The following is a 51757-nucleotide window of genomic DNA, read 5'->3' on the forward strand; positions in this document are numbered from 1 at the left end:
GTTTTGAGGGGATGACCAAACACAGCATGGCCAGCGCACTGCGCTCTGCTTTCCACAATGGCCAAGCGGCGATTCCCTATGTAGATGATGGTACCGACGCGCTCAAGGCCAAGAATACAGCCAATACCCACTGGGGACCGTCTGCGCTCGACCAGGTGCAGGCCGATGCCAGTGACTGGGGCAAGTTCATCCGCCAGCTTGGTAACCTGAAGGCTAAGGCGGTACAGGGAGCCAGCTACAACAGCTACAAGATGGCCAACCCGAAAATTGGCGACGACTTGTTCGATGCAGCCAGTGCTTAAGCATGTGGGCGCTGATCACTCGAGGCGTGGAGAGCTACGCTCCGACCGTAATAGCTAGCCGGGCGGTATCGCCCGAGCAGCTGCTGGGGATGCACTGATGATCTATGGCAAATACAAACCCGCGCGGGAAGATATTGCAGCCAACGTGTTGAAACCGCCCCCTCCGCTAACCCCTGCCCAACGAGCCCGGGCCGAGAAAATGCGCGACGAATGGCGCGATGCCTTCAACGGCGACGATAGCTTCATCCGCAACATGGTTGAAGCCCTGATTCACGGCTGGCGCAATGTCATGTTCGTTACACCGATCGAGGACCAGAAAAATGGGAATGATTGATAGCCTGCTGGCCCGCGTGGGGCTGCAGCGTGCGGTGGCCACACCGAAATTTACCGATGTGCCGGTGCCCGAGTCGCCGACCTATGAGCAGAACGCCCAAGCACCACCGAAGTGGGCCGCCGTCCGACGCAAGAAAACCAGATGCGTGCCGTGTATCGGCAGCTGCAGGTGGACTATGACTTGCGCGCCACCATTCTGGATATTCGCCGTATGGACCGGCAGGACGGACGGGTAAAGCGGATTCACAACCGGGTGGCGCGCGACGTGACCCGTGGCGGGCTGGTCCTACTGCAAGACGACCCGGACGAGCGCATCCAGCGCGAATGGGCCGCCTTTGTTCGACGCCTACAGCTAAATCGTCCTGAAAAGCTGAAGTCTGATGCCTCTGGTCTATTGAAAGAAGGCAACCTGCCCATGCAGTGGGTGCTGGATAACAGCGGCAACGTGGTTTCCGGCGTGCGCATGCTTAAGCAGAGACTATTCGTCCGAACGTGGGCATCGATGGGCGCTTCAAGGACGTGCGCGCCGCCTATACCCAGATGGATCTGCTCAACGGTACCGAGCTGGCCAACTTTCCGTTGTGGCAGCTCACCGTGGCCGGGCTGGACCCGGACAACTACGACGATATGTCCTCCCGGGGCGGCCGTTCATGGATGCCAGCCGGGAGACCTGGCGCAAGCTGCGCATGACCGATACCGATCTGGTTATTCGCCGCAAGCACCGTGCGCCCTTGCGCATCGCCCACGTGCTGGAAAACGCGACAGAGCCAGAAATGAAGGCCTACCAAGACAACGTGGAGGCCAACAAAGACCTGATCACCACCGACTTCTACCTGAATAAGAAAGGGTCGGTCAGTGCCCTGCAGGGGGATGCCACGCTGGGCGATATTGGCGATGTGATTTATCTGCTCGATAGCTTCTTCAGCCACACGCCGCTGCCGAAGGGGTTGATGGGCTACACCGATGGGCTGGCGCGCGACATCTTGGAAGACTTGAAGCGGGACTATTTTGACGAGGTCGACCAGATGCAGGACACCATGGCATGGGTGTATGACTTCGGCTTCCGCCTGCAGCTGCTGCTGCGAGGCCTCAACCCTGACGCGCTACAGTTCACTATCACCTTTGCCGAACGCCGTACCGAGACCTTGAGCCAAACCACCGATAGAGCCCTGAAGCTAAAAGCGCTTGGCCTGCCGCAATCCATGATCTGGGAAGAGCTGGGTAAGAATGCTGCCGAGGTAGAACAACGGCGAGAGAGCGATGCGAAGCACTACGACCCCTACCCGGAACCGGGCAATGTTGGCAACGCACCCACGGTGAAGATCACCCCGGGCAACGGCCGCAAGGGCGAATCGGCTACGGATATCGGCCATGCCCATTAATACCGAGCGCGCCAAGATCATCCGGGAAGCTACGCTCAAGGCCGTGGCCGAACGCAACAAGCTGATTCACACGTCGGTAGATGATCTGGTGCATACCTATAACCAAGCCAGCGACGCCATCACCGAGCACATCCAAAAGGCTGCTGACCAGGACGACCGCATCACGCTGAACAGCCTGCAGGAGTTGTTGTCCGAGGTGCGTAAGCAGCTCCGGGGAGCTGGAAGATCAGCGCGACCGGCAGCTTTTCCGCCAGTTAAGCGAAGCCGCAGCCATTGGCGTGCGCCCGTTTGACTCGGCCCTGCCTTCTTCCGCGCTGTTTTCGATCAACCATGAAGCTGTCAGCTTTGTGCGCGGCTTTGTCGCAGCCGATGGCCTGCAACTGTCTGACCGGCTCTGGCGCATCAACCGCGGAACGATCGAGACCATCACTGACCAGATCCAGTTTGCCGTGATCAATGGCGAGAGCGCCCACCAGGCGATGATGCGCAGTATGGGCCGAGGCCAAGGGGTGCCGCCGGAGATCGCCCAAGCCTACAACGGAGCCAAGGCTGGCCAACTGGGGCGGCGGGTGCGCAGCTTGATGACTGGGGCGGCTGATCCAGTAAACGGCAAGGGTGTGGTTTACCGGGCTGAACGGCTGTTCCGTACCGAGATCAACCGGGCGCATGGCGAGTCCTACCTGTCGGCGGCGTTCCAGACGGATGGCGTGGTTGGCGTGCGCTTCATGCTGTCGCCGCGCCACCGGTTGCGCGATATCTGCGATACCCATGCGACGGCGGATCTGTATGGACTTGGGCCGGGGGTTTATCCCAATCGGGCGAGCTGTCCATGGCCAGCGCACCCGAATACATTAAGTTATGTGGAAGCAGTGTTTGAAGGAGAGTGATTGCTTGTCGAACCAGTTGCTTTTAGTCAAAATCCATAACCAACAATGACAAAAGAATCGACAAGGACATCACTGCATGAAGATCATAGCAACCGTTGTTACCTCTATCCTGCTTGCTGGCTGTGCGGCGACGAACGACCATCAACCTCCTGAGGCAAACCTTTCCTACTCTTTGATTCGTACCGTTCCTTTTTCCAAAAACACTATCAATACGGATATACCAGTAAGTCTGTATAAAAATAATCCAAGAACAGTAAGTGTTGACTCTCCTTTTACTATCCGTCGGTGTGAGTCACCGGACTTATGCAGCCAAGGAGTTGTAACAATCGTCAGCCAACTGACTCTAATTGAAAAATCGGATGATCATGCAACCGTTTCTTTGAGCTCAAATGTTACTGTTGGTCGCCAAGGCACCTTCAAATCCGGAAGCAGCAAGGAAACGAGAACAATCAATGAAGAAGTGCCATTAATTACTGAACAAGCATTTAGCGTGAATCGAACATTGGTTCTTTCACGAGGGCACGCTCAAACCGTTCGACTACTGCCTGAAGCAGAATTGGTAGTTGATCTGAAGTAGATGGATGGTATTTGCTTAACTACCGACATCCTTATTCCACCCCTTATTTCACACTTCTTCCACGCCTAATCTGCTACCAGCTGGGCAACCGGCGCCCGGCGGACCTCCCAGCCGCCGGGGTTTTCTGGCAGATAGGCGATGCAAAAACCCCGACACATCCTTCTTTCCGATGACGGCCACGGCAAGCGCGTGCGATTGCTCGCTGGCGTGGCATCCATTCCTGATGACAAACGCACCAGCTGGGTGACTCTGACCCGCGAGGGATCGTTTACCGACCCGCGTTACGGCCGGTTTGAGATCACCCGAGACATGCTACTTGCCATGGTGCGCAACTTCGACACCAAGGTACTGGGGGTAGACATCTTCCTGGACGTGAACCACCGCCCGGGTGATGGTGCCGCCGCCAAGATCCTGAAGCTATCCGTGGAAGGTGGCTAGCTGCGCGCGCTGGTGGAGTGGACCGAGTTTGGCATTGAGGCCGTGAAAGAACGCGGCTTCCAATACCTGTCTGCTGAGTATTCCGAGAACTACCAGGACAACGAGCAGGGCCGCACCCACGGCCCTGTGTTGCTTGGCGCTGGCCTCACCGTGCGTCCGGTGATCAAGCGCCTAGACCCCGTCACGCTGTCGTGCGACTCCGGCGCGGACACCCCTGTTTTGATCCATCCCGAACTTGCACGAACTCTTCTTTCCGAGGCTCAAGCGAACATGAACAAATATTTGCAAGCGCTGCTAGCGCGACTGAAAGCCAAGCAACTATCTCAGCAGGTGCTGGATACCGTAAAACAACTGGGTGAAGCTGCCTTGGCCAGCTGCACCACCGATGCTGATGCTGAAGCGCTGTGCACCCAGTTGGAAGAACAGACTGTGACGCTATCCGAAGCGCTGGCAGCACTGGTTCCGCTCCGGTAATCCAGCTGTCTGTTGCCTCGGCACCGCAGCAGGAGGCCATCAACGCCGCCGTTGCCCGCGTGCTGGCCGAACAGGCACAGACTGCCAAACAGCTGGCCGATACCACCGATGCCCGCCGCAAGCTGCTGTCCGATACTATCGCTGCGGCAGAAGGCATCGATGACGGTCTGAAGCGCGAACTGTCCGAGCGCGTGGCCACGCTGGTGACTGCTGATTGGACCGACGACCGGTACGTGCGCTGGCGCAGAGTCAGATCGAGACGGGCAACCAGATCACCGCGGCGCGCCAGCTGTCTGCGATCGGCTACGGCCCGACCGGCACCCCGCACATCACGGTGCCAGCCGAAGGCCCGAAAAAGCTGTCCGAGATCTACCGCGAGCACCTTGCCCGCACCGAGAGCGCCTATACGCTGAATCTTGACCCGAAAGCCCAGCTGCACCCGTTCTGCGCCCGGGTACTTTCCGAGTTTGACCGTATCCACGGCTACCAGCTGGACGCCGAGCTGAAGGTGCTGTCGCAAGGCGCGACGGATATGGGGTCTACCCAACTGCCGTTTGGTGTGCAGCGCGAGGTGATCCGCCAAGCGCTGTCCGATCTCAACGTGTTGGAGCTGGTGCAGACCCTGACCGACTTCACCGCACAGGCCACTACCCAGATTCCGTATGAAATCCGCGATACCAGCCAGGTGATGAACGATGGTGTGGTGTATGAGGGTCAGCCGATTCCGTTTGCTTAAGCGTAACCCAAGCGATGGATCTGGCCTATATCACCCCGATGAAGCTGGCGCTGTCTATCACCAATGAAGTGCTGCACTTCACCCGTGCATCGGCCATCAACTGGGATGCCCGGCACGCAACATCGAGATGAACAGCCGCGTACTGCGCGAGCTGGTGCACCGCCGTATCTGCAACGAGCTGCAGCGTGCAGCAGATAGTTATCTGGCCGTACCGGTGGCGAACGAATCGTTCACCGCACAGCTGACTGGCGCCAAGTCCATTGTCAAAACAGCCGCCTTCCCGATCGTTCGCCCCTTCCGGGCGCGCGACCTGCAGGGCAATGCCGTGGGCAATCCGGAAAACCCGATTACTGTTGTACTCAACAGCAATGCCATCACCCAATACGACGGCAGCGGCAAGCAGGCTGCTGGCACCTACTGGCGCGTGGTCTCCTACAACCCGGGCACCATCCAGTTCGTGGACCAGTCTGGCATCCCGGTTACCCCCGCCAATACTGGCACCAACACCTTCGGCTACAGCAAGGCCACCAACGTGGTGACGTTCGACATGGACGTACCGGCCAGTGTGCAGATGGAGCACTACCTGAATGGTCTGCTGCAGAAGGTCGGCAGCCGCAAGGCGATGATGGACGGCCAACGCTTCGTCAAGCCGGATTTCCTGCTGATGAGTCCGGCGCTGAACGATACCTGCACCAACGCCGAGCAGTTCATCAACCAATACAAGCGCGAAGGTTCCGACACCAATGCCGACGGCGACCTGATGCGTGTGAAAGGTATCCCGTCTTTCGGCACTAACGCCCCGGGCGTGGATCTGGGCGACGAGCGCATTCTGATGGGCCAGCGTGGCATCGGTGCGTACACCGTGGCCAAGCCTTTCGTGACCGGTGAACCGGTGGAAGTGCTCATCAATAGCCAGCCTGTCGGCAAGAAAGTGGCCTACGGCGAGGAGTACAACGCCATCACCGTACCGAAGCCGGTACGTAACCGCTTCACCAGCGTGGTGGCTTACAGCAGCTCGGCCCGCGCCGCCATCTAACCCGACAGCGCCCCGGCGGGCTGCCTGCCGGGGCGGGAGCTTTCCATGGAAAAAGTCCCGTATACCAATGACAAACCGCATACGGTCTTCGTTGGCGGAGTAATGATCCCCGCTCGGCGAAACCCGCGAGATCGACCCGACGCTATTGCCCGGCTACAAGCCCGGTGGCGCCGTAGCGGCCGACAAGCCTGCATCGACTCACATTGTGGACGTTCTACTGGCACAGTAAGCCGCCGCCATCATGGCTGCCATCCCTACCCTTGCTCATGAGGATCTCGAGCAGCTGGGCGAGCGCGAACAGCAAGGCGCTCAACGAAAGGAAGTCTTGGCCGCGATTGCCGAGCGTCTGCTGGAGAGCGCCAGCCAGAAACTGGACGAGACCAAGTCGACATCGGGCAACAGCGGCCAAACCGATCCGAACATGCAGCAGGACAAAAACCAGCAGCAGACAAGCGAGCCCAACGGGGTCAACGAGCAAAACCTGCCGTCAGCCGATCAGCCAAGCGAACCGGCAAACCCGGTTGATAGCGACACTGCCCAGTAATGACTACGCTGACCGATCTCACTTCTCAGCTGAAAATCAGCCTTTTGGATGCGGCCACGCGGTTCGTTGACACCGACTTCGTGCGCCACGTCCAAACAGCGGTGAAGGATTTCAGCAGGTTCCGTCCCCCTCGAGGTGGTGGACGCCCTTAACCTGCAGGCCGGTACCGCGCTGTACCCCTGTCCGGACGGGCTGACCAAGCTGATGGGGTGTGATTGGGGTCGTGACTTCAAGCAGACCCGTCAGCCGTGGGATGACCTCTGGCCGGGGCTTCCGGAGATCCGTCTCACTCGCAGCAGTGCAGGAGCTCGGATGCTGTTCCTGACGCCAGCACCCACGGCGCTGCAGATCAACATGCTGGGGAGCGCCTGCCCATACCGGTACGGCATTCCCCACCAGGTTGATGCCGACATCAGCACCTTGCTTGAAGCGGATGTACCGCTGGTGCTGGTGCGTAGCCGGGCAGAAGCCCTGCGCGAGCTGGCCATGCAGCACACCACCAAGCCCTATCAAGTGCGTGACGGCATCAGCTCGACACCGCGCAACGGTACGCCTTAGCGTTCCTCTACAAGGTGCTGATGGAAGAGTTCGAGCGGAGGGTGTTCCAGTGATCGGCGATATCCGCGTTTTCGACGAGGTGGTGGAACGGGCGTTTGCCAAGGCGCCGGGGTGATGAACCGGACCATGGACCGCTACGTGGGCCGTGCCGCCATGTTCATGGCCCGGGCGATCCAGCGCGAGTACCGCCAAAACGACAGCATCGCCTTTTCCACGCTGGTGAATTCCATCCACCCGGAAAAACCGTTCCCGCTGGCGCGCGACGTGAAGGCTTACGTGAAGTACGCCCGCTATGTGGAAGAAGGTACCCGCGGCAGCTACAAGGGGCTGCCTCCTACCCGACCGCTGGCCGAGTGGCTACGTATCCGGCACGGGCTGTCTGAGCACGAAGCAAAGCGTCGCGCATTTGGTCTGGCGCGCTTCATCCAGATCCACGGCACCCGGGCACGTCCGGCGTTCAAGCTTTCAATAAAAACGAATCCCGCCTGATGGCCATGTTGCGCGAAGGCACGGCTGAGGGCGTTAGAGAGGCACTCGGGGTGCGTGGCCACTACGCCATGACCGGCAGTGTTTCAGGGGGGCGGTAATGGCAATTACCCAAAAGCAAAAAGTCATTGGCGGCGGCCTGGTGGCCGCAATCATAGCCTTCACCAGCCCGTGGGAAGGCGAACGGCACGTGGCATACAAGGACCCAGTTGGGATCTGGACCATCTGCATGGGGGAAACCCAAGGCGTGCGCCCGGCATGCGCATGACACACGACCAGTGCGTGGCGCAAATGGCCAAGCGCGTGCCGGACTATCTGGGCCCCGTCGACAAACTGATGCCGGGGCTGCCGGATAACCGCCGGATCGCCTACACGGACACGGCTTGGAACTTGGGAACCGGCGTACTCACGCTGCGCAGCAAGAACCGGGAAGGCCAGCCGGTGACAGGGACCAGCATTGTGGACCTCGAGCGCGTCGGCAAGTGGCAAGACGCCTGCAACAGGCTGCTGAAATTCGACAAGGCCGGGGGCAAGGTGCTGCCCGGATTGGTTAAACGACGTGAAGAAGCGAGGAATTTATGTTTGCAGGGCTGAAACCCAAGGCAAAAGCAGTCGGAACTTTTGCTCTTGACCGGCTAAAAGAGGCTTCCACCGGCAAGCCATCGGCTTTGTGGTGGCGCTTTCTGGTTCGCATTTCGGTGCGTCGCTTGATTGGGGCCAAGGTGCCGCGCTCGGCGGCTTGGTCTCGGCCGCCATCAAGGCGGTAACCCCGGACAGCAAGGGAAGCGGTGATGCCAACTGAAGCCAAGCTGATCGCCCTGCTGGTCTCGGTGGGGCTCTGCGCCGGTGGCGTGCTGTGGTTCGGCCATTCCCGCTTCGAAGCCGGGCTGGCATCCGGCCGCGCAGAGCTCACCGGCTACAAGCTGCAGGTTGAAACGCAGCGCGGCATCGATGCCGAGGCAGCACATCGACGCTATCAGGACAAGGCCGACGAGCTGGCGATGGCCAGCAACAAGCTCGATCAGGTGCAACAGTATCTGGACACCGCCCGCGAACAACTCAACCGGAGGATTACCCATGCGGCACTCCCGCCCCAGCCTGTGGCTGGCCAGCCTTCTCCCGGCCTGCTGTCTGTTGACGGCCTGCAGTTCTACAACGACGCCCTTGGTCTCGGCCTGCAAGCCGGACCCGGAACCGACGGTACCGATCAATCTCACCGAGGAAGGAACCGGCGCCTTAGCGCCGCTGACAGCGGGGTATCACGCGAAGACCTCCTCGCACACGTCCGCGACTATGGCACCTGGTGCCGAAAAACCGCCGCGCAGCGCGACGAACTGATCGACCTGCTACAGGGGAAACCTCATGGCTGAAGACTGCACCAGCGAATTGGTTCACCACCGGCTTAAACAGCTGGAGCAGATCACAGCGCGCCACGGCGACATTCTTGAAGAGATACGTGACAGCCTGAAAGAACTGGTCAAGCTGCAGGTGACACACACCACGATCATGCAACAGCAACAGGATCATGAAACCCGGCTGCGCGCGATCGAAGGCGTAATTCCGACCCTTAAACAATCAAGCAAACTTGGCACGGCCGCCGTCACTGCCTTTTTGACTTCACTGGTCACTGCGCTGGGCACTTGGTTGGCATCGAGGGGAAGTGCGTGAGCGACATCATCAGCACCACCATGGAAGCGCTGCGCACTAACTTGGTTTCAGCGCTGCCGGGCCGTGTGATGTCGCCTGACTTCGTAGATTTCCAGCAACGTCGCCTCGATCAACTGGAAAAAGGCATTGTCACGGTGCTGCTTCCTGATATGGAGCAGACCGATGAGTGGGAATCCACCCTGAAGCTGATGATGGTTGGACAGTTGGCCGTTCCCGAACGAGATGGCACCCCGCATGACATTGAGGTGGCCGAGCTGGCGCTGTATCAGCAACTTCGAGCCTTTATCCGCAACCCGGGTGCTAAGCGTGCCACGACTCAAGGCACGTCGCATACGTTTTTCCAGCCAGACGGAATTCCCATTCGGCTGGATCTCCATCGAACTGGAGTGTGGCCCGCTGGATATGGCAGCTGACGACGACGCTACGGCTTACCCACCGACTATCCATGTCGGCAACCTGAAGGCCGTCAACATGGATATCGACATTCCGCCGCATGACAGCGACGCGGAACATCAGAAGTGGCTGAAGGGTGATTACTCCACCTCACAGCCGGAACTGCAAATAGACCAGGAGTTTCAACCATGAAGATGGTCAAGCTGAAACCGGCGGATGGGATGAAAGTCCGCCTAGAGGTTGGCGAAGGGTATTTACCGGATGATGGCAAGGAAGTCCCCTTGACCACCTACTACCGCCGCCGCCTCGCCGATAAGGATGTGGTGGACATCACGGACGAGCCTGCCGCCACTATGGAAGAAGTCGCGCCACCGCACACCGATAATGAGGTAATCGCCCATGGATAACATCACCTTCATGAGCATCCCGGTTGGCATCCGCACCGGCGGTGTTTTCCGGAAATCGACAATACCAAGGCCAACAAGGGCTTACCGCAGATGGACCGCAAGCTGCTGATGATCGGCCAGCGACTGGCATCCGGTACCGTTCCCGCACTGACCCCGATCCGTGTCACGGATGCAGGCCAAGCCGCAGGTTACTTCGGACAGGGTTCCATGCTTCACCGCATGACCAAGGCGATCGACGCCGTGCGCAAGCTGTATGGGTTGATCGACGTGTTCGCCATCGCCCTGGATGATCTGCCTGCTTAACGTACAGGCAACCGGCACCATCACGCTGACCGGCACCGTTACCCGTGCCGGTACCATGTACGCCTACGTGGGCGGCAACCGTGTGAGCTGCGCCGCAGCCTACAACGATTCAAACGCCACGGTGGCCACAAACCCGGCCTCCGCGATCAACGCCAACGCCGATATTCCGGCAACGGCCACCGCCCAGAATGGCGTGGTCACGGTTAAAGCCAACCACAAGGGCTCCACGTCCAATGGCATGGAATTGGCGGTAACCTACTATGATGACGACACTCTGCCCAATGGCATCACAGCGGTGTGTTCGAACTTGTCCGGTGGTACCGGTGATCCGGACGTGGGGGCTGCGCTGGCCGTTATCAGTGAAGACTGGTACTACAGCATCATTGAGCCTTACACCGACTCGGCCAACCTAGCCGAGCTCGAGGCGGACATGGACGGCCGCTGGAGCGGCATGAACATGAAGACCGGCCATATCTTCAATGCCAAAGACGGCACCATGGCTTCTCTGACCACTTGGGGCGCAACCCGAAACAGCCCGCACTGCAGTACCGGGGGCTAAACAACTGCCCGACGTGGGCCCCTGAGCGTATCGCCGCCTTCGCAGCCACCTGCGAAATTAGTGGTGCCAATGATCCGGCTATGCCTCTGCGCAATCTGACAGTGCCGGGCGTAATGGCACCACGACTGAAAGACCGTTTTAGCCGTCAGGAGCGCGAACTGATGCTGAAAGACGGTATCAGTACCACAACGGTGGATGCTGGTGGGAATGTGATCCTGGAGCGGGTTATCACTAACTATCAGAAGAACGTGATGGGCATCGATGACGAAAGTCTTTTGCGGCTGGAAACCAAGTGGTCAGCTGACTACTTCCGTTATTTCGTTCGCTCGATCGTCGCTACCGAGTTCCCGCGTAACAAGCTGGCCGATGACGGCACCAAGATCAAGCCGGGTTCGAAAACCGTCACACCGCAAATGATTGGCGATGTGGTTTATGCACGATGTGGCCCACTCGAAGGTGAACTGATTGAAGACATGGCTGACTTTAAGAAAAACACCATGTGGGTCAGATCAGAAGCCGATCCGGATCGCGTCAATGCCATCTTGGCACCGAACCTGGTCAACCAGTTCGTAACCTTTGCTGCCGCAGTGCAGTACCGTATGTGAGGTAAACCGCTATGGGTATGACAGGCTTGTGTTTCATCAACATCAATGGCCGCCGCGTGCGTTCCAAGGAAGGTGCCAATATGAAGCCGGGTGGCCTTATCCAAGAGCCAGTAAACGACGCAAACGGCTATTGCGGTATGGCGAACAAGGAAAACAAGAACTCCGAGGTAAAATTCATTATCCCTCACAGTTCTGAAGATGACGTAACTGCGCTTCAGGCCATGAAGGATGCAACCCTTGTCTTTGAAACAGACAGTGGCCAACGTTACTTGATCCGGGATGCTGGCACGATTGGCGAAGTCGATTTCAAAGGTAAAGAGGTCGATATAACCATGGGCGGTGCACCAGCCGAGTTGATGTAACCAATTCCACCCCTGTTTCCGCAACGGATCAGGAGCGAAAATAGCCTCGCTTCTTGCAGGTGCGTGTCCTTTCTTCTCTTGACGGTGTGGCAACCGGCGTTCAGCCCCGCTTCGGCGGGGCTTTTTACGTCAAAATCCACCCCTTACCCAACATCTCATCCACTTCGAAAATACAGCATGGGCGCCCCCTGCGCCCTTCAATGCAATCACTGGGAGTGAAGATGAGTACCAAGGTAATTCCCCTCGCCTTCGGCCTGAAGATCGGTGCCGACGTTCACAAAGAAATCGAGATTCGCCAAGCCTTGCTGGGCGACATGATGGACGCCGAGAACGAGGCCAGCGTAACCGATCCTGTTACCTACCGCGCCGCACTGCTGACACAAATCACGGTACGCGTAGGTACTTTCACTGGCCCACTGACGGTCAAGATGCTGCGCGGACTCAACCCTAAAGACTGGCGTGCTATCAGCACAGCCATGCAGGAGCTTGAAAACGAGGGGGAAGACGAACAGGACAGCGCAAGCGCCTTTTAGATGCTGTCCTGCTGCTGGCACTAAAAACGGGCTGGACCCCTGAAGTCATTCGCGCCCTGCTTACCCCGAGTTCAATCACTACTTGGAACGCCTGACCGAATCCAATGGCTGAAAACCTCGATATCTACGTCCGTATCGCTGCCGATGCCGCACGCTATGCGCAGGGCCTGCAAGGTGCTTCCCGCGAGACGAAGCGCTTTGCAGATCACGCCCGTTCAGAGCTAGGCAATCTCAAGCGAGAGCTGGCGCAACTGGGGCTGCAGCTGGGCGCCGTTGGGTTTGCTGCACACGGCATCAAGGCTGCGTCTGATTTCCAAGCAGCCATGCTAGACGTGGAAGGCAATATCAAAACCACCACGATGAGCACCAAAGAGCTGAATGCCCAGCTCAAAGAAGTACGGGAAACCGCTATAGATGTTCACCGGGCCATGCCCTACTCAACCAAGGAAGTGGTTGGCATCCAGAACACGCTCCTGAAAGCAGGCGTAGATCTTGACTCGGTAAAAGGGGCGAAAGGGGCCGCTTGGTCTGTTGCAGGTCTGGCAGCAATTTCTGAAACATCGCCAGAGACAACTGCAGACTTGATGGCCCGGATCGGCTCACAGTACGCACTAAAAGGTAACCAGTACGGCTCGGCTGCTAATGAGTTGATGAAAGCTGAGGCGGCCAGTCCCGGCAACCTGCAGGAAATCATGTACACCATCAAGCAGTTTGGTTCTAACGCTCACCTGCTTGGTATCAGCGTGAAAGATTCTGCTGCCATGGCAGCCATGGCCACTCCTCTTGGGATGGAAGCTGGCACGGCCATCAACCGCTTCCTAGAAGACTCTATCGGCAAGACAAAGCAGCAGCAAAAAGCACTGCACACGCTAGGTCTAGGCCACCTATCCAAAGGGAAATTCCAGAGCGATTTCTTCAAGGACGGTAAGTTCATTGGCATTGACAAGACGCTTGAGATGGTTCGAAGCCACGTTGGAGCCATCGCCAAAGGCCTTTCCGTAAAAGACATCGTGAGAGCTGATGGCACTACAGTCCCAATGGAGGACGTTGCAAAGGGACTGGATAAGAAAAAGCACGGGGACCAAGCAAAAGCTTTGCGCTTGGCAACCAAGGCTTGGGGTGAAGAAGGCGCGCGCTTTGCATTGCTGAATGCCATGAGCGACAAAGGACATAACTTTGCTGGCGTTCGGCAACAGATGGAAACATCTCTCGACATAGCCGCCCGCATGGAAATCAAGATGCGGGGCTTTGGCCAAGCAGCTAATGCCGCAAAGGGAACCCTTGAGGCGACCACTGCCATGGCATTCGATCCCTTCCTGAGCAAACTCACCCGTGGTGCCAAGCTGGTCAACGATCTAGCAGGTAACGCCGGTAAATGGCTCGATACCCACCCTGAGCAACGTAGTACCGTGGCCTGGACCGGGGCTGGCGTAGGTTTAGCCGCTCTTATTGGTCCAGCCTTGTGGGGCATGGTGAAAGGCATGCGGAAGGGCAAGCTAACGCCGGTTGGTGCTCTGACTGGTATAGGCGGCGAAGCCATGGAGCTGGGCAAAGGTGTAGCCATGGGCAAAACCCTGCAGGCCGCGGCAGGGGTAACCCCTGTTTACGTTGTCAACATGCCGGGGACCGGTATAGGTGGCGCATCAGCTAGTGGCGCACTTGATGCAGCGACCGGAGCAGCGGCAGCAGGTGCAGCCGGGAAACTCGCATCCAAAGCCAAGGTTGGGTACGCCATGGCCCGTGGGCTATCACTGGCAGAGTTTGTTGGCGCAGCTGGATTGGGGACAAGCACTGCACTTGTTGCTGGCGCTGGGGCAGCTGGCTATGGCGCTGGGACACTTGCCTACAAAGCCATGGAGGGCACTAAAGCTGGCGACTTCCTGGTAGACAAAATTGGCGGTGGCATCGCCAAGGTCCTTTCATTGTTCGGAAATGAGGATGCCAAGAAAGCTGTGGCCATCACCGAGCACCAAAAGAATGTCACGCAGTCCCTGATCGAGCAGGTGAAACGCACCGACCTTGGCGGGACACTGCAGATACAGGTGGCCACCGCACCGGGTACAGATGCCCGGTGCAAGCCAAGATGAACAACCCCAAGATCAAACCAAATGTTGGCCGAACGATGCAGGGGGCTAACTGATGACTACGCCACTGCGCCCCGCCTCGTTCAAAGGTATTCCTTTCCGCGTCAAGGAAACCGACATGGAAGTGGGACGCCGAACTGTCCTGCATGAGTACGCATATCGTGATATCCCGTATGCCGAAGATCTGGGCAGGGCTGCCCGTGGCTTCACCGTGCAGGCCTTCTTCTTTGGTGAAACCGGACCGGACGATGCAGACGCGCTAATTGACGCACTGGAATCTCCCGGTGCTGGCCTGCTGGTACATCCATGGCGCGGAAGCATCATGGTGATCCTGCAACCTCAGAGCAAAGCCAGAGTGCGCTACCCACAAGCAGTGGGCGGCATGATCACCATCGACATCCCGTTCATTGAATCCGGCGATAACGTCGAACCGAATGCCGGGGACGATACTGATGCTCAACTGGAAAGTGCGGCAGATGATGCCCAAGCTGAGGCGGATAGCGATTTCGAGACATCCTGGCTTGACGATATTGCAGGCTATGCCGATGAAGCCGCGAAAGCGGTAGAGGATATCTGCACCTGCCTTGAGAGCTACTTCGATGCCTACGATGCGGCAATGGCCAAGGTCGACCGCATCATCCATGACGTGCAGAGAATCATCAATGCGCCGTTGTCGGTGATTTCTCGCATTCAAAGCCGAATCCAGACGCTGGTGGGCAAGCTGGACAACCCGTTTTCCGGGATTTCCACCGGCGCAAGCTGCTCAAGGGCGAGGTGCTGAACCCGTGGCGCACCGGCGGTAGCTACAGCACCATCATTTCCGCTGGCCGCACCACAAACAGCTCTTCGAAATCGATATCCGGCATTAGCACATCGAGCGCCAGCGCTCGCCCGGCCTGGACCAGGCCTACCCCATCCAGCCCGACCAGTGAGATGCCGAGCCTGCCGCCATCTCTGGCCACTTACGTGCGCCGTACGCTGGTGATCGAGGCCGCACGATCAATTCCCACCGCCACATTTACCACTAAGGCGGATGTGCAGACTGCACGCGCCCAGATCCTGACAGCGCTCAACACCGAGCTTCAGTCCGCCTCCGACACGCTCTATCCCGTGATGCAAGCACTGCGCGTGGCGGTGGCAAAGTCCATCCAGGCGCGCATACCAACGGCTGTCGACGTGGAAACCGTTGCGACACAAACCGTCTTGTTTAAGCGCTGGTAGTGGCTTACATGGCCACCGGTGATATCGCTGTGGCGGATGACTTGGTCGCGCGTAACGGAGTGATGCACCCGGGATTTGTGCCCTTAAGCAACATCGAGGTACTGAAAAATGCCTGACGTATGCGAACTACGAGTGGGCGGGATGATTTACGGCGGCTGGACGGATATTGAGATCCAGCGTGGCCTCGAGCAGGTTTCTGGCCAGTTCACCCTGCAGGTGACTGACCGTTGGCCCGAACAAACCGAACCGCGCCCTATCATGCCGGGGCAATCCGCAGTGGTGACGATCGACAACGAACCGGTGGTAACCGGCTGGGTGGACGATACCAAGCCCGGATACGACGAGAAGAACACCTGGTTCAACGTCACCGGCCGTGACAAAACCTGCGATCTGATCGACTGCAGCGCGATGTTCAAGACAGGCCAATGGAAAAAATCCAGCCTGCTGCGGATTGCCACGGATCTACTGTCCTCTTACAGCATCGCCGTGGTGGTTGGCGACCGCGCCAAAGGCCCCGCTTACGAGATCATCGACAGCTTCAACATCGAGGAAGGCGAAACGGTGTTCGACTGCCTCGAGCGGGCCGCACGGCTCAAGGCAGTGATGCTGTGGACCGATGGCATGGGGCGCCTAGTCATCGACCTACCCGGCTCCACCAAGGCCACCACGGCGCTGATCGAGGGCCAGAACATCAAGCGCATCGACGGAAACTTCAGCTGGCACGAGCGCTACAGCGAATACATCGTGAAGGGACAAGCACGTGGACATGCCCAGCACAACGCTAAAGGGACATCCACGGATTCGGTCGTCACCCGCCACCGGCCGTTGATCATCCCGGCCGAAGATCAGGTACACGGGCCAAGTGCTCAACAGCGCGCCGATTGGGAATGCACCGTGCGCAAGGGACGTGGTAACCGGGCCACCATCCGAGTACAGAGTTGGCGCCAAGGCGGCGATGCTTAAGCCCGCTGTGGGTGCCCTGGCTTACGGGTTCCCGTTACAGCCCCGCATATCCACCTCAATGCGGAGATGCTGATAGCCCATGTGACCTACATCAAGAACGCTACAGATGGAACGGTCACGGATCTCGAGATTGCCGATCCGCGCGCCTTTGATCGCCCTGGCAGGCATCCGTACGGCTTCGCTCAAGTCCAACCGCACCAGTGATAAAGGTCTGGCCAATAACAGGGATAAGCACGCACCGAAGAAGCACAAGAAAAAAGCCGAGCCCACAGAAGACTGGAGTGACTTGTGAATCCGCTGCAAAAACTTCGACTCATGGTCGCGCGCGGCATTGTTAATCTGGTCAATGATGCTGGAGGCCTGCAGATGCTGCAGATCAGCGCGTTGGATGGAGAAACCCGCGACGAAGTAGAACGCGTACAGAACTTTGGCCACACCGGGAACCCACCCATGGCCGCCACGCCCATCATGGTGGCGGTGGCTGGTAGCCGGGACCACCTGGTGGCAGTGGCCGTTGACCATGAAGACAGTCGGCCCAAAGGCCTGCAGCCGGGTGAATCTGCCACGTACAACGCCTTCGGTGTGCTGTTCAAATATGACCAGGACGGCAACGCTACCCTGACCTGCAAAAACCTCATCGTTGACGCCAGTGAAGGCATCCAGTTCAACACGCCGCTGACCAACTTCAGCGAAATGGCGACCGTAAACGGATTGTTCAGCTACAAGGCTGGCATGTCCGGCAGCGGCGGCGACGGTGGCAAAACGACCATCTCCGGTGACTTCACACATAGCGGCGGCGACCTGTCTTCCAACGGTGTTGTGGTCCACCTGCACTATCACGGCCATGTCACCCGAGGCAGTGAAAACACGGATAGCCCGACATGACTACCCGCCGCCTATGCCTAGACCTATCCAAGCCGCTTCCGCTTGAGCTGTTTGCCGACCCGATCGATGCCGCCATCGTACTGTCGCTGTTTTCCGATTCTCGCGCCCCTGCCACGGAAAAGCGGATTGATCCGCGAGGCTGGTGGGGAGATGCCTTGGCCGAACAACCCGGCGACACCGGGGCAGCCGCCTGTGGCTGCTGGCCAGCCGCGCCAAGAATGTTCCAGAGACACTGCGCAATGCCGAGAACGACGCCAAAGAGTCCCTCAAATGGATGGTGGACGACGGGGTAACCAGCACGCTCACCGTGTCAGCCAGCGATCTGGGTAATGAAACGCTGCGGCTCGCCATCACCATCGATGGCATCACCTTGAATCTGGAGATCACCCATGCCAATTGACCGGCCTACACTGGCTGAACTCGACCGGCGCGCCCAAGCCGAGCTACCACTAAATGGTGCCAGCGATGGACTCCGGCGCAACCTTTACACGCCTCTGGCACGCGCCTTATCCGGTGCAATACACGGGTTATACGGCCATCAAGAGCGCATCAAGGACCAGTTGTTCCCACAAACCTGTGACGAAGACACTCTGCTGAACATCCATGTGCCGATCTGGCTATCGGACGGCCGTAACCTTGCCACTGCCGCTACAGGAAAAGTACAGATCACCGGCACCGTCGGCTATACCGTGGACCAGACTGCCTCCATCACCCGCACCGATGGCATGCTGTACAGCCTCACGACCAGCGCCACTATCGGCGCGGATGGAACCTGCATGGCCACCGTGGCGTGCCAGACGCCCTGGCCTCGCTTAAGCAACACCGAGCCCGGCGCCAAGCTGCGCTTCTCCAACCCGGTAGACGGCGTGAATGGTGAAGTGGTGGTGCAGACGCCCGGTCTGTCCGGCGGGGCTGACCTCGAGGACATCGAAGATCTGCGCGCACGAGTGGTAGAAGCCAGAACCAAGGCCGAAGGTGTGGGGAATAGCACGGACTGGGAGCTGTGGGCCAAAGAAGTTTCTGGCGTCACGCGCGCCTGGGCCGCACCCAAGCTGATGGGCACCGGCAGCATGACCGTGTTTTTCGTGCGCGATAACGATGCAAGCATCTTTCCGGACGTGAACGAGCAAGCCACGGTGCAGGCGCACCGGAAGCCACCGGTACGCCCATGGGCGAGATCTACGCTGTGTCCCCTACCGACAAGCCAATCGATTTCACCATCCACCTGTCGCCTGACACAGCTGCAATTCGTACAGCCGTGACGGCGGCACTCGCCAACGTGTTAAGCCTTGAAGGTAGTCCGGTACAGCGCGATAGCGCCGCCCTCACCGTACTGCCCGTTACCGGTGTCACCATTCCATTCACTCATCTTTCCGCCGCTATTTCTGGCTCCGCTGACGAGTGGGATCACCAGATCACGGTACCGACCGGTGATGTGGTGTGTGCGATCGGCGAGCTGGCCACCATGGGGACCATCACATGGCTGTGAGCGCTGATCGCTACGTCACCCAGCTGGCGCAGCTGCTGCCGCCCCGGCATCGCCCTGCAGGCCGAAGACGGCAGCGACATGCAAGCCTTGCTTGGCAATATTGCCCCGTTCCCTGGCCGAGGCCGACGCGCGCGCCGAGATATTGCTGACAGAGTCAGACCCACGCCGCACTGTCTACCCGGTAGGCGAATGGGAGGAATCTCTTGGCCTTCCTGACACCTGCACCGTTGGCGTGCAAACCATCATCGACCGCCAGCTATCGGTGGTTTCCAAGCTCACCGACCGCGGTGGTGCCCGCGCCACGCGCTACATCAAGCTGGCCGCAAAGCTCGGCTACCCGGGCGCCACCATTACCCGGTACCGCTACCACACCTGTGAAATGACCTGCGAATCCGCCGTGCAGGACATCGATTGGCGGTTTGCCCGGACGCTCACCTTGCCATCTGGCACCCGCATTGTGGATTCCGTGTGCGAATCCGGTACCGAAGACCCATTGAGCACCGGGGCGATAGCGTTCTTGAGTGCGTCATTCACCGCGAAGCACCGGCCATTAGTACGCCGCTAATCGCTTATGGAGGTAACTAAATGAGGCGTGTAGCTTCTAATCGAAACGCTGTCTTGGATAAGTTTGGCCCGGGTAAAAATGGATTTACAGCGGGGCCCCCGGCGTATCACCGGCGACCACGCCCGGGTATGAGTGGTTCGATTCTATCCAGGAAGAAATAGCGGCTGTCATTGAGGCAGCACGCTTGATCCTTCCAAATATAACCAACTGCTCGGTGCAATCCGGCGCCACGCACAGAAGACAGTGGTGCTGGCTGATTCCGGCATAGCCAATGCCTATGCCACGACAAACGCCTCTCCCTTGGTAGCGGGCGATCTGACCACTGGTTTGATCCAGCAGATCAGCATCAGCAACGCCAACACCGGGGCGGCCACCTTTGCACCGGACGGGCTGACCGCCAAGCCAATCTACGGGCTGGGATTGACTGCCCTGCAGGGTGGAGAGCTGGCCGCCAACGGCGTGGCGGTTCTGATGTATCTGGTGGCCGCTGGAGTGAATGGTGGGAACGGCGCGTGGATACTGCTGGCAAGCATGGGTGGAGCATTGCAGATTGGAGCCGCAACAAACAGCCAGCATGCCATTCAGGCCGGGCAGCAGCAGTCAAACGCCCTAACCTATGGTACGGATACGGGTGCGGCTAATGTTTATCAAGTCACCTACGCCCCGGCGATCACTGCGCTGAAAAACGGCATGGTGCTTGAATTTGAGGCTAAAACAGCCAACACCGGGGCGAGCACATTCAGCCCAAACGGGCTGGCCGCCAAACCGATCATCGGTGGCGCTCATTCAGCACTGCAAGGTGGCGAGATTGTCGCCGGTGGTAAAGTTGAAGTGATGTGGCATAGTGCTCTCGGTTCCTGGGCGCTACTCGGGTGTACCGGAGGTGCCATGCAGGTACAGGCAGCCACCCAGAGCCAGCATGCGGTAGCACTTGGGCAGATGCAGGCGAGAACCGGCAGCGCCGGTGGACTCATGTATCGAAATCTGCTGATCAATGCGGCAGGGAATGTCTTTCAGCGCCCCTATACCAGCGGTACGGCAACAACGTCGGCTGGACAGTATGCCATCGACAAATGGAAAGTTGCCACGTCCGGGCAGAATCTGTCTTGGGCTAGTAGTGGGGCGTACTCGATCTTTACCGCCCCAGCGGGCGGCGTGTCGCAAGTTATCGAGGGGGCAAGTATTATAGGAGGCACCTACGTGCTCTCCGGAAAGGGACGGCTACAGCCACCGTCAATGGCACCCCTGTTACTAATGGCGGAGCCATTGTTCTTCCAGCTAATACCAACGCAACTGTGACATTCAATAGCGGTACTTTCTATCAGCCGCAACTTGAACAGGGACTGGTTCCAACCGATTTTGACTTCCGGCCGCCCGGGGCAGAGCTTGCGCTTTGCCATCGGTATTACTGGCTGGCATCTGACCGTGATGCACTCGTTGGCGCGGCCAGCACGACCACTTCACTACATATGCGATTCCGCTTACCGGTCACCATGCGAGCCGCTCCGGCTGTGTCTGTGGCTGTCCCCGGATCGTGGGGTTACACCAATGATCTGAACGACTTCGTTATCCCTTCGCTGTCGGTATCCTCGAGCAGTGCTGGTACCAGCGTAATGCGAGTATTACTGTCAGGAGCATCTGGCCTGACGGCTGGCGCCGTACTGTTCGGAAACACAGCCGCAGCATCCGGTACTGCGCGGATTGCTTTTGATGCTGATCTGTAAAAAGAGAGGGAAATATGTCCACAGGCTACAAACTTACCACCACTCCAGACATGGTTATTCGCCTCGACGACGGTGCCAGCATCCCACGCGGCCACCGCTGGTGGGACGACTACGAGGCATGGCTGGCGGAAGGAAATACTCCCGAAGCGCAAACGGCCGATGATGTCGCCGCCGAGCGAAATGCGGTTATCAAACAGCAGCTCTCAGAACTAGATGGAAAATCAGTCCGGTCTTTGCACGAGGCTATGCTGGCGCTTGCTGAATCCGGCACGGCACTACCGTCTGACATAACTAAGCGCCTCCAAGATTTGGAGGCGCAGAAACAAGCACTAAGGGAACAACTGGTATGAGTGCGATTCTTTCGAATTGAGGATGAAACCATCAGCTCGCGTGCCGGGAAGGGAGCACGACGCGGTGTGTGGCGTTATTGCCTGCTGTGCCGATTGCTCGATGTCGTCGACCCCGGACATTGTGAGCGGAGTATTGAAATAGACCGCTAACAAGTCGACACCAACCCGCCTTCTGGCGGGTTTTCGTTTATTGTGTCACTTAGAAATCAGGTGATGCAGCAAGCGTTAATGAGGAATAAATATCTAGGACGATTGACGGAATCAGTCATCATTCTACTGGACGAGCTGGTATCAATTAATAACCAAAACCAGCTAGGTGACTACCTGCACCATTTAAAATCACATATCCCCGCAAACCGCTTATTGCTGGTTGTCACTCACGCCTCCAAAAACACTACAACTATCGAATATCTGACCGGAGCCAATTGGCCAAGCCAATGGATCAGCCTATACCGGCGCGAGCGCTTCTATCTGGTCGACCCCATCCTGCTCTCGCCAGCCAGAACAGCTCTGATCTGGCGTGACGTTGTTGCCATGGCAACACCGACACAGGAAGCACTACGTTTTTTCCGGTATGCGAGAAATACGATGTAGCGCGTGGACTCAGCTGGATTGAAGAAAAGGATGAATACCGGGTAGTTCTATGCGCGTCTGGAGAGGCGGTTGAGCATGATCGTTTCACTCACGATCTGCTGGAAAGCATGATGCCAAAGATCACCGAAGTGGCTGTCAGGATTTTCAGCGCCAAACCAAAACTGCATGGACTCAGCAAGCGGGAATGTCACATTTTACATTGCATGGTGATGGGGATGCCTGATCATGAAACGGCTGAAAAGGTTGGTTTAACTACCCGAACGGTGCGTGACAAGATCAACAAAATCAAGCAGCTATACAACGCTTCAAACCGCTGCCACTTGATGAGTATTTTGTTCGGCATCGAATTCCCCGCCCCTTGAAATCGGTACTTATACGTACTGAATTTCTGCCGGTTTAGCGATATTCAATTGATGATGGCATTGTTAAATTTGTTCGACATATAAAACTGGTGAACAAAAACAATGATTGCACTCACAGACCGCGTCGAAGAAACCCAGTGCAGAACCCCAAACGCGACTTCGCTTTTCATCACTAATCGTTAGTGAGCACGCACGAGGCGTTCGCACTCTGCCAGATCATCACGGAACAGCCTGCCCATGAGGTCACGTTTCCTCATGTCTTTTTTCTCGTAAGCATCCAAGAAGTTGCCCATATCGCGCGCAGCATGGGAACAAGGAAGAAAATGGCGATGGCCAGCATCGATATACCAAACATCCGTCCATCGGAACGCATCGCGCTTGATTCGTGAAAGCGTGACCAGGTCATGGGCGCGCCCTGCACGGTTCATCTCGACACGGGATTTTTTCAGCCAAGCCAGCAGCTCGGAGGCGTCCTTATACGGGGCCTGTGGCAAGGACGGGACAGCCATGGCGGGTATGGCCATGATGACGACCAGGAAGCCAAGTAGTGCTTTCACTTTGCCGCTACCCAGTCACGCATGAACTGCAGAAGGATCTGTCGTTTTTTCTTGGGCAGTTGATCGAACAACGTCAGCAGCTCATGTTTGTCATCGTCCAGCCCATGGGTTGGCTCGGCCACATGCACGGCGGCTGGGGCATAGACGACATCCATGTCACCACGTCCGGTGGTTAGCCACTCGAAGCTAATCCGAAGAGCCTGGGCGATGAGAGAAAGGTTATTGGTAGTCGGCTCAGTTAAGCCGGTTTCCCAATGGCTGACGGCAGACTGATTGACCCCTGCCTGCTCGGCCAACCATCCCTGTGATTTCTTGCGGGCCTGTCTGGCCTCTTTGATGCGCGATCCGATCATCCCGACATTTTATTAGTGAACTAATATCTAAAAAAATTAGCATCGCTATTGACATTAATAATACTGATACTAATAATTACGACATTGGCAACACAGGGAGGAAGAGATGACCCCCATGGAAGAAGCAAGGCGTAGCCGTGGGATGACTCAGTCAGAACTGGCTGAGAAGACCGGATGCACACAAGGGCGCATCAGTCACCTAGAGAAGCGAATAGCACGCCCCTCTCCAGAACTGGCTAAACGGCTGGCTGCCGTGCTTGAACTGGATGTGCTGAAAATTCTTTACCCGGGTGATTAGTAAGGCGCCGCACCCACTGGCGAGGTGGGCGCGGCAGGTGGTGCAGATACTACGGTGTGGCAACCTCAGTATCAGCACCGGAAGAAATCAAAGCAAGACGATTTTTTACGGGAGCTATCACATATGGATTCGTCTCAAGACGTATTCGAAGAGCTGCAGCGCGCAGCCTCCGAATTCGGCGTCCCTAGACTGGCGGGTTTGATGGGCGTCCATCGAGGAACGCTTTTTAACAAGCTGTCCAATAAGGATGCCACTTCTCATCACAAGCCGACGCTGGCGGACTTTATCCAGATCACCGCACACAGCAAGAATCTGCAGCCGCTCAAGGCGCTAAACAGCCTGTTCAACTGCATCACCTACCAGCTTCCTGACATGAGCAACGTTTCCGACGCGGCCCTGCTCGACCTGGTCAACAAAATCTACGACGAAGGCGGGAACGTACACCGGACGATGTCCGAAGCGCTGGAAGACGGGATTGTGACTCCAAGTGAGTACAAGTCTTTCGAGCGTGACGTGCATGAATGGATCGCCGCCATTCTTGAACTTCGGGCGCGCTTCAAGGGGTTGGTTATCCATGCTCCTGAATAGCCCTATCCCAACGTGCCTGACCAAGCACGGCATAACGTCGGTACGTGACAACCTGCAGCCCGGACAAACCGTTGGCGGTCTGGCCAGTGAAATCGTCCGCCTGTTCGGAGTTGAACTCGTTGAGGCTCTGCGATGCGAAAAATCCGAAATCGTAACCAGCTCGGACTCCAGCTCGAAACAACAGCCAGCGAACTGACGGAAGAAGAACTGCGCGTAGCGCATCGCTGCGCGGGACTACAACTGCCGTTTGAAAAAGCCATGGACAACCCGGCGCTGGCCATTTGTTTAAAGAACAGCGCCCTAGCCATGAAACGTGGAGTGACACGTAGATGAACACCGACAACGTAGTAGCGCTCATTACGCCAGGACCACAGCGACACCTTGCACGATTCCATATAGCCCTTGGTGATCCATCTCTGATTTACGGCCAGCAAGACATTGCCAGCATCACCTTTCGCCGCGAAGGCAACGAGCTTGCCCTGTACCACATGGCGCTTGGCATCAGCGAAACACGACGGATCGTATTACCTGGCGACGAAATCCAGCTGCAGGTCGACAGCAAGATGCTGTTGATCATCGTCCGGGCTGTATCCGCCACCCATGTGCTGATTGACGCTTAAGCAAAGACCGTACCGCCGACATAGCCATGGTGCTGGCCGCCAGCGCCTGACCGCTTTCTAACCCTTGTGATCTGGGAGGACACATGGAACGCTATCTCACCCCAAACGAGCAGCAGCAACTGCTCAATGCGGCCTACCGGGTCAACGACCCACTGGCCCAGCGCGACTATCACATCATGGCCGCGCTGCTCCACTCAGGCTGCCGCATCACCGAGTTCAGCCTGATCACCCTTGGCGACACCTTTGATGCCCTGAAAACCGGTTACCTATTTATCCCGCGTGAAAACCGTAAGGGTGGCAAGCGCGACCACAAGGTTTTCGTGACAAAGGCACTCCGCCTGCACCTGGTAGCGCTGATCAACCTGAACGGCAGCCAACTATCCAGTGACCCGCTGGTTCCTGGGCGTTTCGGCCAACCTTTAACCGTACGCAACTATCAGCAGCGCATCCGCTACTGGGCCAAAGAAGCCTGCCGATGAACGTCACTCCCCACTTTTTCCGCCACACCCGCGCCATGAACATCATGCGCTCGAGCGAAGCCGACGACCCGCGCGGCATCGTGCAAAAGGCCCTTGGCCACAGCACCGTGGCCACCACTGGGATTTACACCGAACCCAGCCGCGAAGACATCGAGGCGACGCTGGAAGCGATCGATGGCCACGGCGGCCGCCGCCAGAGCTTGTCTAGCCTGCGCAAGGGCTATGAGCGGAGGGCTGGATGATGGTCATGAAAGAAATTGCACTCATTGGCCCAAAAGGGTCGGGCAAAACCTATCTCGCCAGATTACTCATCGATGAGCTGAAAAAGTGCGGGATCGTCGCCCGAACCACCGAACTGTCACACAAATTCCGAAAGACCGAGCGCACTACAGGCCCCGAGGTACTGATCCCCGGAAACGGAAGAACGGGATTTCATCCCGACACGGATTCGGAACCGCATCGAAGTTCGCAGCGTGACTCATAGCAAGCAGCTGTCGGCCGACATCAATCAACTACTTAAGGGGATCTGACATGCAGTGCACTTGCTTACGCGATATCGAAAAGAAACTGACCGAAAAGTTCACATCTGACCTGAGCGTACCAGCTGAAGTTAGCTGCCAGAACGAGGCTTTCATTCATGAAGGAAACTGCATGGAGATTGCTCATACCACCAACTTCAAGATCACGGCCAATGCAAAGGGCTTCATGAAGGGCAAGAACATGCCGGTGACCGCGAACTACTGCCCCTTCTGCGGGAAGCCGACGAAGAAGGAACAAGACAATGGCTAACCCCAACCGAGCCGACTGGCTCAACGACATGGACATCTGGGTAATCACCGGCCCAGCCAACGCTGGGAAAATCGAGCTTGGCTACCTCATCACCGATATTGCTTTGGGCAAAGGACTGGACACCCTTCTGGCATTCAACGTGCGCGAATTCAGCCAAGTGGAAAGCCTGCTGAAAATGCGCCAGATCCCGCCATCCATGCTGGTACTGGTAGCCGAGGAATGGCCGATCAAGGACATGCTGCCGCAGGCTGAACGCCTGTTCGTACTCAAGGAAGGCGACCAGGACAAGGTAGCGCGCATCCACCAGTGGGCCATCGACAAAGGGCTGATGCCCGCAGCGGAGGCCGATCATGCCTAACCACGTCGTCACCATCTACCCGAAGCGCCACACCGACAAACGCTCCATGGCCGAGCTGGTAGCACCAATCGACCCGCGCGAAGCCGATCAAATCAAGGCCAGCAAACGCCGCCAAGTGAACGTACGCCGCCAGCTGGAAGAGATTCTGGAGAAGCGCAGCAACGCTGAAAGAGGCATGGCATGAACACCGAACAAAACGTTTCCACGGAAAACCAATATCAACTGAGGAAACATTGCATGAAACCGCAAATCGTCATCGACACGGAAACCCTAGATGTCCAGCCTTCGGCGGCCATCCTGACCGTTGCGGCGGTCGAAATCGACCCTTCTAAATTTGACGATGCAATGTTCCGCCGGAGTTTTTACGCCCGAATCGCGCTGCCACAGCCTACCCGGACGTTGAGCCAAGACACGGCCAACTGGTGGAAAGAACAATCAGAGGCGGCCCACGCCGAAGCATTCGCACCGGAAGGGCGAGAAGAACTTTCGGATGTGGTGACCAGCTTCAATACCGGCTGTCCGAATCGGATGCTCCGATCTGGGGTAACGGCAGCGATTTCGATAACGCGATCCTGCAGCACGCCTTCAGACAGCACGGTCTTCGCTGGCCTTACTGGCGGAACCGCTGCCTACGCAGCCTGCGCGGGGTTGTGCTCGATCTCTATCCACAATGCGCTAACGAGACCCCACCGTTCGAGGGACTGAAACACCACTCCATGGACGACGCACGCCACGAGGCGCGCCAACTGGTGGTTTTCCTCGACATCCTGAATCGCCATTTTTAACTGCATCCAAGGTCACAACCATGAAACACATCAACCCCCGCGAGATCCGCAACAGTCTCGGCTTGAACCAGCAACAATTCTGGACCCGCATCGGAGTAACCCAATCTGGCGGCAGCCGCTACGAAAACGGCCGCAACATCCCCAAGCCGGTGCAGGCCCTGATTAACGCCGTCTACGTCCACCAGATCGACCGGAAAAGATCGACAGCCGCACCGCCCCCATCATTCGCGCCGTACTCGCTGGCGAAGTGGACGCCACCGCTCTGGTACAGGCTATCGCTGGCTCTTCCGATGCGCCCGGGCTCAGTGCAACCTCTGCAGTCATTACCGGCCTGCACCGAAATGCATTCGCTCCCAACGGAGGTAACGCATGAGCGACTACCGATGCCCTAAGTGCGAAAAGTTCAAGAAGCCAGACCTTAGCCAGATCGGTATCGGTTCCATGGTGAGCTTCACTGTGGCTACCAAGCCAAGCAGCAAAACGATGCGCTTCAGCAGCAAGACCGGTGTGGTGACGGCTGTAAATGGTGATGCACTGACAATCAAGGTCAAGCGTGGGGGGACTTACGTAGAGCAACGTCAAGACGTTACCCCTGAAGGTGCGCCAAGCGCACTGACATACGCCTTTTGTGGAACTTGTGAATGCAAGGAGGCCAAGTGATCAAGCTACAAGTCAACAACTCCGGTGCCCGGAAAGACATAGTTTCCAGTGCACCAGACAAGGTGGACACCCTCAAGTCGGCCGCCAGCCAACTGGGTAGCGTGGCCGCTGGCCACGTCAAATTCCGTCTGGTGGAAGCCGGTACGCTCGGCCGCGTTCTTGGCTACAGCGAAGCACCGGACTTTGCATGGAGCACATGCCAATGACGCCGACCACTCACATTCAAACAGTCTCTGGCCGCTACGTGGATCTGCTACACCCCGTGGTCAGCGATATCGACATCACCGACATCGCCCATCACCTGTCACACCTCTGCCGCTTCGGCGGGGCCTGCCGTGAGTTCTACAGTGTGGCCGACCACTCGGTAAGGGTGGCGACCATCCTGCTTCGGCGCCGCTCAAGTTGGCCGGGCTTCTGCATGATGCCTCAGAGGCCTACGTGGGTGACGTAGTCAGCCCGCTAAAGCGCACGCTGCCGTCTTATCAATACGTGGAAAACCCTGGTGCACACGGCGGTGAGCCAACGCTTCTCACTGGATCTGACCGAAGAGGATCGGGCAGCGATCACTCGGGCTGACCTTATCCTGCTGGCTACAGAACGCCGTGACCTGATGCCGGAGGACAAAACGGAATGGCCGATTCTGGCTGGGGTGGCTCCCCTTCCGGAACGCATCCGCCCACTGTCGATCGAGCAAGCCCGCGCTCATTTCATGTGGGTATTTGAAGAGAACGTCCAGCTCGATCTGCTGGGCGCGTAACAAAACAGGTGTGGCAATGGCGAATCTGCAATCCCTTCTTCCATTTTCATCCGATCGCCGAGCATTTCGCGCCTTCGGCCATGCGATCAGCGCAGAACCCGGACTGGTGGCCATGGCCCCGCTGCATGTGCTGGAAGGCAGCCTGCTGGGGCTGGTCGACGGCTGCCCGGTTCCGTGGAACGAGGCCTGCGCGGTGATCGACACCCCAACCGACACGGCCGTATCGCTCGACAGCATCGACTTTACCGACACCGTGGCCCGGCTGGCCGCCGTGGCGGTGGAAGGCTGGAGCATGGGCGTGCTGCCGGAGTTCAAGGCCATCGTATTCGGCCACGACAGTGGGCTGAAAATCGCCATCGCCGCCGACCGGCATTCAAGCTGTAAGCGAGCCCTGAAATGAAACAACAGAACAACCCGCAAATGGGGGAGTGGTTCGCTCGCCTCAAAGAAATCGATTTGCACGATCTGGCCGATCGGCTTGGCATGCAACGCCATGGCAAGCAGGGCAACTACTTCTCTCCGGCACGCAAGGAAACGCAGGCCTCCCTCTCTATCTACCCGGCCAAAGGCACCCGGGCGGCAGGCTGGAAGGACCACACCTCTGGTGACCAGTGGCAGCACCATCGACTTGGTGATCTATCTGCTTAGCCGCGCCAGCGACACGATGGAAGCTGCCAAGCTGCTGGGGGACTGGTATGGCATCCCCATGCCAAAGCCAAATCAGGCACAGCCGGAAAAGAAAAGCCGGGAAGACTACATCGCCCAGCGCTGCCTCGAGCAGCCAGAGCCAGTGGTGGACTACCTGATGGGCCGCGGCATCAGCGAAGACGTGATCCGTCGCGCCATCCAGACCAAGTCTATTGGTTGGAATACCGGACAAGCCCAACAGTTCCACCCGGTGAACCCGGACACGGTGGCCCCGCCGCGGCCTTCATCGTGCGCATGCTCAACCCGGGCCGTGTGGTGGCCGTGGATCTGCGCTATGCCGACCCCGAGCTCAACGGCAAGGTGAAAACCATGGCTCAGGGCGAGAAAACTGGCTATGGATGGACCAGCGATATCAACCGGCTGAAGCGTGCCCATACCGTCTACATCGTGGAATCACCGATCAACGCACTATCGATCGAGAGTTGCCCAAACTATAGCCATGTGGCTGCTTATGCCATCCGTGGCGTGACCAACGTGGAGTCAATCGATTGGTCGTTCCTAAAAGGGAAGAAGGTACTCATCGCCCTTGACCATAGCGACAAGGTGAACGAGAAAACCCATCAGCGCCCAGTGCTTGGCCGCTGCATGGAAACTGTCCGAACGCCTTACCTCAGCCGATGTAGCCAGCCGCATGGTGGATATGCTCGAGTGGGAAGAAGGCGAAGACATCAACGACGTACTGAAGAACTTCGGTCCGGACGAGCTTTCTATCCGCCTCAAGCGCATCGAACCGTGGCTGATACCCGGTATGCTTAAGCTGGCAATGCTGACCAGCGCCACCTGATGGAAGGCCGACGCCGCGTTTTCCTGCCGGGGCATGACTGGAATGTTTACTGGCGCTTTCGCCAGATGGATGACTTCACCCAGTACGTGGATGATTTCAAAGACACCAAGAATGATGAAGGTGAAAGCAAGCGCTCAGAAACATTCGGAGACCTGTGCGCTTTCCGTGTTGCAGGTCTGTCCCGCCTGCGCATCCAGTCCCACTTATCCACGATCAACGGAACCCCGGACAGCCAGCCAGAAACCGTATTCGGGATATCGGCGCAGATGGCCCGCCATGGCAACACCCTGCAACGAGCGGTGATCACTGACGACAAGCTATACAACCTGGAATGGTGGCGAAGCCGCTTTGGCCACATTTGGAAACCGGCCCAGTTCGCTCGCATGATCAACATCCTTGAGCGTACGGCAGATCTCGGCGCCCGGGACGTGGTCAACTTCGTAGGCCTGGCGTGGCGCGATGGCCAGCTCGCCGCACTTGAGGGCAATGATTGCTTCTTTATCGAGCCACAAAAGCAATGCCTCTACTACAACATGACCTTTCCGCGCGGTACCAGCCTGCAAGCCCGCTCGGTCATCACCGCTTATCAGGACACATTCAAGGACAACGCCGCCGCCATCGCCATGGTATGGACGCTGGGTGCCCACCTCAAAACCGTGCTGGGCTTCTACCCCCACTTTGAAATGCAGGCGGACAAGGGCTCCGGCAAATCCAAGCTGCTCGAATCCATGCAGGCCACCTTCGGCTTTCAGGTGCTGTCTGGTCAGATGCTCAAGACCGACCACCGCCGCCGCGCCTCAGTGTCCTGGACATCCAACCCGGTAGGTTGGGATGAATTCTCCAAGTTGCCAAAATCGATCCTGACCGACATCGACGGCCTGCTGCAGTCCACCTACCGTTTCGAATTCACCCGCGTGGGGTCAACCCTTACCCCGTACCTGATGTGCGCGCCCGTACTGCTGGCCGGTGAAGAAGTAGACATCCAGTCACTTCAATCCAAGGTGTGCCGTAGCAAACTGACTGTGAAGAAACAGGGCGCCATCATTCCTCATACCCTGCCCCAGTTCCCCATGTGGCAATGGCTGCAGTTCCTCGCCAGCGTAGACCCAATGCGCATCCGCGATGAACACAAGAACATGGTCAAGTTCTGCCAGAGCCGCAGCCGGTCCGGCGAAGGCGACGCCACCAGCAACCGGATGATGGAGAACTACGCTGCCATCCCGGCCACCTGGCGCTTGCTGTGCGAGTTCGCCGATATCGACATTGCCCAAGGCAGCTTTATCGAAGACTTGTTGGCCGAAATGAACGCCCACCTGTCCGAGACAGATGGCACCCGCCTTCCATGGGTTCGCATCATGGAAATTGCGCTGTCCGAACTGGATGCCCGCCACTACGAACATCCCTACCACTGGGATACCACCATCGATGACGAAGGCAAAGACGACACCCTGCTATTCATCCGCCCGAGCCACATCATGGATCACATCAGCACAGCCAATCACCTGCGCGCCAAGTTCGATTCACTGCCGGTGAAGACCCCCCGCATCTTCAAGAGCCAGTTGCTGGCCAGCGGTGTGGTAGCCGTACACAAAGGGATGATGCTGGACGACGTGGAAAAGACCATCGACCGCCGCCGCGTGGGCCATATGACTGCCATCAGCTTGAACAAGCTGGAGGCGCTGGGGCTTTCAGCGGCGCCGGAGATTAAGCGCGAAGTTGGCTATTAATGCCGTTCCCGGAGAGGGAGTTTCACATGACTGAAGACAAGCAAATGACTGCCAAGCGTCTGCGCCGCGTCTGTAAGCTGGTAGGAATAGAAAATGCCGTTCCTGACGACGACATGGTGCTGATGGATTGCATATGTACCGTACTGGGAATGATCGCCAGTGCCATCGAGGGGAAGACGCAAGCGAGTTCCCAGCCTGCCGGTGAAGCGGTGGCGGAAATCGACAATCGCGGTCACCTTAAAATCCTGAATCACAGTGCGCTGGATTATGGCGTGAAACTCTACACCACCCCGCCCGCGCAGGTGCCAAGTGAAGCATTCGAGTTGCTTCGAATTTTTCAGTCTTGGCTAGGACCAAACCGCGCCAGCTGCGGGGACGAAACTAACGGCTACACCGTGCTATGGGATCGTATTGATGCGGTGCTTACAGACCCGCCCGCGCAGGTGCCGGATGTGGATTGGCTGGCGAACGTGATCATGGAGGCCGACAAAGGCCACGCAGCCATGCCGCCGCGCTATCTGGCGCAGACGATAATCGCCGCGATGAAATCAGCCGCTCCACAGCCGAAAGGGAATCATCGTGACTAAGTTTCTCCCGCTGCTCTACTACGCCGCTGTCGCGCTGGCCGCCAGCCTCGCCGCCGATGCGGCCCATCAGCACAGTCCGACGCATCAGAGCTACGACTCCACTCTGCAACGGTGGTGACCACAATGAAAACGGCCAAGTGGATGACACCTCATGGTGAAATACTGCTCTCCGGTAGTGATGATGCGTTGCAGTGGGCAGAGATTCAGGTGCGATTAATCTCTGAGCCTGCTCAACCAAGAATCCCGAAATTCCGACATGGCGTTCCATGTGAGGATTGCGATCCAAAGTTCGGATGCACGATGAACTGTGGCCCATCTGCCGCGATGGCCTATCCGGTTCCGCCAAAAAAGCCATACCCCAAACGCTAGACTTCGCTTTTCCAAATGGTAAACACCATGCAAAACACCGAGCAGCTTACCTTTGAGCAATTCGCCGCCCTGACATCAGCCGAGCGCATCGCCTACCTGAAAGAACAGCCCATAACCACCGAGAGCAAGGGATTCATGGACGGCACCAAGCGCGTGGGTGATCCGTCAGCCATCAGCACCAAGCACCGCGCCGTAGTGCGGGGCATCCCGATAGGCGGCTGGTATGCCACGCAACAGGCCGCTATAGATGCCGCTCAGGAGTTCCTGCAGGAGTGGGACGGCGAGCTATAGATGTCGGCCACCGCCACCACCGCGCCCCGAACCGGCGCGGTTTTTTTGTGCCCGGAGGCAATCCAGCTATTGAGTAACACAGTATGAGAAAAATTCCGTGGATTCTTGGCTGTTTTGTTTGTAAGTCATTGATATTTGAGCAAACACCGCCCACGATTTTTCAAAAATCTACACGGTTTTCCTCCTGTTTTACACGGTTTTTCGTTTTTCTCCACATTGCAGTTTCTCAGCGCAGCCCCTTATTTCTTTCTCTTTCTTTTTAAAAATCAAAGAGAAAGAGAAATAAAGCGGTGAAAAAAAGGAGGTGGATAGATACACGGGTTTGAGAGCCTGCTTATTTTTTGACCCACAAAATCATTTCTCACTACACGGGTTTTCCGTGGGCAAAAATGGTACTCAACCAATTGTTTTTAATGGTTTTTCATGTAGCATTTATAGAAATCCACACATACACGGGTTAATTTGCCTGTTCCCCCATAGATCGTAAGAAATGAACCGACTGTTCGAAGAGTTCCTGCTCTTCAAAGCTGAAAATGACTCATCCTCCGATCGCACGGTGAAGGCCTATCGGGACATCCTGGTGCGCTTCGAAAACTGGCTGGTAAGCGGCGATCCGCTGAAACAGACCGGCGACACCCTTTTGGCCTTCACCGGGCCATATCTCCATAAGCACTTGCAGCTGGCGCCGGTAAGCCGCACCCCCTATGTGGCGTGTGTCCGCGAGTTCTACCGCTGGGCCAGCGCGGTTCGTCACTTGATAGGGAAAGATCCCGCCCAAGCTGTTCCATACCCGCGCAGGCCCGGAAAGCTGCCGCGAGTGCTCTCGCTGGATAACGCCGAGCGCCTGATGTGGGCTCCGGATTTCGGCTCGTTCGAGGGCGTGCGCGACGCCGCCATGCTGTCGCTACTAATCGGCTGTGGCCTGCGCGTGGGCGGCTTGGTCTCCCTCAATGAAAGCCACCTGACCGCGCAGCTGGTAGACAACGAGCCACGCATGGCCATAAAGCCAACCGAAAAGGGAGCAAAGGAACGCCTGATTCCGGTACCGCGCGAAGCCGAGCTGCTGTTGCGCGTGTACCTCGAGCACCCGGATCTGCAGACGATTGAGCGCGAAACCGCCAACAGCGACCGCGTACTGTTCGTTACCACCCGTAACCGCCGATGCCCACCTCATGAGTATTACGGTGAGAAGCGCCGCTTTTCCCCGCGTGGGGTTCTGGCCATGATCCAGCGCCACGGCAAGCGCGCCTAACATACCGGCCGACCAGCTACACCCACATGCCCTGCGCCACCTGTATGGCACCGAACTGGCTGAAGGTGATATTGACCTGCTCGAGCGCCAAAAGCTGATGGGTCACAAAGACCCGAAGTCCACGACGATCTACACCCACGGCAGTCAGAAAGCTGACCTCAAGTGTCGACAAGGCCAACCCGTTGGCCAAGATGACCACCCCAGTCAGCCAGCTGCTGGGAGAGTTGAGCAACAAGCCATCAAGGCGTGTGTGAGGTGGCTTAGATTCTTACAAGCCATAGTGTGTGTATTAACCCTACGGTTAGACGTGCCGTGGAGAGGTGCTTGCAGGGATTCTCCAAAGTACCCTTCAAAACGGGCTAAATCAGAAATCAGACTGTACCTGTCCTGACTTCGCCTTCTATCAAAAAGCGAAGTAAGGAAACGGACAGACGGGCATTACAAGGATGGTGACGACATGGAAAGACGAAGTGACGGGACGGGAATTGCAGGGGCATCCGAAGTGGGTCTGACGGCCCTCCCCTTCAATCGAGAACGATTCCCATTTAGATCGAAGCACGAACAGGCCTCAATTGATAAAATGAGAACAATTCTCACCCCGGGGGGTCGGCAGGCCATAGACCACCCCGCTCGCAGGGGGGTGGGTACCGGATGTCTGCACTACTTCCAAACTTCATAATGAGGAAAAAAAATCGCGCGCGACCCGCGCTTAGATCATCTGCGCCAGATGGGTATGCATCCATGCTGGCAGAAAGTTGCCGCAGAGATCGGTATGGATGCGTTTCTTGCTATGTGGCGCATCTTGGACAAAGAGGAGCAGTGGCACCACATCAAGGGCAGCCTTGAAATTCGACTGCGCCACTATAGTTCTTATGAAAAGTTTCAGCGCAATCTATACATCAAACAACTCTCAGAAAAAGGTCATCTATCCCCCAAGGAGATCCACTATCGTTTGTGTGAAGGATTATGTGAAAAACTCGAACTAGCCCACATAAAGCGAATCATCAATAACAAATAGAATAATGACATGAAGAAGACAGCGATTATTTACGCTCGTGTCAGCACCAGTCGTCAGGCTGACGAGGGAATTTCTATCGATAGCCAGATTGAGCAAGCTGAAAAAAAGCAGCGGAGCTCGGCGCTACTGTGATGCGGGTATTCCGCGACGACGGCGTTTCTGGACGGACGGCGAATCGCCCTGCTTTCCAAAGCGCCATCAAATTTTGCGATGGTTATGAAATCGACTATTTCATCGTATGGAACACCTCACGGTTCGCTCGCAATAAGATCGATGCCGCCAGTCATAAAAAGCTGCTGGAAAGTGGTGGGACCAAGGTGGTGTATGTCTCGGTAAACATCGACAACGAGACAGATGAAGGTTGGTTCTCTGAATCAATCTTCGAAATTATGGATGAGCACTACAGCCGACAGGTCTCCCGTGACACCCGACGCTCGATGCTCAAGAATGCCCGTGATGGATACTGGAATGGTGGCAAGGTTCCCTATGGCTATGCTGCTATAGCTGCTGATGGGCATCGAAAACGGTTGCAGATCGTGCCAGAAGAGGCTGTGGTAGTGAAAGAGATATACCGGGTCTACTTAACTGGTATTGGCTGCAAGATTATTGCCATGAACCTTAATGATCGCGGAATTTATTATCGTGGAGAGAGGTGGAGTAAAGGACATATAGCAAGAGTGTTGAAGAACCCAGTTTATTCCGGCTACATCGCGTTTAATCGGCTTGATAAGCTGAAGCATGAGAAGCCTGAAAGCGAGTGGATTATGACGAAATCACACGATGCGATTATCGACTCGGAAGATGCAGCAAAGGTACGTGAGCAATTCCGATTGCGCGCACCAAGCAACGATGGCGGTAGCCCACACAGCAACTTTGCTTTCACCGGGATTCTACGGTGCGGGGAATGCGGGGCGGCGATGCAAACAGAAAGCGCTACCGGTAGAAATAAGATATACCACTATTACAACTGCAGCCGTGCCCAGAAAGGCAGTGGGTGCAGAAATCGTCGAATTTCAGCCGGAGAATTTGATCAATGGATGGTAGACACGATCATCCAGCGTGTTTTGACTCCGGAACGCATGCGCGAGGTCATAGCTGAAGTCCAAGAGCTAACGTCTTCATGGCAAGAGGATCATGATCGACGGCGCCAAGCAGTAATAAAACAGATCAAGGAGTGCAATCGTCGGCGTCAGAATCTGTTCGACGTGCTTGAGCTACATGGCAAAGATGCCCCTAATCTGGGCGACCTGACCACTCGGCTCCGACAACTTAACAATCAGCTTAAAATGCTTGAAGAAGAACTTAGGGCCATAGAAGAGGAAGACGCTCCGACAGTGAACATAAGCGATGAGCAAATACTTGAAGCAACCGGGCTTTTCTCAAAAGTCATCCAAAATACCGGTGACAACAAGAAACTTCGGCTACTGATGGGGCACTTCATCGATAAAATCGTGGTAAACGACTCTAATGTTGAGATGGAATATCGGCCGGACAGAATCGTGAATACAAATGAAAAGAGCCGTGAACTTGTGGTTCACAGCTCTGAAAACTGGCTCCCCGAGCAGGGCTCGAACCTGCGACCTGCGGATTAACAGTCCGTCGCTCTACCAACTGAGCTATCAGGGAATTGAACTAAGAGAGTGAAATATTAGCGGCAATCGCCTCTGCCGTCAAGCGTTGTGCGCCTAAACAGCAGAGGCTGTGAGCAACTTAGTGCTGCTGCGTTTCAATCTGAACCAATTGCACCGGCTCTACCGATTGCAAGTTCTGAGCCTGAACCACATCACGACGACGAGGGCCAACCGGGATCACAGGCTCTTCAGGAACCACGACCTGATCTACCGGTTTGGTCGCCACCATCACCAAACCACCAAGATCAGTCACGGCTTGAACAGCTTCTGGCTCAGGCTGCACATCAACGACATCAACGACATCAACGACTGCAGGTTCTGCCACAGCCACATTTTCCACGACAGCGGTCAAATGCACGTCATCAGCAGACGTCTCGTCCGAAGCGGTCAACTGCTCTTTCGGCTCGATAGCAACTTCAGGTACAGATTGTACTGACTCCACCTCAGTTGCCGATTCTTTAACATCTGGCTCTGTCATAGCCGTAGCGACTTGCGCTGCATGCGCTGTTTCCGGGACCGCAGATACGGGCGCTTCTTGCGGCAACGGTTCAGCAGCCACACTGGAAATTACTTCAACTGGTGCAGTAACTTCGTCAACCTTTGCTACTACGGCTACTGTAGCAGACGGGGCATCGTCCTTAGGCAACGGACTCTCAGTGGCAAGCTGTTCTTCAACGGCGACGGCTACTGCAGACACTCCAGCGACTTCGGCCACCCCTTCTGCTGCCGCAACAGTAGCAGCACCTTCAGTGTCCTCACGACGACTACGATCACGACGACCACGACGGCGGCGACGTTCGGCACGCTCCTGCTGCTCGGCATTCTGGCCATGCGCATCTTCAGCCACACCAGAAACAGCGGCCAGCTCCAGTTTTTCTGGAGTTTCTGCCTCATTGACTACCGGCTGGCGACGGCGCGATTCCTGCTCACGCTTGTCGTTACGCGATTCTGCACCACCTTGTTGACGTTCCTGACGCTCTACCAGTGCCTCACGTGGCTCACGAGCCTCACGTGGTTCTCGCCCTTCCTTAGGCTCGCGTTCGCGCCGATCACGGCGTTCGTTACGCTCTGCACGCGTGGATTCGTTACGTTCGGCACGCTCTGGGCGAGGCTGATTACGCTCAGGACGGCTTTCGCTACGTTCCGAATCTCGCGCAGCCGGTGAAGAGCGGCGCTTTTCATCCTGCTGACCATTGCCCTGACGACGCTGTTCATCACGTTCACGACGCACCTGACTGCCGGGACGACGATCGTTGCCACGCTGACGCGGAGTACGCTGCGCATCGCGTTCAGGCGCTTTTTTACTGGCTAAGCTCGCGTACTTCGACCTTGACCGGTTCAGCAAACAAGCCCTTGAACCACCCTACGACTTTTTCCAACACTCCAGCCTCGGCGGGGGCCTTGGTTTCGGATGTAGCGGATACCGGGGCCGGTTGCTGCGGTGTAATGCCTTTGACCGCGGCTTCCGGCGCTCCACTTTGGGCTTAACCTGGCCAAAATGGGTAGTCACATCGTCTTCCTGCGCTTCAACACGCAGGTAACTGGGTTCATCACCAAGTTCGGCCAAATCATCATGGCGTACCCGCACGATCTTGTAATGCGGCGTTTCCAGTTGAGAATTCGGAATCAGAACAACGCTGACATCCAGGGCGCTCTTCCACCGAATAGATTTCGGCACGTTTTTCGTTAAGCAGGAAAGTTGCCACGTCCACCGGTACCTGAGCGTGTACCGCTCCGGTATTTTCCTTCATGGCCTCTTCCTGGATGATGCGCAGGATATGCAGGGCAGACGATTCAGTACCGCGAATGAAGCCAATACCATGACAACGCGGGCACGGCTCGTGGCTGATTTCGCCAAGGCTAGGCTGCAGACGCTGGCGCGACAGTTCCAGCAAACCAAAGCGCGACAGCTTACCCATCTGTACGCGTGCACGGTCATGCTTGAGCACTTCGCGCAGCTTGTTTTCCACATCGCGCTGGTTACGCGGGTTCTCCATGTCGATGAAATCGATCACGATCAAACCGCCCAGATCTCGCAAACGCAGCTGACGAGCGATTTCTTCCGCCGCTTCCAGGTTGGTGCGCAGCGCGGTTTCCTCAATATCGGCGCCCTTGGTTGAACGGGCCGAGTTGACGTCAACCGAGACCAGTGCCTCGGTATGGTCAATGACAATCGCACCGCCAGACGGCAGCTGTACGCTACGGGAGAAAGCAGTTTCGATCTGATGTTCGATCTGGAAACGCGAGAACAGCGGCACCGGATCCTTGTAGAGCTTCACGCGCGGAATCATGTTCGGCATGACGTGGCTCATGAACTGACGGGCCTGTTCGAAAATTTCTTCGGTATCGATCAGGATTTCGCCAATATCCGGATGGTAGTAATCACGAATGGCACGGATGACAAGGCTACCTTCCTGCAAAATCAGGAACGGGGCGTTCTGTGCACCAGCCGCGCCCTCGATGGCACGCCACAACTGCATCAGGTAACCCATGTCCCATTGCAGCTCTTCCAGGGCTGCGACCGATACCGGCAGTACGCGCGATCAGGCTCATGCCTTGCGGGACTTCCAGCTGAGCCAGCAGGTCTTTCAGTTCCTGACGCTCATCACCCTCGATACGGCGCGATACACCGCCACCACGCGGGTTATTGGGCATCAACACCAGATAACGGCCAGCCAGGCTGATATAGGTGGTCAGCGCAGCACCTTTATTGCCACGTTCGTCTTTTTCTACCTGAACGATTACTTCCATGCCCTCACGCAATACATCCTGAATGCGCGGGCGGCCGCCTTCATAGCCCCGGAAGTAAGAACGGGAGACTTCCTTGAACGGCAGGAAGCCGTGACGATCGGTACCATAATCGACAAAACAGGCTTCAAGGGAAGGCTCGATGCGAGTAATGATACCCTTGTAGATATTCCCCTTGCGCTGTTCCTTACCGACCGTCTCAATATCCAGATCGACGAGCTTTTGCCCGTCGACAATTGCAACGCGCAGCTCTTCGGCTTGCGTTGCATTAAACAACATGCGTTTCATTTTAATTTCCCTGCGCGGCACTCACGCAAGGATGCAGCCAGTATTTGACGGCCCAGAGTCTAGTAATGGGCGCTTTCCGAAAGAAGTTTTGGTGTAAAGAGCAAGTAAAACCGTTTTAACAAGCCTACTTCCTGATTGATTCACACGAGGCCCAGAAAGGTGTGCGCAACAGCGCACGTGTACTTTTTGTCCTTGCCGGACTGACAAGGCCAATACAGCTAAGGGCAATCGTGCCGGGTCAAACTTTGCTACGGGGTTTCCTGACTGGCTTTGCATCAGGAAATGGAATACTCGTGAGTGCGTTATGCGTATAAATGCATTACCATCGCTGCTTTTCGGTGAGCGAGTTAACCTTGGCTGCGGCTTAAGCTGGAATGGCATCAGGTCAGGGGTTTGATTCCCTGCTTAAGCCCGTTCTCAAGTTTCCGCAGCAGCGTTACAGATTTTCCACCTGCAACCTTGGCTTACCGGATCGCTGTCACCGCATTGAAATATACGGTTAAGCGCACGAAGTATAAGCAATATGACTGATATTCGCAAAGATTCCGTCAGCTTCCTGAAGGTTGATGAGGCCGAAGCTGGCCAACGTATTGATAACTATCTGGTTCGCCTGCTCAAGGGTGTGCCCAAAAGCCATATTTACCGCATTTTGCGCTCCGGTGAAGTACGGGTGAACAAGGGCCGCATCGATGCCACCTATCGGCTGCAGGCCAACGACGAATTGCGCATTCCACCGATAAGGTTGGCCGAACGCCAAGAAAAAGCCGTACCGGCAGGCACCTTCCCGGTTATCTATGAAGACGCCGCCATGCTGGTCATCGACAAACCGGCTAAGCGTTGCGGTACACGGCGGTAGCGGCGTGTCATTTGGCGTGATCGAACAGCTGCGACAGGCCCATCCTGACTGGAAATATCTGGAGTTGGTACATCGTCTGGACCGCGAAACGTCTGGCCTGTTGATGCTGGCAAAAAAACGGTCGGCACTCACCAAACTCCACGACATGATGCGCTCTGGCATACCGGACAAACGCTATCTGGCTTTAGGTATCGGCCAGTGGCTTAAGCACAGACCAGACACGTCAAGTTGCCTCTGTTCAAATTTCACACGGCAGAAGGCGAACGCCGGGTTTGCGTGGCTGACAACGGCCAATTTGCCCATACCATTTTTACCGTAGAGGAACGCTTCGACGAGTTTACGCTGGTAGAAGCGCATCTGCGGACCGGGCGAACCCACCAGATCCGGGTGCACATGCAAGCAAGCGGCTGCCCGATTGCGGGCGACGAAAAATACGGCGACTTTGCCCTGAACAAGGAACTGGCTCGCCGCGGGCTCAAACGCATGTTCCTGCATGCCAGAAGCCTGACGCTTCCGCATCCACTGACCAGCGAACCGTTACGGCTGGAAGCGCCGTTACCGGCGGAACTGGAACGTTTTCTGAACACGCTGAGACACCATGGCAAAAGCATTTGACCTGATTGTATTCGACTGGGATGGCACCTTGATGGACTCCACCGCCCATATTGTCCATGCCATTCAAGCCGCCAGCCGCGAGCTTGGCTTGCCAGTACCGGACAAGAACCGTGCCCGACATGTCATCGGGTTGGGGCTGGTCGATGCTCTCCGCTATGCCTGCCCGGAACTGGAACCGAGCCACTATCAGGAGATGGTGGCCGCTTACCGGCACCACTATCTGGCGGGTGACCATGCTATCGAACTCTTTGATGGCGTACGCGAAGGGTTGGCCGAACTGCGCGACAGCGGAGTCTTTTTGGCCATCGCCACCGGCAAGAGCCGTGTTGGGCTGGATCGAGTACTGCAAGAGACCGGCATTGGAGAATTTTTTGATGCCACCCGGACCGTGGACGAATGCCACTCCAAGCCACACCCGTCCATGCTGGAACAGCTCACCGACCAGCTGGGTGCCGACGTGCGCCGTACCCTGATGGTGGGCGACACCACCCACGACCTGCAAATGGCAAACAACGCCTAACACACTGGCGGCAGGAGTCAGCTACGGTGCCCACCCGATCAAGGAATTACGCGCCTGCCAACCACTGGATATCTTCCATTCCTTCGTGGAACTCAAACAATGGCTGAGTCCGCAGCTCGTGTAATCTGCGCTTCATCGGCATTGGTTGAACGCGGGCTTGCCGTCCGCTTTACCGTGACAGATGCCAACGGCCAGCAACGCCCGGCACTTGCCGTACGTTACATGGGCCGGGTGTATGCCTATCTCAATGCCTGCCAACATATCCCGGTCGAACTGGATTTACAGGACGGCAACGTGTTTGATCTTTCCGGTCACTACCCGGTATGCAGCATGCACGGCGCCCTCTATGAACCCAATTCCGGTCGCTGCGTAGGCGGCCCGTGTCGAGGCCGGAAGCTCACTGCTCTGCCGGTGCATGAAGCAGACGACTTGATCTGGCTGGATACTGATGCCGTGTGAAGTTTGTTAGACTTATCACTTTGTGAGTCAGCGCCGTTTTGCTTTTGGAGTATTGCAACGATGAATGACAACCCGAACTGGGAACGTCAACTGCTTGAAAAACTGGCCATGGCGGCCCTGCTGGAGCAACGCCGCACCCGCCAGTGGAAAATATTCTTCCGCCTGCTATGGCTGGCAATTCTGGCCTTCATGGTTATCGGTCTGTTTCTCCGTAACGATGATCGTGCCGGTGATGCATTGACCGGCAGTGGCCATACCGCCGTAATCAGCCCGGAAGGCGTCATCGACAGCAGTAACAATACGGCTGAAAAACTGATCGCTGGCCTGAAAGACGCCTACGACGACAAGGGCACGCGCGGCATCATCATCGAAGCCAACAGCCCGGGTGGCAGCCCGGTTCTGTCCGGAGTGGCTTATGACGAAATCCGCCGCCAGAAAAAACTGCACCCGACGATCCCGTTGTATGTTGTAGTCGACGAGGTGTGCGCCTCCGGCTGCTACTACATCGCCGCCGCTGCCGACAAAATCTATGTCGACAAGGCCAGCATCGTCGGTTCCATCGGCGTGCTCTCCGATGGCTTTGGCTTTACCGGTGCCATGGAAAAACTTGGCATTGAGCGTCGACTCAAGACAGCTGGTGAAAACAAGGCGATGGGCGACCCGTTCTCTCCGCTCAACAGCAAGCACGAGGCCATTCGCCAGCAACTGCTGGATGACATTCATCGCCAGTTTATCAAGGCCGTCAAAGATGGCCGTGGCAGCCGCCTCAAGACGACAGCAGATACTTTCTCCGGCATGGTCTGGCTGGGCGAGAAGAGCATCCCGCTTGGATTGGCCGATGGCTACGGCACGGTACAGTCGGTTGCCCGGGATGTGATCAAAGCGGAGAAAACCATGGATTACACCCAGCAAGATGACTTTGCCAGCCGCGTGGCTCGCCGCATGGGTGTCGAATTTGCTGGCGGGGTGAAAAGCCTGTTCAATACGCGCATGTTCTGAAAAGGCACAGGATGGCACGCAAGCGACGCAAGCAGGTTGAAGAGCACGATAATCACGAACGCTGGCTGGTATCGTACGCCGACTTCATTACCCTGCTGTTTGCCTTCTTTGTGGTGATGTATGCCATCTCGTCGGTCAACGAAGGCAAATACCGCGTACTCTCCTCCGCTATCATCAATGCGTTTAGCACCGGCTCCAGCGACAACGTGATTGCCACCCGCCCCAACGGTTCGGCCAACACCATGATCAGCGTGCCCAACAGCAAACCGATCAGCAAGGCCGTCAAAGGTGACCCGCATCAGGACGAGAAGAACCGCTTGGGCGCCCTGTCGGCGGATCTGGGCAAAGTGATGCAACCGCTGGTCAAGGGTGGCCGGGTCAAGATCACACAAAGCCCCAAGGGCATTGCCATCGAAATCCGCGATAGCGCGCTGTTTCCGGTGGGGCAGGCGCAGCCCAATGCTCAATCCCGCCAGATCATGGCGAACATGGCCAACCTGCTATCCAAAGTGGACAACCAGATCCGGGTAGAAGGCTTTACCGACAACGTGCCGATTAGCAACCCGGTTTATCCGTCCAACTGGGAGTTGTCGGCCGCCCGTGCTTAAGCAGCGTGGTTCGGCTGTTTCAGGAATATGGCATCAAACCCCAGCGACTGGTAGCCGTTGGCCGCGGGGAAAATCTACCGGTAGCAGACAATTCGACGCAGGATGGCCGTGCCACCAATCGCCGGGTATCGATTACGGTACTGGCCGTTGACCAGAACGAAACCGAAGTTCTCCCCTCGCAACTTTCTACCGCCACCCCACCCGCCACAAGCGCTCGGTGATATTGATGACAGGCAGGAGATAATATATGGCAAATGAGCTTACCCCCGCAGCACTCGATCAACTGTTTTATGGGGCACGCACCTATAGCTACTGGCAGGACAAGCCGGTGAGCGACGCGCAGTTGCAACAATTGTTCGATCTGATGAAGCAATGCCCGACCAGCGTGAACAGCTTGAGCCCGGTTTGTTTTCATCAAAACCCCAGACGCCAAACAGCGGCTCAAACCCTGCCTGTCGGCTGGCAACCAGGAAAAAAGCATGCAGGCGCCGGTCACCGTGATCGTGGCGCAAGACATGCAGTTTTACGAACACCTGCCGCGCCTGTTCCCGCATGCAGACGCCAAAAGCATGTTTGCCGGTAATGATGCGGTCATCACGGCCACGGCATTTCGCAATAGCTCATTGCAGGGCGCCTACCTGATCATGGCAGCCCGTTCGCTGGGGCTGGATTGCGGCCCAATGTCCGGGTTTGATAATGCCAAACTGGACAGCACCTTCTTCCCGGACGGTCGTTATCGCTCCAATTTCCTGATCAATATCGGCTACGGCGATGCCAGCAAGCTGCATGAGCGCTTGCCGCGCTTTGCCTTTGATGAAGTCTGTCAAATTCTGTGAGTCGCCGTTAACACTGTTGCCCGGTTATAATGCCGGGCATTTTCACACCGGAGAAACCAATGCTCTATTCGCTTCTGCGCCCGCTGCTCTTTCGCTTTGACGCAGAAACCGCTCACGAGAACACCCTGAAACTGCTGGATCGCGCCCATCAGCTGCACCTGAACAAGTTGACCTGCCCACCGGCAGCGCGCAGCCCGGTTCAAGCCATGGGGCTGACTTTTCCCAATGCGGTAGGACTCGCAGCTGGCCTCGACAAGAATGGAGCACATATCGACGCACTGGCCGATATGGGCTTTGGTTTCATCGAAATTGGCACCATCACCCCACGACCGCAAGCGGGCAATCCCAAGCCACGGTTATTCCGCGTACCGGAGCATCAGGGCATCATCAACCGCATGGGGTTCAACAACCTCGGGGTGGATGTTCTGCTCGACAATGTCCGCAACTGTAAATTCAAGGGCATTCTGGGCATCAACATCGGTAAGAATGCCGTCACCCCGATTGAAAATGCCGTCGACGATTACCTGATCTGTCTGGACAAGGTATACGCCTACGCCAGCTACATCACGGTGAATATCTCCTCGCCCAACACCAAGAACCTGCGCCAGCTGCAACAGGGTGACGAACTGTCCAGACTGGTACAGGCGCTCAAAGCACGGCAACAACAACTGGCCGACAAACACGGTCGTTACGTGCCGTTGGCTGTCAAGATTGCACCGGATCTGGATGACGAACAGATCCGCGAAATTGCGTATTTGCTGACGGAACATGAGGTGGATGGGGTGATCGCCACCAATACCACACTCTCTCGTGCGGAAATTGCCGGGCATGCCCCGGCAGGGGAAGCGGCCTGTCTGGTGCGCCGGTCAAAGAGCGCTCCACGGAGTTGATCCGCAAACTGGCACGCGAGCTGGATGGCAGCCTGCCAATCATCGGGGTCGGCGGCATTCTGTCTGGCGCTGATGCCGTCGAAAAGCTACAAGCGGGCGCTACGCTGGTACAGTTGTACAGTGGCCTGATTTATCGTGGCCCGGAACTGGTCGCTGAATGCGCCAGTGCCGTTGCAAACTACCACAAACAAACCCCTAAGCCGTAACCACATAAAGGGAGATTTCAGGATGAAAATGAATCGCTCATTGACCCGTATCGTATTGGCCAGCGTCTTGTCCGTAAGCTTGTTCTCACCGGCTGCGCCACCTCCGACTCGGCCGCTGTCTACAGCAAAGGCCAGATGCGCCAGATCCAGAATGTGACACTGGGCACCGTGGTATCGGTGCAGAACGTGAAGATGGAAGGACAAAACAACGAACTGCTCACGCTGGGCGGTGCGGCGCTGGGCGGCCCTGGCTGGTAGCAATGTTGGTGGCGGCCACGGCTCCATCGCCGGAGTGATCGGCGCCATCGCCGGTGGCTTGGGAACCCAGGCTGCACAACGCTCCCTTGGCACCAAGAACGCCATCGAAGTGACGGTCAAGCTGGATGACAGCAAACGTCTGATTTCCATCGTGCAGGAAGCCGATGTACCTCTGGTGGCTGGCCAACGCGTGCGCGTTCTGACCGGCGGTGGCAATGACCGCGTAGTTCCGTTCTGATCGACCCGGGTTCCAGCCGATCTTTCGGCCAACCTTGATAAAAACCGGCGGCTGATCCCGCCGGTTTTTATATGTCTAACGGCAGCCAGCGCCCGTCACGCTGCAAGCCCTGCAATGGCCGATACACCGATTTGTAAGCCATTTTGCGGCAACCGGCAATCCAGTAGCCCAGATACAGATAAGGCAAACCCAACTGCCGCGCCAGCCGTACCTGCCACAGGACATTGAACACACCATAACTGGCGTGCACATCATCCGGATCGTAAAACGTGTAAACCGCCGACAAGCCATCTTCCAGTTGGTCGATCAGGCTGACCATCTTCAGTTGTCCGTCCAGGCGGAATTCGGCCAACAGGCTATCGACACCACTTTTCAGGATAAATTCAGAGTACTGCTTGGCATCGTCATCGGCCATGCCGCTGCCAGCATGGCGGGCTTGCTGGTAGCGGGAATAGAGCTGGTAATGCTCGTCTTCAAACCGCAAGGGCAGCAAGGTTACCTGCATGGCGGCCAAGCGCCGCTCCACCTTGCGCTGGGTACGCCCGGGCTGAAAATCGGCCACCGCTATGCGTACCGGTACGCAGGCCCTGGCAACGATCACAATAAGGGCGATAGGTATACAGACCACTGCGACGGAAGCCCAGCCCGATCAGCTGGCTATAGACACGGCCGTCTATCGCCTTGGCCGGAATGGCAACCTGCGAACGCGCCTCGCGCCCCGGCAGATAACTGCAAGGGTATGGCGCCGTGGCATAAAAATGAATGGCCGCAAACGGCCCGTCGTCACGCTGGCTCATGTTGATAGCGGTAGGTCCACAAGGTAGCGGGCGGCGCGAGCCGGACATGCCTCTGCAGCGTGGCGAGAAAGGTGTCACGCGGGATCAGCCGGGCACCGAGGCTCGCCAGATGCGCGGTATGGAATTGGCAATCGATCATGCCAACCCCCTGTTGCCCCAGATGACGCGCCATGTGCACAAAAGCCAGCTTGGAAGCATCGCACCGCCGCGAGAACATCGATTCGCCATAAAACATCAGGCCCAGCGCCACGCCATAAAGACCGCCAACCAGCTCGCCATCCATCCAGGTTTCAAACGAGTGGGCAAAACCTAGCTCATGCAACTGACAATAGGCATCGACCATTTCCGGAACGATCCGGTACCGCCCTGCCCGTCACGCGGCGCGGCACAGGCTTCCATGACCTGACGAAATGCCGTATCCACACGGATTTCGTAATCCAGGTTACGCAGGGTTTTGTCGAGCGAGCGCGTGACGTGTAACGCTTCTGGAAACAGTACCATGCGTTCAGACGGCGACCACCACAGCAACGGCTCGCCAGCAGAGAACCATGGAAAAATGCCTTGTGAATAGGCCAACATCAGCCGCTGCGGGGAGAGATCGCCACCGGCCGCCAACAAGCCATCCGGCTCGGCCAATGCGGTATCCACCGGGGGGAATTTCAGTTCGCGAGGAAGCCGGGGAATCATGCGAGATCAACCTCCAATGGCATCGCGCCATCTGATTCGGCCAACTACGACAGAGCCATGCTGGCGCCACCTGAAGCGGTGGCGCGGGTTACTTCCTGTTTGCGGTGCGCGCCAGGCAGTCCGGACATTCGCCGTACATATACAGGGCGTGGTCGACAATACGATAGCCGTGCTGCTCGGCGATACGGTCTTGCAGCGCCTCGATTTCCGGATCGAAGAATTCCACGACCTTACCGCACTTCACACACACCATGTGATCATGATGGCCGCCTTCGTTCAGTTCGTAGACGGCCTTGCCGGTTTCAAAGTGATGGCGCACCAAGATACCGGCCTGCTCAAACTGGGTCAGAACCCGGTAAATGGTGGCAAGGCCAATGTCGATATCTTCGGTCAACAGCTTGCGATAGACGTCCTCCGCCGACATGTGACGCGCGTCAGCGGTTTCGAACAGGTCCAGAATTTTCAGTCGAGGGCCGGTGGCCTTAAGGCCGATATCTTTAAGGTGACTGGCTTTGCTCATCATGATATAAAGTGGGTCAGTTTTTGAGCCATGATAAAGCCTTTTACCGGCTTTGCCTAATTCCAGCCTCATACTGTTCAAGTTAATCGGAGTACTATGCGCGCCCTGATCATTGCCGCCGTTATTGCCCTTTCCGGCTGCAGTTCCGTGACCCCGCTGAACTGGATTCGTCCTTACAGCATGGATATCCAGCAGGGTAACTACGTTACTCAAGACGCCGTGGCCAAACTCAAGCCCGGCATGACCCGCGCCCAGGTACGTTTCGTACTGGGATCGCCGCTGCTGACCGATGCCTTTCATGCCAACCGCTGGGACTACAAGTACCAGATCATGAAGTATGGCCAAACCACCGACAGCAAATTGCTGACCGTTTACTTTGAGGGCGACACCCTCGTCCGGATAGAAGGCGATGCCCTGCTTAAGCCGATCGCACCAACCCGTTGCCGCTGGAAGTCTCCGCTCCGGCACATGAAGTGAAAGCACCATGAGCACCATGAATCTTGTCATTGTGGGCGCCGCAGGCCGCATGGGCCGCGCCCTGATCGAATCGGTATTGAACACCAGCGGTGTCACCCTGCACGCTGCACTGGAGCGCGCGGGTTCTGAATTTATCGGCCAGGATGCCGGGCTGTTCATTGGCCAGCACACTGGCGTCAAGATCAGTAGTGATTTCGAGCAAGCCCTGCAGGGTGCCGACGCGGTGATCGATTTCACCCGTCCGGAAGGCACCCTCGCTCACATGGCGGCGTGCGTCAAACACAACGTCAAGCTGATCATCGGCACCACCGGGTTTGACGACGCGGGCAAAGCGGCCATCCGTGCCGCTGCTGAAAAAATCGGCATTGTCTTTGCCCCCAACTTCAGCGTGGGCGTCAATCTGAGCTTCAAACTGCTCGATTTGGCTGCGCGCGTTCTGAACGAAGGCTACGACATTGAAATCATCGAAGCGCACCATCGTCATAAAGTGGATGCGCCGTCCGGCACCGCCTTGCGCATGGGCGAAGTGATTGCCGATGCACTGGGCCGCGACCTGAAAGAATGTGCGGTTTATGGCCGCGAAGGCGTAACCGGCGAGCGCGACCCCAACACCATCGGCTTTGCCACCGTGCGGGCCGGCGACGTGGTGGGCGACCACACGGTGCTGTTTGCCACCGGCGGCGAGCGCGTGGAAATCACCCACAAGGCGTCCAGCCGCGCCACGTTCTCCAATGGTGCGGTACGCGCGGCCAAATGGCTGAACGATAAACCCTGCGGCCTGTTTGATATGCAGGACGTACTGGGCTTGCGTTAACCGGTGAGGGCTTCGGCCCTCTACTGCGCCCCTCTTATGCGGACGATCCCGCTCGTTATTGTTCTGACCACGTTGCTGCTGGTCACATCGTTGTTGTCGTTGCTCTCTGGCAGCGAACTTTCCGCCTCATCCGTTCTGTTCAGCCAACCCCGGCCTGCGCTGGAACAAACCCTGCTGCTGCAATTACGTTTACCACGGCTGTTGCTCGCCCTGAGTGCTTAAGGCGCACTACTGGCCACCGCTGGCGCCGCCGTACAGGCCCGTTTCCGCAATCCGTTGGCAGAGCCCGGGCTGGTTGGCATCAACAGTGGCGCGGCGCTGGCTGCGGCGCTGGCCATCCACGCCGGTGGAGGCATGCTGATGGTTTCCTTGGCGGCGTTTGTCGGCGGCATGCTGGCGCTCTGGGGCGTCCGGCTGCTTGGCCGGGCGCATCAAGGCGGATCGCGCCTGATTCTGGCCGGGCTGGCCATCAGCACACTATTGGGCAGCCTGCTGACGCTGCTGATTTCCACCTTGCCGGATGGCTCGTTGCGCACGGTAACCTTCTGGCTCATGGGCAGCTTTGCCAATGCCGACTGGCCAACCACCACGTTATTGCTAGGTGCCATGCCGTTGATCTGGCTGGCGTTATTTCGCCAATGGCGTTTTCTCAATGCCTTGCAGCTAGGAGAAAGCGCTGCGTTTCATCTGGGGTTTGCTGTCCAGCGCGAAGAATGGCGCATTGTGCTGCTGGCTGCGATGGCTGCCGGGCTGGTGGTATCCGGCTGCGGCATGGTGGGGTTTGTCGGCCTGATGGCCCCGCACATTGCGCGCCAACTGGTAGGCGGCGATGCCCGACGCCTGCTGCAAGCCGCCCCGCTGCTCGGCGCCCTGCTCACAGTGCTGGCCGATTGGGCCGCGCACACGTTGCTGGCACCGGCGGAACTGCCGGTAGGCATCATCACCAGTCTGATTGGCGCGCCCTTTTTCCTGTGGCTGCTGCATCGACTTCCTGCCGGAGCGAGCCATGATTAATGTCGAGCACGTCAGTTGGCAGGTGCGTGGCAAAGCCATCGTGCAGGATGTGTCGTTTACAGTCAGACCCGGCCAGGTCACCGTCATTTTGGGGCCAAACGGCGCGGGCAAGAGCAGCCTGCTAGGCTTGGTGTCCGGTTTGATTCGGCCAACCTCCGGGCAGATCTGGCTGGAGGAACAGCCACTGGCCCGCCTCACGCCCGCCAAGTTGGCCGAATACCGTGCGGTGGTGGAACAACACCCTGCCGCCCCGGTGGGCTGGACCACGGCGGAGCTGATTCAGCAAGGCGCGCTGGCAGGCGGTCACGCGCCAGCCAGCGTTACCGACCGGGCGATGGCATTGACCTGTACCACGGAGTTGGCCGAACAGTCGGTACAGACGCTGTCCGGCGGCGAGCGCCAGCGGGCACACATTGCCCGCGCACTTTGCCAGCTCTTGGCATCGCCGCAATCACAGCGTTATTTGCTATTGGATGAACCAACGGCGGCACTGGAT

At 57.2% G+C, this 51757-nt stretch carries 89 protein-coding genes, 1 tRNA gene and 7 pseudogenes (2 of these 97 cut by a window edge); 86 read left to right on the top strand and 11 right to left on the bottom strand.

What is annotated here, in order from left to right:
* The 29 genes and pseudogenes from GKE73_RS01470 to GKE73_RS01610 all read left to right on the top strand — a co-directional run.
* A protein-coding gene (locus GKE73_RS01470; protein WP_230368796.1) for a hypothetical protein crosses the window boundary here: on the top strand, positions 1-302 show its 3' end. The gene continues 706 nt to the left of window position 1, outside the view; only the last 302 of its 1008 coding nucleotides appear in the window; its start codon lies beyond the left edge, outside the window; the stop codon is at positions 300-302.
* Between the two features lie 97 nt (positions 303-399).
* Positions 400-636 carry a hypothetical protein gene (locus GKE73_RS01475; RefSeq protein WP_230368797.1) on the top strand — a complete coding sequence of 79 codons (237 nt, stop codon included), beginning with the start codon at positions 400-402 and terminating at the stop codon, positions 634-636.
* Complete coding sequence (locus GKE73_RS01480) at positions 623-871, top strand: hypothetical protein (RefSeq protein WP_230368798.1); 249 nt, start codon at positions 623-625, stop codon at positions 869-871. Before GKE73_RS01475 ends, GKE73_RS01480 begins: the two co-directional genes overlap by 14 nt.
* A gap of 256 nt (positions 872-1127) precedes the next feature.
* Complete coding sequence (locus GKE73_RS01485; RefSeq protein ID WP_230368799.1) at positions 1128-1325, top strand: hypothetical protein; 198 nt, start codon at positions 1128-1130, stop codon at positions 1323-1325.
* On the top strand, positions 1286-2017 hold the full coding sequence (locus tag GKE73_RS01490; RefSeq protein WP_230368800.1) for a hypothetical protein: 732 nt from the start codon (positions 1286-1288) through the stop codon (positions 2015-2017). Before GKE73_RS01485 ends, GKE73_RS01490 begins: the two co-directional genes overlap by 40 nt.
* Positions 2007-2309, top strand: a complete 303-nt coding sequence (locus tag GKE73_RS01495; RefSeq protein ID WP_230368801.1) for a hypothetical protein — start codon at positions 2007-2009, stop codon at positions 2307-2309. Before GKE73_RS01490 ends, GKE73_RS01495 begins: the two co-directional genes overlap by 11 nt.
* Positions 2296-2904 carry a hypothetical protein gene (locus GKE73_RS01500; protein ID WP_230368802.1) on the top strand — a complete coding sequence of 203 codons (609 nt, stop codon included), beginning with the start codon at positions 2296-2298 and terminating at the stop codon, positions 2902-2904. The genes GKE73_RS01495 and GKE73_RS01500 overlap by 14 nt, the downstream gene beginning before the upstream one ends.
* Before the next feature lie 76 nt (positions 2905-2980).
* Entirely contained in the window at positions 2981-3481 is a 501-nt protein-coding gene (locus tag GKE73_RS01505) for a hypothetical protein (protein WP_230368803.1), read from the top strand.
* Positions 3482-3619: 138 nt separating this feature from the next.
* Positions 3620-3919 (top strand): hypothetical protein, encoded by a 300-nt coding sequence (locus GKE73_RS01510; protein WP_230368804.1) that lies wholly within the window; start codon positions 3620-3622, stop codon positions 3917-3919.
* 12 nt (positions 3920-3931) lie between these two features.
* Positions 3932-4393, top strand: a complete 462-nt coding sequence (locus GKE73_RS01515; protein ID WP_230368805.1) for a phage protease — start codon at positions 3932-3934, stop codon at positions 4391-4393.
* 214 nt (positions 4394-4607) lie between these two features.
* Positions 4608-5129, top strand: a complete 522-nt coding sequence (locus tag GKE73_RS01520) for a hypothetical protein (protein WP_230368806.1) — start codon at positions 4608-4610, stop codon at positions 5127-5129.
* 127 nt (positions 5130-5256) lie between these two features.
* Positions 5257-6165: a hypothetical protein gene (locus GKE73_RS01525; protein WP_230368807.1), complete on the top strand. Its 909-nt coding sequence runs from the start codon at positions 5257-5259 to the stop codon at positions 6163-6165.
* A 241-nt stretch (positions 6166-6406) separates the two neighbouring features.
* Positions 6407-6709: a hypothetical protein gene (locus GKE73_RS01530; RefSeq protein WP_230368808.1), complete on the top strand. Its 303-nt coding sequence runs from the start codon at positions 6407-6409 to the stop codon at positions 6707-6709.
* A gap of 135 nt (positions 6710-6844) precedes the next feature.
* Positions 6845-7267 carry a hypothetical protein gene (locus tag GKE73_RS01535; RefSeq protein ID WP_230368809.1) on the top strand — a complete coding sequence of 141 codons (423 nt, stop codon included), beginning with the start codon at positions 6845-6847 and terminating at the stop codon, positions 7265-7267.
* Between the two features lie 114 nt (positions 7268-7381).
* Positions 7382-7756: a hypothetical protein gene (locus GKE73_RS01540; RefSeq protein ID WP_230368810.1), complete on the top strand. Its 375-nt coding sequence runs from the start codon at positions 7382-7384 to the stop codon at positions 7754-7756.
* A 226-nt stretch (positions 7757-7982) separates the two neighbouring features.
* Positions 7983-8347, top strand: a pseudogene (locus tag GKE73_RS01550) (glycoside hydrolase family protein).
* A gap of 79 nt (positions 8348-8426) precedes the next feature.
* Positions 8427-8555: a hypothetical protein gene (locus GKE73_RS22085; RefSeq protein WP_280954681.1), complete on the top strand. Its 129-nt coding sequence runs from the start codon at positions 8427-8429 to the stop codon at positions 8553-8555.
* Positions 8545-9123 (top strand): hypothetical protein, encoded by a 579-nt coding sequence (locus tag GKE73_RS01555; protein ID WP_230368813.1) that lies wholly within the window; start codon positions 8545-8547, stop codon positions 9121-9123. Before GKE73_RS22085 ends, GKE73_RS01555 begins: the two co-directional genes overlap by 11 nt.
* A complete protein-coding gene (locus tag GKE73_RS01560; protein WP_230368814.1) occupies positions 9116-9421 on the top strand; it encodes a hypothetical protein in 306 nt (101 codons plus the stop codon). Before GKE73_RS01555 ends, GKE73_RS01560 begins: the two co-directional genes overlap by 8 nt.
* Positions 9418-9834 (top strand): hypothetical protein, encoded by a 417-nt coding sequence (locus GKE73_RS01565; RefSeq protein ID WP_230368815.1) that lies wholly within the window; start codon positions 9418-9420, stop codon positions 9832-9834. Before GKE73_RS01560 ends, GKE73_RS01565 begins: the two co-directional genes overlap by 4 nt.
* Positions 9824-10006 carry a hypothetical protein gene (locus GKE73_RS01570; protein ID WP_230368816.1) on the top strand — a complete coding sequence of 61 codons (183 nt, stop codon included), beginning with the start codon at positions 9824-9826 and terminating at the stop codon, positions 10004-10006. Before GKE73_RS01565 ends, GKE73_RS01570 begins: the two co-directional genes overlap by 11 nt.
* On the top strand, positions 10003-10221 hold the full coding sequence (locus tag GKE73_RS01575; RefSeq protein ID WP_230368817.1) for a DUF2635 domain-containing protein: 219 nt from the start codon (positions 10003-10005) through the stop codon (positions 10219-10221). Before GKE73_RS01570 ends, GKE73_RS01575 begins: the two co-directional genes overlap by 4 nt.
* 90 nt (positions 10222-10311) lie before the next feature.
* Complete coding sequence (locus GKE73_RS01580; RefSeq protein ID WP_230368818.1) at positions 10312-10524, top strand: hypothetical protein; 213 nt, start codon at positions 10312-10314, stop codon at positions 10522-10524.
* On the top strand, positions 10508-11083 hold the full coding sequence (locus tag GKE73_RS01585; protein ID WP_230368819.1) for a hypothetical protein: 576 nt from the start codon (positions 10508-10510) through the stop codon (positions 11081-11083). Before GKE73_RS01580 ends, GKE73_RS01585 begins: the two co-directional genes overlap by 17 nt.
* Positions 11084-11163: 80 nt before the next feature.
* Positions 11164-11688, top strand: a complete 525-nt coding sequence (locus GKE73_RS01590; protein WP_230368820.1) for a hypothetical protein — start codon at positions 11164-11166, stop codon at positions 11686-11688.
* 11 nt (positions 11689-11699) lie between these two features.
* Entirely contained in the window at positions 11700-12050 is a 351-nt protein-coding gene (locus GKE73_RS01595; protein ID WP_230368821.1) for a phage tail tube protein, read from the top strand.
* Positions 12051-12271: 221 nt separating this feature from the next.
* A complete protein-coding gene (locus GKE73_RS01600; RefSeq protein ID WP_230368822.1) occupies positions 12272-12583 on the top strand; it encodes a phage tail assembly protein in 312 nt (103 codons plus the stop codon).
* A gap of 104 nt (positions 12584-12687) precedes the next feature.
* The gene (locus GKE73_RS01605) at positions 12688-14670 is read left to right on the top strand and encodes a phage tail tape measure protein (protein ID WP_230368823.1); all 1983 of its coding nucleotides are present in this window, start codon (positions 12688-12690) and stop codon (positions 14668-14670) included.
* Between the two features lie 52 nt (positions 14671-14722).
* Positions 14723-15448, top strand: coding sequence for a DNA circularization N-terminal domain-containing protein (locus GKE73_RS01610; RefSeq protein ID WP_230368824.1), 726 nt, complete (start codon positions 14723-14725; stop codon positions 15446-15448).
* Positions 15449-15470: 22 nt separating this feature from the next.
* Here the strand turns inward: GKE73_RS01610 and GKE73_RS01615 are convergent, their stop codons facing one another.
* A complete protein-coding gene (locus tag GKE73_RS01615) occupies positions 15471-15629 on the bottom strand; it encodes a hypothetical protein (RefSeq protein WP_230368825.1) in 159 nt (52 codons plus the stop codon).
* 4 nt (positions 15630-15633) lie between these two features.
* Here GKE73_RS01615 and GKE73_RS01620 point away from each other — a divergent pair, with 4 nt between their 5' ends.
* The 12 genes from GKE73_RS01620 to GKE73_RS01675 all read left to right on the top strand — a co-directional run bounded on the left by GKE73_RS01620 (position 15634) and on the right by GKE73_RS01675 (position 22820).
* Positions 15634-15888: a hypothetical protein gene (locus tag GKE73_RS01620; RefSeq protein WP_230368826.1), complete on the top strand. Its 255-nt coding sequence runs from the start codon at positions 15634-15636 to the stop codon at positions 15886-15888.
* A 108-nt stretch (positions 15889-15996) separates the two neighbouring features.
* On the top strand, positions 15997-16851 hold the full coding sequence (locus tag GKE73_RS01625) for a phage baseplate assembly protein (RefSeq protein WP_230368827.1): 855 nt from the start codon (positions 15997-15999) through the stop codon (positions 16849-16851).
* Between the two features lie 148 nt (positions 16852-16999).
* Positions 17000-17143 (top strand): hypothetical protein, encoded by a 144-nt coding sequence (locus GKE73_RS01630; protein WP_230368828.1) that lies wholly within the window; start codon positions 17000-17002, stop codon positions 17141-17143.
* Positions 17140-17736, top strand: a complete 597-nt coding sequence (locus GKE73_RS01635; RefSeq protein WP_230368829.1) for a phage baseplate assembly protein V — start codon at positions 17140-17142, stop codon at positions 17734-17736. Before GKE73_RS01630 ends, GKE73_RS01635 begins: the two co-directional genes overlap by 4 nt.
* Positions 17737-17878: 142 nt before the next feature.
* Complete coding sequence (locus tag GKE73_RS01640) at positions 17879-18136, top strand: phage GP46 family protein (RefSeq protein WP_230368830.1); 258 nt, start codon at positions 17879-17881, stop codon at positions 18134-18136.
* Positions 18126-18998, top strand: a complete 873-nt coding sequence (locus GKE73_RS01645) for a baseplate J/gp47 family protein (protein ID WP_230368831.1) — start codon at positions 18126-18128, stop codon at positions 18996-18998. The genes GKE73_RS01640 and GKE73_RS01645 overlap by 11 nt, the downstream gene beginning before the upstream one ends.
* Positions 18995-19225 (top strand): hypothetical protein, encoded by a 231-nt coding sequence (locus GKE73_RS01650; protein WP_230368832.1) that lies wholly within the window; start codon positions 18995-18997, stop codon positions 19223-19225. Before GKE73_RS01645 ends, GKE73_RS01650 begins: the two co-directional genes overlap by 4 nt.
* Before the next feature lie 100 nt (positions 19226-19325).
* A complete protein-coding gene (locus GKE73_RS01655) occupies positions 19326-19790 on the top strand; it encodes a putative phage tail protein (RefSeq protein WP_230368833.1) in 465 nt (154 codons plus the stop codon).
* 243 nt (positions 19791-20033) lie between these two features.
* The gene (locus tag GKE73_RS01660; protein WP_230368834.1) at positions 20034-21089 is read left to right on the top strand and encodes a hypothetical protein; all 1056 of its coding nucleotides are present in this window, start codon (positions 20034-20036) and stop codon (positions 21087-21089) included.
* Between the two features lie 439 nt (positions 21090-21528).
* On the top strand, positions 21529-21864 hold the full coding sequence (locus GKE73_RS01665) for a hypothetical protein (RefSeq protein WP_230368835.1): 336 nt from the start codon (positions 21529-21531) through the stop codon (positions 21862-21864).
* Positions 21865-22077: 213 nt separating this feature from the next.
* Positions 22078-22458, top strand: coding sequence for an autoinducer binding domain-containing protein (locus tag GKE73_RS01670; RefSeq protein ID WP_230368836.1), 381 nt, complete (start codon positions 22078-22080; stop codon positions 22456-22458).
* Between the two features lie 107 nt (positions 22459-22565).
* Positions 22566-22820, top strand: a complete 255-nt coding sequence (locus tag GKE73_RS01675) for a helix-turn-helix transcriptional regulator (protein WP_230368837.1) — start codon at positions 22566-22568, stop codon at positions 22818-22820.
* 179 nt (positions 22821-22999) lie between these two features.
* Here the strand turns inward: GKE73_RS01675 and GKE73_RS01680 are convergent, their stop codons facing one another.
* Positions 23000-23377: a hypothetical protein gene (locus GKE73_RS01680; RefSeq protein ID WP_230368838.1), complete on the bottom strand. Its 378-nt coding sequence runs from the start codon at positions 23375-23377 to the stop codon at positions 23000-23002.
* A complete protein-coding gene (locus GKE73_RS01685; RefSeq protein ID WP_230368839.1) occupies positions 23374-23730 on the bottom strand; it encodes a helix-turn-helix domain-containing protein in 357 nt (118 codons plus the stop codon). Before GKE73_RS01685 ends, GKE73_RS01680 begins: the two co-directional genes overlap by 4 nt.
* Before the next feature lie 106 nt (positions 23731-23836).
* Between GKE73_RS01685 and GKE73_RS01690 the strand changes: the two genes are divergently transcribed.
* The 30 genes and pseudogenes from GKE73_RS01690 (at position 23837) to GKE73_RS25270 (ending at position 37392) form a co-directional block, all read left to right on the top strand.
* Positions 23837-24028: a helix-turn-helix domain-containing protein gene (locus GKE73_RS01690; RefSeq protein ID WP_230368840.1), complete on the top strand. Its 192-nt coding sequence runs from the start codon at positions 23837-23839 to the stop codon at positions 24026-24028.
* 123 nt (positions 24029-24151) lie between these two features.
* Positions 24152-24616, top strand: a complete 465-nt coding sequence (locus GKE73_RS01695) for a phage regulatory CII family protein (RefSeq protein ID WP_230368841.1) — start codon at positions 24152-24154, stop codon at positions 24614-24616.
* A 132-nt stretch (positions 24617-24748) separates the two neighbouring features.
* The gene (locus GKE73_RS01700; RefSeq protein ID WP_230368842.1) at positions 24749-24949 is read left to right on the top strand and encodes a hypothetical protein; all 201 of its coding nucleotides are present in this window, start codon (positions 24749-24751) and stop codon (positions 24947-24949) included.
* Positions 24946-25236 carry a hypothetical protein gene (locus GKE73_RS01705; RefSeq protein WP_230368843.1) on the top strand — a complete coding sequence of 97 codons (291 nt, stop codon included), beginning with the start codon at positions 24946-24948 and terminating at the stop codon, positions 25234-25236. Before GKE73_RS01700 ends, GKE73_RS01705 begins: the two co-directional genes overlap by 4 nt.
* An 83-nt stretch (positions 25237-25319) precedes the next feature.
* Positions 25320-25715 carry a tyrosine-type recombinase/integrase gene (locus GKE73_RS25240; RefSeq protein ID WP_376767251.1) on the top strand — a complete coding sequence of 132 codons (396 nt, stop codon included), beginning with the start codon at positions 25320-25322 and terminating at the stop codon, positions 25713-25715.
* Complete coding sequence (locus tag GKE73_RS25245) at positions 25712-25957, top strand: tyrosine-type recombinase/integrase (RefSeq protein ID WP_376767252.1); 246 nt, start codon at positions 25712-25714, stop codon at positions 25955-25957. The genes GKE73_RS25240 and GKE73_RS25245 overlap by 4 nt, the downstream gene beginning before the upstream one ends.
* Positions 25958-26246: 289 nt before the next feature.
* Entirely contained in the window at positions 26247-26504 is a 258-nt protein-coding gene (locus GKE73_RS01715) for a hypothetical protein (RefSeq protein WP_230368844.1), read from the top strand.
* Complete coding sequence (locus GKE73_RS01720) at positions 26497-26862, top strand: hypothetical protein (protein WP_230368845.1); 366 nt, start codon at positions 26497-26499, stop codon at positions 26860-26862. Before GKE73_RS01715 ends, GKE73_RS01720 begins: the two co-directional genes overlap by 8 nt.
* Positions 26855-27046 carry a hypothetical protein gene (locus tag GKE73_RS01725; protein WP_230368846.1) on the top strand — a complete coding sequence of 64 codons (192 nt, stop codon included), beginning with the start codon at positions 26855-26857 and terminating at the stop codon, positions 27044-27046. The genes GKE73_RS01720 and GKE73_RS01725 overlap by 8 nt, the downstream gene beginning before the upstream one ends.
* 53 nt (positions 27047-27099) lie before the next feature.
* Positions 27100-27363 (top strand): annotated as a pseudogene (locus GKE73_RS25250) (3'-5' exoribonuclease domain-containing protein); the annotation flags it as partial.
* The gene (locus tag GKE73_RS25255) at positions 27285-27647 is read left to right on the top strand and encodes a 3'-5' exoribonuclease domain-containing protein (RefSeq protein ID WP_376767405.1); all 363 of its coding nucleotides are present in this window, start codon (positions 27285-27287) and stop codon (positions 27645-27647) included. The pseudogene GKE73_RS25250 and the gene GKE73_RS25255, both read left to right, overlap by 79 nt.
* A 20-nt stretch (positions 27648-27667) precedes the next feature.
* On the top strand, positions 27668-28039 hold the full coding sequence (locus GKE73_RS01735; protein ID WP_230368848.1) for a helix-turn-helix domain-containing protein: 372 nt from the start codon (positions 27668-27670) through the stop codon (positions 28037-28039).
* Positions 28017-28307: a hypothetical protein gene (locus GKE73_RS01740; RefSeq protein ID WP_230368849.1), complete on the top strand. Its 291-nt coding sequence runs from the start codon at positions 28017-28019 to the stop codon at positions 28305-28307. Before GKE73_RS01735 ends, GKE73_RS01740 begins: the two co-directional genes overlap by 23 nt.
* Complete coding sequence (locus GKE73_RS01745; RefSeq protein ID WP_230368850.1) at positions 28304-28513, top strand: hypothetical protein; 210 nt, start codon at positions 28304-28306, stop codon at positions 28511-28513. The genes GKE73_RS01740 and GKE73_RS01745 overlap by 4 nt, the downstream gene beginning before the upstream one ends.
* Positions 28510-28758, top strand: a complete 249-nt coding sequence (locus tag GKE73_RS01750) for a hypothetical protein (RefSeq protein ID WP_230368851.1) — start codon at positions 28510-28512, stop codon at positions 28756-28758. The genes GKE73_RS01745 and GKE73_RS01750 overlap by 4 nt, the downstream gene beginning before the upstream one ends.
* A 51-nt stretch (positions 28759-28809) precedes the next feature.
* Positions 28810-29064, top strand: coding sequence for a hypothetical protein (locus GKE73_RS01755; protein ID WP_230368852.1), 255 nt, complete (start codon positions 28810-28812; stop codon positions 29062-29064).
* A gap of 112 nt (positions 29065-29176) precedes the next feature.
* The gene (locus tag GKE73_RS01760) at positions 29177-29464 is read left to right on the top strand and encodes a hypothetical protein (protein WP_230368853.1); all 288 of its coding nucleotides are present in this window, start codon (positions 29177-29179) and stop codon (positions 29462-29464) included.
* Positions 29461-29712 (top strand): hypothetical protein, encoded by a 252-nt coding sequence (locus tag GKE73_RS01765; protein WP_230368854.1) that lies wholly within the window; start codon positions 29461-29463, stop codon positions 29710-29712. The genes GKE73_RS01760 and GKE73_RS01765 overlap by 4 nt, the downstream gene beginning before the upstream one ends.
* The gene (locus GKE73_RS01770) at positions 29669-30076 is read left to right on the top strand and encodes a hypothetical protein (protein WP_230368855.1); all 408 of its coding nucleotides are present in this window, start codon (positions 29669-29671) and stop codon (positions 30074-30076) included. Before GKE73_RS01765 ends, GKE73_RS01770 begins: the two co-directional genes overlap by 44 nt.
* 5 nt (positions 30077-30081) lie before the next feature.
* Positions 30082-30309, top strand: a pseudogene (locus GKE73_RS01775) (toprim domain-containing protein); the annotation flags it as partial.
* 94 nt (positions 30310-30403) lie between these two features.
* Complete coding sequence (locus GKE73_RS01780) at positions 30404-30556, top strand: hypothetical protein (RefSeq protein WP_230371543.1); 153 nt, start codon at positions 30404-30406, stop codon at positions 30554-30556.
* Positions 30556-32283 carry a hypothetical protein gene (locus GKE73_RS01785; RefSeq protein WP_230368856.1) on the top strand — a complete coding sequence of 576 codons (1728 nt, stop codon included), beginning with the start codon at positions 30556-30558 and terminating at the stop codon, positions 32281-32283. Before GKE73_RS01780 ends, GKE73_RS01785 begins: the two co-directional genes overlap by 1 nt.
* 26 nt (positions 32284-32309) lie before the next feature.
* The gene (locus GKE73_RS01790) at positions 32310-32870 is read left to right on the top strand and encodes a hypothetical protein (protein ID WP_230368857.1); all 561 of its coding nucleotides are present in this window, start codon (positions 32310-32312) and stop codon (positions 32868-32870) included.
* A complete protein-coding gene (locus GKE73_RS22090) occupies positions 32863-32988 on the top strand; it encodes a hypothetical protein (protein WP_280954683.1) in 126 nt (41 codons plus the stop codon). Before GKE73_RS01790 ends, GKE73_RS22090 begins: the two co-directional genes overlap by 8 nt.
* A gap of 278 nt (positions 32989-33266) precedes the next feature.
* Positions 33267-33530, top strand: a complete 264-nt coding sequence (locus tag GKE73_RS01795) for a hypothetical protein (protein WP_230368858.1) — start codon at positions 33267-33269, stop codon at positions 33528-33530.
* A 490-nt stretch (positions 33531-34020) separates the two neighbouring features.
* Positions 34021-34782, top strand: a complete 762-nt coding sequence (locus tag GKE73_RS01800) for a tyrosine-type recombinase/integrase (protein ID WP_230368859.1) — start codon at positions 34021-34023, stop codon at positions 34780-34782.
* A 70-nt stretch (positions 34783-34852) separates the two neighbouring features.
* The gene (locus GKE73_RS25260) at positions 34853-35173 is read left to right on the top strand and encodes a hypothetical protein (RefSeq protein ID WP_376767406.1); all 321 of its coding nucleotides are present in this window, start codon (positions 34853-34855) and stop codon (positions 35171-35173) included.
* 336 nt (positions 35174-35509) lie between these two features.
* Positions 35510-35800 carry a hypothetical protein gene (locus GKE73_RS01810; protein WP_230368861.1) on the top strand — a complete coding sequence of 97 codons (291 nt, stop codon included), beginning with the start codon at positions 35510-35512 and terminating at the stop codon, positions 35798-35800.
* 119 nt (positions 35801-35919) lie between these two features.
* A pseudogene (locus GKE73_RS25265) lies at positions 35920-36252 on the top strand (recombinase family protein); the annotation flags it as partial.
* A complete protein-coding gene (locus tag GKE73_RS25270; RefSeq protein ID WP_376767407.1) occupies positions 36238-37392 on the top strand; it encodes a recombinase family protein in 1155 nt (384 codons plus the stop codon). The pseudogene GKE73_RS25265 and the gene GKE73_RS25270, both read left to right, overlap by 15 nt.
* On the opposite strand, the gene GKE73_RS01815 is transcribed toward GKE73_RS25270, so the two are convergent.
* The 3 genes and pseudogenes from GKE73_RS01815 to GKE73_RS26380 form a co-directional block, all read right to left on the bottom strand.
* Positions 37351-37426 (bottom strand) — tRNA-Asn (locus tag GKE73_RS01815). The genes GKE73_RS25270 and GKE73_RS01815 overlap by 42 nt on opposite strands.
* Before the next feature lie 84 nt (positions 37427-37510).
* A complete protein-coding gene (locus GKE73_RS26375; RefSeq protein WP_446686358.1) occupies positions 37511-38662 on the bottom strand; it encodes a ribonuclease E domain-containing protein in 1152 nt (383 codons plus the stop codon).
* A gap of 12 nt (positions 38663-38674) precedes the next feature.
* Positions 38675-40467, bottom strand: a pseudogene (locus GKE73_RS26380) (Rne/Rng family ribonuclease); the annotation flags it as partial.
* A 523-nt stretch (positions 40468-40990) separates the two neighbouring features.
* Here GKE73_RS26380 and GKE73_RS01825 point away from each other — a divergent pair.
* The 10 genes and pseudogenes from GKE73_RS01825 (at position 40991) to GKE73_RS01865 (ending at position 46952) form a co-directional block, all read left to right on the top strand.
* A pseudogene (locus tag GKE73_RS01825) lies at positions 40991-41938 on the top strand (RluA family pseudouridine synthase).
* Entirely contained in the window at positions 41922-42458 is a 537-nt protein-coding gene (locus GKE73_RS01830) for an HAD-IA family hydrolase (protein WP_230368862.1), read from the top strand. Before GKE73_RS01825 ends, GKE73_RS01830 begins: the two are co-directional and overlap by 17 nt.
* A gap of 99 nt (positions 42459-42557) precedes the next feature.
* The gene (locus tag GKE73_RS01835) at positions 42558-42917 is read left to right on the top strand and encodes a Rieske 2Fe-2S domain-containing protein (protein WP_280954684.1); all 360 of its coding nucleotides are present in this window, start codon (positions 42558-42560) and stop codon (positions 42915-42917) included.
* 60 nt (positions 42918-42977) lie between these two features.
* Positions 42978-43916: a S49 family peptidase gene (locus GKE73_RS01840; RefSeq protein WP_230368864.1), complete on the top strand. Its 939-nt coding sequence runs from the start codon at positions 42978-42980 to the stop codon at positions 43914-43916.
* An 11-nt stretch (positions 43917-43927) separates the two neighbouring features.
* Complete coding sequence (locus tag GKE73_RS01845) at positions 43928-44524, top strand: flagellar motor protein MotB (protein ID WP_230368865.1); 597 nt, start codon at positions 43928-43930, stop codon at positions 44522-44524.
* 5 nt (positions 44525-44529) lie between these two features.
* Entirely contained in the window at positions 44530-44745 is a 216-nt protein-coding gene (locus GKE73_RS01850; protein ID WP_230368866.1) for a hypothetical protein, read from the top strand.
* 231 nt (positions 44746-44976) lie between these two features.
* Complete coding sequence (locus tag GKE73_RS01855; RefSeq protein WP_230371377.1) at positions 44977-45360, top strand: malonic semialdehyde reductase; 384 nt, start codon at positions 44977-44979, stop codon at positions 45358-45360.
* A 59-nt stretch (positions 45361-45419) separates the two neighbouring features.
* Positions 45420-46456: pseudogene (locus GKE73_RS01860) on the top strand (quinone-dependent dihydroorotate dehydrogenase).
* Between the two features lie 135 nt (positions 46457-46591).
* The gene (locus GKE73_RS22095; protein WP_280954685.1) at positions 46592-46714 is read left to right on the top strand and encodes a hypothetical protein; all 123 of its coding nucleotides are present in this window, start codon (positions 46592-46594) and stop codon (positions 46712-46714) included.
* Positions 46686-46952 (top strand): outer membrane lipoprotein, encoded by a 267-nt coding sequence (locus tag GKE73_RS01865; protein ID WP_230368867.1) that lies wholly within the window; start codon positions 46686-46688, stop codon positions 46950-46952. Before GKE73_RS22095 ends, GKE73_RS01865 begins: the two co-directional genes overlap by 29 nt.
* Positions 46953-47019: 67 nt before the next feature.
* On the opposite strand, the gene GKE73_RS01870 is transcribed toward GKE73_RS01865, so the two are convergent.
* The 5 genes from GKE73_RS01870 to fur all read right to left on the bottom strand — a co-directional run bounded on the left by GKE73_RS01870 (position 47020) and on the right by fur (position 48956).
* Positions 47020-47514 (bottom strand): aspartate/glutamate leucyltransferase, encoded by a 495-nt coding sequence (locus GKE73_RS01870; RefSeq protein WP_230368868.1) that lies wholly within the window; start codon positions 47512-47514, stop codon positions 47020-47022.
* A complete protein-coding gene (locus tag GKE73_RS01875; RefSeq protein ID WP_230368869.1) occupies positions 47426-47749 on the bottom strand; it encodes a hypothetical protein in 324 nt (107 codons plus the stop codon). The genes GKE73_RS01870 and GKE73_RS01875 overlap by 89 nt, the downstream gene beginning before the upstream one ends.
* Positions 47736-48092: a leucyl/phenylalanyl-tRNA--protein transferase gene (locus tag GKE73_RS22100; RefSeq protein WP_280954686.1), complete on the bottom strand. Its 357-nt coding sequence runs from the start codon at positions 48090-48092 to the stop codon at positions 47736-47738. Before GKE73_RS22100 ends, GKE73_RS01875 begins: the two co-directional genes overlap by 14 nt.
* Positions 48059-48436, bottom strand: coding sequence for a leucyl/phenylalanyl-tRNA--protein transferase (locus GKE73_RS22105; protein WP_280954687.1), 378 nt, complete (start codon positions 48434-48436; stop codon positions 48059-48061). The genes GKE73_RS22100 and GKE73_RS22105 overlap by 34 nt, the downstream gene beginning before the upstream one ends.
* A gap of 88 nt (positions 48437-48524) precedes the next feature.
* On the bottom strand, positions 48525-48956 hold the full coding sequence (fur, locus tag GKE73_RS01885; protein ID WP_230368870.1) for a ferric iron uptake transcriptional regulator: 432 nt from the start codon (positions 48954-48956) through the stop codon (positions 48525-48527).
* Positions 48957-49052: 96 nt separating this feature from the next.
* On the opposite strand from fur, the gene GKE73_RS01890 reads away from it, so the two are divergent.
* The 5 genes in view from GKE73_RS01890 to GKE73_RS01910 are tightly spaced (at most 36 nt apart) and all read left to right on the top strand, a layout consistent with a single transcriptional unit that may run on beyond the window.
* A complete protein-coding gene (locus tag GKE73_RS01890) occupies positions 49053-49433 on the top strand; it encodes an outer membrane protein assembly factor BamE (protein WP_230368871.1) in 381 nt (126 codons plus the stop codon).
* Between the two features lie 7 nt (positions 49434-49440).
* Complete coding sequence (dapB, locus tag GKE73_RS01895) at positions 49441-50247, top strand: 4-hydroxy-tetrahydrodipicolinate reductase (RefSeq protein ID WP_230368872.1); 807 nt, start codon at positions 49441-49443, stop codon at positions 50245-50247.
* A gap of 36 nt (positions 50248-50283) precedes the next feature.
* A complete protein-coding gene (locus GKE73_RS01900; RefSeq protein WP_230368873.1) occupies positions 50284-50469 on the top strand; it encodes a hypothetical protein in 186 nt (61 codons plus the stop codon).
* Positions 50470-50478: 9 nt separating this feature from the next.
* Positions 50479-51261, top strand: coding sequence for a FecCD family ABC transporter permease (locus GKE73_RS01905; protein ID WP_280955073.1), 783 nt, complete (start codon positions 50479-50481; stop codon positions 51259-51261).
* On the top strand, positions 51254-51757 hold the 5' portion of the coding sequence (locus GKE73_RS01910; protein WP_230368875.1) for an ABC transporter ATP-binding protein. It continues 288 nt past the right edge of the window; the window shows 504 of its 792 coding nt (coding positions 1-504); its start codon is at positions 51254-51256; the stop codon falls past the right edge of the window. The genes GKE73_RS01905 and GKE73_RS01910 overlap by 8 nt, the downstream gene beginning before the upstream one ends.

It is taken from the genome of Paludibacterium denitrificans, from assembly GCF_009707705.1.
Lineage (GTDB): Bacteria > Pseudomonadota > Gammaproteobacteria > Burkholderiales > Chromobacteriaceae > Paludibacterium_A > Paludibacterium_A denitrificans.

Bases quoted from the DNA above. Each gene is read 5' to 3' on its own strand.
- GKE73_RS01685 (WP_230368839.1), bottom strand. From the start codon at position 23,730: ATGATCGGATCGCGCATCAAAGAGGCCAGACAGGCCCGCAAGAAATCA.
- GKE73_RS01675 (WP_230368837.1), top strand. From the start codon at position 22,566: ATGATGCCAAAGATCACCGAAGTGGCTGTCAGGATTTTCAGCGCCAAA.
- GKE73_RS01595 (WP_230368821.1), top strand. From the start codon at position 11,700: ATGGGTATGACAGGCTTGTGTTTCATCAACATCAATGGCCGCCGCGTG.
- GKE73_RS01845 (WP_230368865.1), top strand. From the start codon at position 43,928: ATGGCACGCAAGCGACGCAAGCAGGTTGAAGAGCACGATAATCACGAA.
- GKE73_RS01555 (WP_230368813.1), top strand. From the start codon at position 8,545: ATGCCAACTGAAGCCAAGCTGATCGCCCTGCTGGTCTCGGTGGGGCTC.
- GKE73_RS01705 (WP_230368843.1), top strand. From the start codon at position 24,946: ATGAACACCGACAACGTAGTAGCGCTCATTACGCCAGGACCACAGCGA.
- GKE73_RS01875 (WP_230368869.1), bottom strand. From the start codon at position 47,749: ATGAGCCAGCGTGACGACGGGCCGTTTGCGGCCATTCATTTTTATGCC.
- GKE73_RS01720 (WP_230368845.1), top strand. From the start codon at position 26,497: ATGGCTAACCCCAACCGAGCCGACTGGCTCAACGACATGGACATCTGG.
- fur (WP_230368870.1), bottom strand. From the start codon at position 48,956: ATGAGCAAAGCCAGTCACCTTAAAGATATCGGCCTTAAGGCCACCGGC.
- GKE73_RS01835 (WP_280954684.1), top strand. From the start codon at position 42,558: ATGGCTGAGTCCGCAGCTCGTGTAATCTGCGCTTCATCGGCATTGGTT.
- GKE73_RS01575 (WP_230368817.1), top strand. From the start codon at position 10,003: ATGAAGATGGTCAAGCTGAAACCGGCGGATGGGATGAAAGTCCGCCTA.
- GKE73_RS01810 (WP_230368861.1), top strand. From the start codon at position 35,510: ATGGGTATGCATCCATGCTGGCAGAAAGTTGCCGCAGAGATCGGTATG.
- GKE73_RS01560 (WP_230368814.1), top strand. From the start codon at position 9,116: ATGGCTGAAGACTGCACCAGCGAATTGGTTCACCACCGGCTTAAACAG.
- GKE73_RS01665 (WP_230368835.1), top strand. From the start codon at position 21,529: ATGTCCACAGGCTACAAACTTACCACCACTCCAGACATGGTTATTCGC.
- GKE73_RS01580 (WP_230368818.1), top strand. From the start codon at position 10,312: ATGGACCGCAAGCTGCTGATGATCGGCCAGCGACTGGCATCCGGTACC.
- GKE73_RS01495 (WP_230368801.1), top strand. From the start codon at position 2,007: ATGCCCATTAATACCGAGCGCGCCAAGATCATCCGGGAAGCTACGCTC.
- GKE73_RS01625 (WP_230368827.1), top strand. From the start codon at position 15,997: ATGCCTGACGTATGCGAACTACGAGTGGGCGGGATGATTTACGGCGGC.
- GKE73_RS01590 (WP_230368820.1), top strand. From the start codon at position 11,164: ATGCCTCTGCGCAATCTGACAGTGCCGGGCGTAATGGCACCACGACTG.
- GKE73_RS01700 (WP_230368842.1), top strand. From the start codon at position 24,749: ATGCGAAAAATCCGAAATCGTAACCAGCTCGGACTCCAGCTCGAAACA.
- GKE73_RS25270 (WP_376767407.1), top strand. From the start codon at position 36,238: ATGCTCAAGAATGCCCGTGATGGATACTGGAATGGTGGCAAGGTTCCC.
- GKE73_RS01525 (WP_230368807.1), top strand. From the start codon at position 5,257: ATGAACAGCCGCGTACTGCGCGAGCTGGTGCACCGCCGTATCTGCAAC.
- GKE73_RS25240 (WP_376767251.1), top strand. From the start codon at position 25,320: ATGGAACGCTATCTCACCCCAAACGAGCAGCAGCAACTGCTCAATGCG.
- GKE73_RS01505 (WP_230368803.1), top strand. From the start codon at position 2,981: ATGAAGATCATAGCAACCGTTGTTACCTCTATCCTGCTTGCTGGCTGT.
- GKE73_RS01725 (WP_230368846.1), top strand. From the start codon at position 26,855: ATGCCTAACCACGTCGTCACCATCTACCCGAAGCGCCACACCGACAAA.
- GKE73_RS01645 (WP_230368831.1), top strand. From the start codon at position 18,126: ATGCCAATTGACCGGCCTACACTGGCTGAACTCGACCGGCGCGCCCAA.
- GKE73_RS22095 (WP_280954685.1), top strand. From the start codon at position 46,592: ATGCGCCAGATCCAGAATGTGACACTGGGCACCGTGGTATCGGTGCAG.
- GKE73_RS01800 (WP_230368859.1), top strand. From the start codon at position 34,021: ATGAACCGACTGTTCGAAGAGTTCCTGCTCTTCAAAGCTGAAAATGAC.
- GKE73_RS01585 (WP_230368819.1), top strand. From the start codon at position 10,508: ATGATCTGCCTGCTTAACGTACAGGCAACCGGCACCATCACGCTGACC.
- GKE73_RS01840 (WP_230368864.1), top strand. From the start codon at position 42,978: ATGAATGACAACCCGAACTGGGAACGTCAACTGCTTGAAAAACTGGCC.
- GKE73_RS01795 (WP_230368858.1), top strand. From the start codon at position 33,267: ATGCAAAACACCGAGCAGCTTACCTTTGAGCAATTCGCCGCCCTGACA.
- GKE73_RS01600 (WP_230368822.1), top strand. From the start codon at position 12,272: ATGAGTACCAAGGTAATTCCCCTCGCCTTCGGCCTGAAGATCGGTGCC.
- GKE73_RS01890 (WP_230368871.1), top strand. From the start codon at position 49,053: ATGCGCGCCCTGATCATTGCCGCCGTTATTGCCCTTTCCGGCTGCAGT.
- GKE73_RS01715 (WP_230368844.1), top strand. From the start codon at position 26,247: ATGCAGTGCACTTGCTTACGCGATATCGAAAAGAAACTGACCGAAAAG.
- GKE73_RS01765 (WP_230368854.1), top strand. From the start codon at position 29,461: ATGAAACAACAGAACAACCCGCAAATGGGGGAGTGGTTCGCTCGCCTC.
- GKE73_RS01605 (WP_230368823.1), top strand. From the start codon at position 12,688: ATGGCTGAAAACCTCGATATCTACGTCCGTATCGCTGCCGATGCCGCA.
- GKE73_RS01540 (WP_230368810.1), top strand. From the start codon at position 7,382: ATGAACCGGACCATGGACCGCTACGTGGGCCGTGCCGCCATGTTCATG.
- GKE73_RS01785 (WP_230368856.1), top strand. From the start codon at position 30,556: ATGGAAGGCCGACGCCGCGTTTTCCTGCCGGGGCATGACTGGAATGTT.
- GKE73_RS22100 (WP_280954686.1), bottom strand. From the start codon at position 48,092: ATGGTCGATGCCTATTGTCAGTTGCATGAGCTAGGTTTTGCCCACTCG.
- GKE73_RS01780 (WP_230371543.1), top strand. From the start codon at position 30,404: ATGGTGGATATGCTCGAGTGGGAAGAAGGCGAAGACATCAACGACGTA.
- dapB (WP_230368872.1), top strand. From the start codon at position 49,441: ATGAGCACCATGAATCTTGTCATTGTGGGCGCCGCAGGCCGCATGGGC.
- GKE73_RS01490 (WP_230368800.1), top strand. From the start codon at position 1,286: ATGGATGCCAGCCGGGAGACCTGGCGCAAGCTGCGCATGACCGATACC.
- GKE73_RS01690 (WP_230368840.1), top strand. From the start codon at position 23,837: ATGACCCCCATGGAAGAAGCAAGGCGTAGCCGTGGGATGACTCAGTCA.
- GKE73_RS25245 (WP_376767252.1), top strand. From the start codon at position 25,712: ATGAACGTCACTCCCCACTTTTTCCGCCACACCCGCGCCATGAACATC.
- GKE73_RS01900 (WP_230368873.1), top strand. From the start codon at position 50,284: ATGCGGACGATCCCGCTCGTTATTGTTCTGACCACGTTGCTGCTGGTC.
- GKE73_RS01750 (WP_230368851.1), top strand. From the start codon at position 28,510: ATGACGCCGACCACTCACATTCAAACAGTCTCTGGCCGCTACGTGGAT.
- GKE73_RS01695 (WP_230368841.1), top strand. From the start codon at position 24,152: ATGGATTCGTCTCAAGACGTATTCGAAGAGCTGCAGCGCGCAGCCTCC.
- GKE73_RS01570 (WP_230368816.1), top strand. From the start codon at position 9,824: ATGGCAGCTGACGACGACGCTACGGCTTACCCACCGACTATCCATGTC.
- GKE73_RS01790 (WP_230368857.1), top strand. From the start codon at position 32,310: ATGACTGAAGACAAGCAAATGACTGCCAAGCGTCTGCGCCGCGTCTGT.
- GKE73_RS01670 (WP_230368836.1), top strand. From the start codon at position 22,078: ATGCAGCAAGCGTTAATGAGGAATAAATATCTAGGACGATTGACGGAA.
- GKE73_RS01740 (WP_230368849.1), top strand. From the start codon at position 28,017: ATGAGCGACTACCGATGCCCTAAGTGCGAAAAGTTCAAGAAGCCAGAC.
- GKE73_RS01475 (WP_230368797.1), top strand. From the start codon at position 400: ATGATCTATGGCAAATACAAACCCGCGCGGGAAGATATTGCAGCCAAC.
- GKE73_RS22105 (WP_280954687.1), bottom strand. From the start codon at position 48,436: ATGATTCCCCGGCTTCCTCGCGAACTGAAATTCCCCCCGGTGGATACC.
- GKE73_RS01510 (WP_230368804.1), top strand. From the start codon at position 3,620: ATGCAAAAACCCCGACACATCCTTCTTTCCGATGACGGCCACGGCAAG.
- GKE73_RS01610 (WP_230368824.1), top strand. From the start codon at position 14,723: ATGACTACGCCACTGCGCCCCGCCTCGTTCAAAGGTATTCCTTTCCGC.
- GKE73_RS01760 (WP_230368853.1), top strand. From the start codon at position 29,177: ATGGCCCCGCTGCATGTGCTGGAAGGCAGCCTGCTGGGGCTGGTCGAC.
- GKE73_RS01480 (WP_230368798.1), top strand. From the start codon at position 623: ATGGGAATGATTGATAGCCTGCTGGCCCGCGTGGGGCTGCAGCGTGCG.
- GKE73_RS01830 (WP_230368862.1), top strand. From the start codon at position 41,922: ATGGCAAAAGCATTTGACCTGATTGTATTCGACTGGGATGGCACCTTG.
- GKE73_RS01530 (WP_230368808.1), top strand. From the start codon at position 6,407: ATGGCTGCCATCCCTACCCTTGCTCATGAGGATCTCGAGCAGCTGGGC.
- GKE73_RS01735 (WP_230368848.1), top strand. From the start codon at position 27,668: ATGAAACACATCAACCCCCGCGAGATCCGCAACAGTCTCGGCTTGAAC.